This is a genomic window from Nitrospira sp. (assembly GCA_016788885.1).
In the GTDB taxonomy this organism is placed as follows: Bacteria; Nitrospirota; Nitrospiria; order Nitrospirales; family Nitrospiraceae; genus Nitrospira_A.
Map to the genome: position 1 here is coordinate 57,672 of JAEURX010000027.1, position 52,065 is coordinate 109,736.

General features: G+C 59.2%; 53 protein-coding genes and 2 tRNA genes (1 of these 55 cut by a window edge). 32 read left to right on the forward strand and 23 right to left on the reverse strand.

Going from position 1 to position 52,065, the window contains the following annotated elements; all coding sequences use genetic code 11:
- On the forward strand, positions 1–131 hold the end of the coding sequence (locus JNL86_07865; protein MBL8042819.1) for a hypothetical protein. 178 nt of this gene lie to the left of the window's left edge; 131 of the gene's 309 nt are visible here — the last part of the coding sequence; its start codon lies beyond the left edge, outside the window; it ends in the stop codon at positions 129–131.
- 203 nt (positions 132–334) lie between these two features.
- On the opposite strand, the gene JNL86_07870 is transcribed toward JNL86_07865, so the two are convergent.
- Complete coding sequence (locus JNL86_07870) at positions 335–877, reverse strand: NUDIX hydrolase (protein MBL8042820.1); 543 nt, start codon at positions 875–877, stop codon at positions 335–337.
- A 34-nt stretch (positions 878–911) separates the two neighbouring features.
- Between JNL86_07870 and JNL86_07875 the strand changes: the two genes are divergently transcribed.
- The 8 genes from JNL86_07875 (at position 912) to JNL86_07910 (ending at position 11,906) form a co-directional block, all read left to right on the forward strand.
- Complete coding sequence (locus JNL86_07875; protein MBL8042821.1) at positions 912–2,096, forward strand: class I SAM-dependent RNA methyltransferase; 1,185 nt, start codon at positions 912–914, stop codon at positions 2,094–2,096.
- A gap of 292 nt (positions 2,097–2,388) precedes the next feature.
- Positions 2,389–3,915, forward strand: a complete 1,527-nt coding sequence (locus JNL86_07880) for a trehalose-6-phosphate synthase (protein MBL8042822.1) — start codon at positions 2,389–2,391, stop codon at positions 3,913–3,915.
- A 153-nt stretch (positions 3,916–4,068) separates the two neighbouring features.
- Positions 4,069–6,057, forward strand: coding sequence for a hypothetical protein (locus JNL86_07885; GenBank protein MBL8042823.1), 1,989 nt, complete (start codon positions 4,069–4,071; stop codon positions 6,055–6,057).
- 267 nt (positions 6,058–6,324) lie between these two features.
- Complete coding sequence (lon, locus tag JNL86_07890) at positions 6,325–8,721, forward strand: endopeptidase La (protein MBL8042824.1); 2,397 nt, start codon at positions 6,325–6,327, stop codon at positions 8,719–8,721.
- A gap of 187 nt (positions 8,722–8,908) precedes the next feature.
- Complete coding sequence (msrB, locus tag JNL86_07895) at positions 8,909–9,328, forward strand: peptide-methionine (R)-S-oxide reductase MsrB (protein ID MBL8042825.1); 420 nt, start codon at positions 8,909–8,911, stop codon at positions 9,326–9,328.
- Positions 9,329–9,427: 99 nt separating this feature from the next.
- Positions 9,428–10,588, forward strand: a complete 1,161-nt coding sequence (locus JNL86_07900) for a hypothetical protein (GenBank protein MBL8042826.1) — start codon at positions 9,428–9,430, stop codon at positions 10,586–10,588.
- A gap of 88 nt (positions 10,589–10,676) precedes the next feature.
- Entirely contained in the window at positions 10,677–11,087 is a 411-nt protein-coding gene (locus tag JNL86_07905; GenBank protein ID MBL8042827.1) for a hypothetical protein, read from the forward strand.
- 639 nt (positions 11,088–11,726) lie between these two features.
- A complete protein-coding gene (locus JNL86_07910) occupies positions 11,727–11,906 on the forward strand; it encodes a hypothetical protein (GenBank protein MBL8042828.1) in 180 nt (59 codons plus the stop codon).
- A 316-nt stretch (positions 11,907–12,222) separates the two neighbouring features.
- Here the strand turns inward: JNL86_07910 and clpX are convergent, their stop codons facing one another.
- The 4 genes from clpX to JNL86_07930 form a co-directional block, all read right to left on the reverse strand.
- Positions 12,223–13,506, reverse strand: coding sequence for an ATP-dependent Clp protease ATP-binding subunit ClpX (clpX, locus tag JNL86_07915; protein ID MBL8042829.1), 1,284 nt, complete (start codon positions 13,504–13,506; stop codon positions 12,223–12,225).
- A 158-nt stretch (positions 13,507–13,664) separates the two neighbouring features.
- Positions 13,665–14,414 carry an outer membrane beta-barrel protein gene (locus JNL86_07920; protein ID MBL8042830.1) on the reverse strand — a complete coding sequence of 250 codons (750 nt, stop codon included), beginning with the start codon at positions 14,412–14,414 and terminating at the stop codon, positions 13,665–13,667.
- 200 nt (positions 14,415–14,614) lie between these two features.
- Entirely contained in the window at positions 14,615–15,193 is a 579-nt protein-coding gene (locus JNL86_07925) for a DsbA family protein (GenBank protein ID MBL8042831.1), read from the reverse strand.
- A 133-nt stretch (positions 15,194–15,326) separates the two neighbouring features.
- Positions 15,327–16,076, reverse strand: a complete 750-nt coding sequence (locus tag JNL86_07930; protein ID MBL8042832.1) for a cyclase family protein — start codon at positions 16,074–16,076, stop codon at positions 15,327–15,329.
- Positions 16,077–16,257: 181 nt separating this feature from the next.
- On the opposite strand from JNL86_07930, the gene JNL86_07935 reads away from it, so the two are divergent.
- The 3 genes from JNL86_07935 to JNL86_07945 all read left to right on the forward strand — a co-directional run bounded on the left by JNL86_07935 (position 16,258) and on the right by JNL86_07945 (position 21,254).
- On the forward strand, positions 16,258–17,388 hold the full coding sequence (locus tag JNL86_07935) for a hypothetical protein (GenBank protein MBL8042833.1): 1,131 nt from the start codon (positions 16,258–16,260) through the stop codon (positions 17,386–17,388).
- Between the two features lie 269 nt (positions 17,389–17,657).
- Entirely contained in the window at positions 17,658–18,998 is a 1,341-nt protein-coding gene (locus tag JNL86_07940) for a DUF3391 domain-containing protein (protein ID MBL8042834.1), read from the forward strand.
- A 63-nt stretch (positions 18,999–19,061) separates the two neighbouring features.
- Positions 19,062–21,254: a radical SAM protein gene (locus JNL86_07945; protein ID MBL8042835.1), complete on the forward strand. Its 2,193-nt coding sequence runs from the start codon at positions 19,062–19,064 to the stop codon at positions 21,252–21,254.
- A 457-nt stretch (positions 21,255–21,711) separates the two neighbouring features.
- Here JNL86_07945 and JNL86_07950 read toward each other — a convergent pair whose 3' ends face one another.
- Positions 21,712–22,347 carry a peroxiredoxin gene (locus JNL86_07950; GenBank protein ID MBL8042836.1) on the reverse strand — a complete coding sequence of 212 codons (636 nt, stop codon included), beginning with the start codon at positions 22,345–22,347 and terminating at the stop codon, positions 21,712–21,714.
- A 213-nt stretch (positions 22,348–22,560) separates the two neighbouring features.
- Here JNL86_07950 and JNL86_07955 point away from each other — a divergent pair, with 213 nt between their 5' ends.
- Positions 22,561–22,929 (forward strand): pentapeptide repeat-containing protein, encoded by a 369-nt coding sequence (locus JNL86_07955; GenBank protein MBL8042837.1) that lies wholly within the window; start codon positions 22,561–22,563, stop codon positions 22,927–22,929.
- A gap of 14 nt (positions 22,930–22,943) precedes the next feature.
- On the opposite strand, the gene JNL86_07960 is transcribed toward JNL86_07955, so the two are convergent.
- Positions 22,944–25,889 carry a DUF748 domain-containing protein gene (locus JNL86_07960; GenBank protein ID MBL8042838.1) on the reverse strand — a complete coding sequence of 982 codons (2,946 nt, stop codon included), beginning with the start codon at positions 25,887–25,889 and terminating at the stop codon, positions 22,944–22,946.
- 479 nt (positions 25,890–26,368) lie between these two features.
- Here JNL86_07960 and JNL86_07965 point away from each other — a divergent pair, with 479 nt between their 5' ends.
- A complete protein-coding gene (locus JNL86_07965) occupies positions 26,369–26,863 on the forward strand; it encodes a VOC family protein (protein ID MBL8042839.1) in 495 nt (164 codons plus the stop codon).
- Between the two features lie 14 nt (positions 26,864–26,877).
- Here the strand turns inward: JNL86_07965 and JNL86_07970 are convergent.
- From JNL86_07970 to rph, 8 genes are all read right to left on the reverse strand, one after another.
- Positions 26,878–26,954: transfer RNA gene (locus tag JNL86_07970), tRNA-Arg, on the reverse strand.
- Positions 26,955–27,263: 309 nt separating this feature from the next.
- The gene (locus JNL86_07975; protein MBL8042840.1) at positions 27,264–27,710 is read right to left on the reverse strand and encodes an arsenate reductase ArsC; all 447 of its coding nucleotides are present in this window, start codon (positions 27,708–27,710) and stop codon (positions 27,264–27,266) included.
- A gap of 290 nt (positions 27,711–28,000) precedes the next feature.
- A complete protein-coding gene (locus JNL86_07980; GenBank protein MBL8042841.1) occupies positions 28,001–28,171 on the reverse strand; it encodes a hypothetical protein in 171 nt (56 codons plus the stop codon).
- Between the two features lie 132 nt (positions 28,172–28,303).
- Entirely contained in the window at positions 28,304–29,164 is an 861-nt protein-coding gene (locus JNL86_07985; GenBank protein MBL8042842.1) for an arsenite methyltransferase, read from the reverse strand.
- Between the two features lie 46 nt (positions 29,165–29,210).
- Positions 29,211–29,549 (reverse strand): winged helix-turn-helix transcriptional regulator, encoded by a 339-nt coding sequence (locus tag JNL86_07990; GenBank protein ID MBL8042843.1) that lies wholly within the window; start codon positions 29,547–29,549, stop codon positions 29,211–29,213.
- Positions 29,550–29,759: 210 nt separating this feature from the next.
- Positions 29,760–29,836 (reverse strand) — tRNA-Pro (locus JNL86_07995).
- Positions 29,827–30,441: an XTP/dITP diphosphatase gene (locus tag JNL86_08000; protein ID MBL8042844.1), complete on the reverse strand. Its 615-nt coding sequence runs from the start codon at positions 30,439–30,441 to the stop codon at positions 29,827–29,829. The genes JNL86_07995 and JNL86_08000 overlap by 10 nt, the downstream gene beginning before the upstream one ends.
- 2 nt (positions 30,442–30,443) lie before the next feature.
- A complete protein-coding gene (gene rph, locus JNL86_08005; protein ID MBL8042845.1) occupies positions 30,444–31,187 on the reverse strand; it encodes a ribonuclease PH in 744 nt (247 codons plus the stop codon).
- A gap of 464 nt (positions 31,188–31,651) precedes the next feature.
- On the opposite strand from rph, the gene JNL86_08010 reads away from it, so the two are divergent.
- Both JNL86_08010 and JNL86_08015 read left to right on the forward strand, forming a co-directional pair.
- The gene (locus JNL86_08010) at positions 31,652–32,827 is read left to right on the forward strand and encodes a response regulator (GenBank protein ID MBL8042846.1); all 1,176 of its coding nucleotides are present in this window, start codon (positions 31,652–31,654) and stop codon (positions 32,825–32,827) included.
- Positions 32,827–33,324: a hypothetical protein gene (locus tag JNL86_08015; GenBank protein ID MBL8042847.1), complete on the forward strand. Its 498-nt coding sequence runs from the start codon at positions 32,827–32,829 to the stop codon at positions 33,322–33,324. The genes JNL86_08010 and JNL86_08015 overlap by 1 nt, the downstream gene beginning before the upstream one ends.
- Before the next feature lie 13 nt (positions 33,325–33,337).
- On the opposite strand, the gene metH is transcribed toward JNL86_08015, so the two are convergent.
- On the reverse strand, positions 33,338–37,021 hold the full coding sequence (metH, locus tag JNL86_08020; GenBank protein ID MBL8042848.1) for a methionine synthase: 3,684 nt from the start codon (positions 37,019–37,021) through the stop codon (positions 33,338–33,340).
- Between the two features lie 189 nt (positions 37,022–37,210).
- On the opposite strand from metH, the gene JNL86_08025 reads away from it, so the two are divergent.
- Positions 37,211–37,990, forward strand: coding sequence for a hypothetical protein (locus JNL86_08025; GenBank protein MBL8042849.1), 780 nt, complete (start codon positions 37,211–37,213; stop codon positions 37,988–37,990).
- Positions 37,991–37,996: 6 nt separating this feature from the next.
- On the opposite strand, the gene JNL86_08030 is transcribed toward JNL86_08025, so the two are convergent.
- Positions 37,997–38,656 (reverse strand): hypothetical protein, encoded by a 660-nt coding sequence (locus JNL86_08030; protein MBL8042850.1) that lies wholly within the window; start codon positions 38,654–38,656, stop codon positions 37,997–37,999.
- Positions 38,657–38,819: 163 nt separating this feature from the next.
- Here JNL86_08030 and JNL86_08035 point away from each other — a divergent pair, with 163 nt between their 5' ends.
- Positions 38,820–39,272: a hypothetical protein gene (locus JNL86_08035; protein ID MBL8042851.1), complete on the forward strand. Its 453-nt coding sequence runs from the start codon at positions 38,820–38,822 to the stop codon at positions 39,270–39,272.
- 30 nt (positions 39,273–39,302) lie between these two features.
- On the opposite strand, the gene JNL86_08040 is transcribed toward JNL86_08035, so the two are convergent.
- Both JNL86_08040 and JNL86_08045 read right to left on the reverse strand, forming a co-directional pair.
- A complete protein-coding gene (locus tag JNL86_08040; GenBank protein ID MBL8042852.1) occupies positions 39,303–39,572 on the reverse strand; it encodes a DUF2007 domain-containing protein in 270 nt (89 codons plus the stop codon).
- Between the two features lie 234 nt (positions 39,573–39,806).
- The gene (locus JNL86_08045; GenBank protein ID MBL8042853.1) at positions 39,807–40,091 is read right to left on the reverse strand and encodes a hypothetical protein; all 285 of its coding nucleotides are present in this window, start codon (positions 40,089–40,091) and stop codon (positions 39,807–39,809) included.
- A gap of 46 nt (positions 40,092–40,137) precedes the next feature.
- Here JNL86_08045 and JNL86_08050 point away from each other — a divergent pair, with 46 nt between their 5' ends.
- The 4 genes from JNL86_08050 to JNL86_08065 all read left to right on the forward strand — a co-directional run bounded on the left by JNL86_08050 (position 40,138) and on the right by JNL86_08065 (position 43,397).
- Positions 40,138–40,890, forward strand: coding sequence for an iron-containing redox enzyme family protein (locus tag JNL86_08050; GenBank protein ID MBL8042854.1), 753 nt, complete (start codon positions 40,138–40,140; stop codon positions 40,888–40,890).
- Entirely contained in the window at positions 40,887–41,783 is an 897-nt protein-coding gene (locus tag JNL86_08055; protein ID MBL8042855.1) for an SUMF1/EgtB/PvdO family nonheme iron enzyme, read from the forward strand. The genes JNL86_08050 and JNL86_08055 overlap by 4 nt, the downstream gene beginning before the upstream one ends.
- Positions 41,784–41,961: 178 nt before the next feature.
- Positions 41,962–42,756, forward strand: coding sequence for a response regulator (locus JNL86_08060; protein ID MBL8042856.1), 795 nt, complete (start codon positions 41,962–41,964; stop codon positions 42,754–42,756).
- Complete coding sequence (locus JNL86_08065) at positions 42,753–43,397, forward strand: response regulator (GenBank protein ID MBL8042857.1); 645 nt, start codon at positions 42,753–42,755, stop codon at positions 43,395–43,397. Before JNL86_08060 ends, JNL86_08065 begins: the two co-directional genes overlap by 4 nt.
- A gap of 27 nt (positions 43,398–43,424) precedes the next feature.
- Here the strand turns inward: JNL86_08065 and JNL86_08070 are convergent, their stop codons facing one another.
- The 3 genes from JNL86_08070 to JNL86_08080 are packed head-to-tail and all read right to left on the reverse strand — an operon-like array spanning position 43,425 to position 44,684.
- Entirely contained in the window at positions 43,425–44,114 is a 690-nt protein-coding gene (locus JNL86_08070; protein MBL8042858.1) for a hypothetical protein, read from the reverse strand.
- A 5-nt stretch (positions 44,115–44,119) separates the two neighbouring features.
- Positions 44,120–44,437 carry a hypothetical protein gene (locus tag JNL86_08075; protein MBL8042859.1) on the reverse strand — a complete coding sequence of 106 codons (318 nt, stop codon included), beginning with the start codon at positions 44,435–44,437 and terminating at the stop codon, positions 44,120–44,122.
- Positions 44,438–44,456: 19 nt separating this feature from the next.
- Positions 44,457–44,684 carry a zinc ribbon domain-containing protein gene (locus JNL86_08080; GenBank protein MBL8042860.1) on the reverse strand — a complete coding sequence of 76 codons (228 nt, stop codon included), beginning with the start codon at positions 44,682–44,684 and terminating at the stop codon, positions 44,457–44,459.
- 82 nt (positions 44,685–44,766) lie between these two features.
- Between JNL86_08080 and JNL86_08085 the strand changes: the two genes are divergently transcribed.
- From JNL86_08085 to JNL86_08105, 5 genes are all read left to right on the forward strand, one after another.
- Entirely contained in the window at positions 44,767–45,024 is a 258-nt protein-coding gene (locus JNL86_08085; protein ID MBL8042861.1) for a hypothetical protein, read from the forward strand.
- Positions 45,025–45,034: 10 nt separating this feature from the next.
- Positions 45,035–46,210, forward strand: coding sequence for a radical SAM family heme chaperone HemW (hemW, locus tag JNL86_08090; GenBank protein ID MBL8042862.1), 1,176 nt, complete (start codon positions 45,035–45,037; stop codon positions 46,208–46,210).
- Positions 46,211–46,316: 106 nt separating this feature from the next.
- On the forward strand, positions 46,317–46,517 hold the full coding sequence (locus tag JNL86_08095; GenBank protein ID MBL8042863.1) for a hypothetical protein: 201 nt from the start codon (positions 46,317–46,319) through the stop codon (positions 46,515–46,517).
- 199 nt (positions 46,518–46,716) lie between these two features.
- A complete protein-coding gene (locus JNL86_08100; protein ID MBL8042864.1) occupies positions 46,717–47,277 on the forward strand; it encodes a hypothetical protein in 561 nt (186 codons plus the stop codon).
- A 70-nt stretch (positions 47,278–47,347) separates the two neighbouring features.
- Positions 47,348–47,641 carry an ATP-dependent Clp protease adaptor ClpS gene (locus JNL86_08105; protein ID MBL8042865.1) on the forward strand — a complete coding sequence of 98 codons (294 nt, stop codon included), beginning with the start codon at positions 47,348–47,350 and terminating at the stop codon, positions 47,639–47,641.
- Between the two features lie 55 nt (positions 47,642–47,696).
- Here the strand turns inward: JNL86_08105 and JNL86_08110 are convergent, their stop codons facing one another.
- Positions 47,697–48,035 carry a hypothetical protein gene (locus JNL86_08110; protein ID MBL8042866.1) on the reverse strand — a complete coding sequence of 113 codons (339 nt, stop codon included), beginning with the start codon at positions 48,033–48,035 and terminating at the stop codon, positions 47,697–47,699.
- Positions 48,036–48,276: 241 nt separating this feature from the next.
- Here JNL86_08110 and JNL86_08115 point away from each other — a divergent pair, with 241 nt between their 5' ends.
- From JNL86_08115 to JNL86_08135, 5 genes are all read left to right on the forward strand, one after another.
- A complete protein-coding gene (locus tag JNL86_08115; GenBank protein MBL8042867.1) occupies positions 48,277–48,954 on the forward strand; it encodes a DUF3386 domain-containing protein in 678 nt (225 codons plus the stop codon).
- A complete protein-coding gene (locus tag JNL86_08120; protein ID MBL8042868.1) occupies positions 48,951–49,385 on the forward strand; it encodes a DUF5069 domain-containing protein in 435 nt (144 codons plus the stop codon). Before JNL86_08115 ends, JNL86_08120 begins: the two co-directional genes overlap by 4 nt.
- A 284-nt stretch (positions 49,386–49,669) precedes the next feature.
- Entirely contained in the window at positions 49,670–50,206 is a 537-nt protein-coding gene (locus JNL86_08125) for a hypothetical protein (GenBank protein ID MBL8042869.1), read from the forward strand.
- A 247-nt stretch (positions 50,207–50,453) separates the two neighbouring features.
- A complete protein-coding gene (locus tag JNL86_08130) occupies positions 50,454–51,011 on the forward strand; it encodes a universal stress protein (protein MBL8042870.1) in 558 nt (185 codons plus the stop codon).
- 194 nt (positions 51,012–51,205) lie between these two features.
- On the forward strand, positions 51,206–51,592 hold the full coding sequence (locus tag JNL86_08135; protein MBL8042871.1) for a nuclear transport factor 2 family protein: 387 nt from the start codon (positions 51,206–51,208) through the stop codon (positions 51,590–51,592).
- The last annotated feature ends 473 nt before the right edge of the window (positions 51,593–52,065 follow it).

A 52,065-nucleotide genomic window follows, 5' to 3' on the forward strand; every position in this document is an offset into this window, starting at 1 on the left:
CGGTGGCATTGGACCGGGCCAGCGCGCACCGCACCAGCGGGATGACCGTGGATTATCGGGAACCCGGAGGGTTCAGCTTCGTCCATCCCCCGGCGGAAGAGTTGGGACTCATCATGCCCAGCCGCAACTAGCCAGGATGCTGAAAAAGAGCGCCGGCTTGGTGAAGACACTGGGCGCTCACCGGCTCGCGCCCGTGCGCAAACTTGCCGCTCCGTATTCGTCGCGGCGCGCACCTCGCAGGCTCAACGTATCGCAAGGGTCCGCCTCGCCCACTCGCATGGCTGCGGCCTCGCCGGACGGCCTTTTTGAGCATCCTGTGAGTGCTTGAACATGCCTACGATTTCATCCGAGGAAAGACGCTGCCGAAATGCATGGAGAACGCGCCGCGAGCCACATCCGCCACGTACCGTTCGAGCGCTTCATGAATGACGGGAAACGCGAGATCGTCCCAGGGAATTTCGTCCAATCCGAACAGCCGAACATCCAAACTCTCGGTGCCGGGTTTGAATTCCGGCTTCCGGAGGACACCGCGAAACACCATGTGCACCTGGCTGATGCGGGGCAGGCTCAGCACGGCATACAGCGATGTGATTTCCACGTCGGCATGCGCCTCCTCGAGCGTTTCGCGGATGGCCGCCTGCTCAGTACTCTCCCCGATTTCCATGAATCCGGCAGGAAAGGTCCAATGACCGATGCGCGGCTCGATCGCCCGCCGGCAGAGCAGAATTTTGTCTTCCCACTCGGGAATGCACCCGGCGACGATTTTCGGATTGACGTAATGGACGACCTGACAGGTATCGCAGACGAACCGCGGCAAATTATCGCCGGGGGGAATTCGTTTCGACAGCCCGGCCCCACACTCGCTGCAAAACTTCATGAAGGCCCCCGATTAGGACGACGGAACGACAGAAATGGATAACACACTTCACATTTTTTTTACACCCTGCCCTCGTGGCCTCGAAGCCGTGCTGGCTCAGGAACTCACGGACCTGGGCGCCGCCGACGTGAAGCCGACGGCAGGGGGCGTCGCGTTTGCCGGCCCCCTCGCGCTCTGCTATCGCGTGAACCTGGAAAGTCGCATTGCCAGCCGCGTCCTTCTGCGTATTGCCGAAGGCAGTTATCGCGATGAACGGGACGTGTATGACGCCGCCCACGCCGTCCGTTGGCAAGACTGGTTCACCCCACAACAGCGAATCAAAGTGAAGGTGAGCGCGCACCACTGTCCGCTGAGAAGCCTGGACTTCGTCACCCTGCGCGTGAAAGACGCCGTGTGCGACCGGTTCCAGTCTGCCAGGGGCAAACGTCCCTCCGTAGACACCCATGCGCCGGACATCCTCATCGCCGTCTACTTGGATCGCACCCAATGCACGTTCTACCTGGACACCTCCGGTGAGCCGCTCTTCAAACGTGGTTGGCGGAAGTCGGCCGGAGAGGCGCCGATTCGGGAAAATCTTGCAGCCGGAATCCTGCGCCTTGCGCACTGGACCCCGGATACCATCCTCTACGACCCCATGTGCGGCAGCGGGACCTTTGTAGTAGAAGCCGCGTTGATGGCCCGCCGGGTTGCCCCCGGCATCGGCCGCCGGTTCGCGTTCGAGAAGTTTCTCTCCTACGATCCCCGCACCGCCAGTGCACTGCGTGACGAACTCAAGGCCGGGGAGCTCAGCGCCGGGATGGAATTGATTCACGCCGCCGACCAGAGCGCCCAGGCCCTCACGTCGCTCAGAGCCAATCTGACCATCGCCGGCTGCAGCGAATTCGTCACCGTGCGGCAGGGCGACGCGCGGGAACTCCCCGCTCCGGCTGAAACCGGACTCCTTGTCACCAACCCTCCGTATGGCCATCGAATGGGAGAATCGGCATCACTCCAAGCCTTTTATCCGCAATTCGGCGACCACCTGAAACAGCACTTTTGCGGTTGGACGGTGCAGATTTTCACCGCCGACATGAATTTGCCCGGTATGCTTCGCCTCGCTCCGTCCCGCCGCATTCCCCTGTTCAATGGCGCCATCGAATGCCGGCTGTTCGAATTCCGCATGGTCGCCGGCAGCCTCAGAAAACCAAAACCGCAGGACAGACACTCTCCTCCACGTTAGTCCACAGTATTCATGAGCATTTCTGCTGCAATCGCCGCGTCCCTGCGGAGACGGGCCTTCGGCCGGCGGGCTCGCAATCTAGTTCGGCAAGTTCGCAACGACCCCTCATGAATACTGCGGACGAATACTCTTCGCTGGTCCCTCGTACCGTCTCGTTCGAGACAGACGTGTTACGTTTCACTTGTCACATCCCCCGACCATGGCGGCTTGACAGCACCGCGAAAGGCTCCTATTTTCAATCCATGACGAGGAAGCAACCGGTACCGAATACCCGGGCGATGGAGGGCGGCCCATGAATGCGTCTCAGGCTCCCCTCGAAGCCGCACAGCGGGACAGCGACATCTCCCTTGCGCGCCTCATCGTTGTCTCCAATCGCGAGCCCTACGAACATCGCTTGGTGAAGAATCACCTCATTTGGGAACGCACCTCCGGAGGCCTGGTCTCGGCGCTTGATCCGATGATGCGGCGGCTCGGCGGAACTTGGATCGCCTGGGGCAGCGGCAAGGCCGACCGCGACGTGGTGGACGAGGATATGACCGTTGAAGTGCCACCGGACGCGCCGACCTACAGGCTCCGCCGCGTCTGGTTGGAATCCGCTGAGATCAAGGGCGGTTATCAGGGCTATGCGAACCAGGTGCTCTGGCCCCTGTGCCACCTGACCTTGGACCGCGTCGACTACCGGAAAGCCTATTGGCATGCGTATCAAGCCATGAACGCCCGCTTCGCCGAAGTGGTGCTGGGCGAACTGCACACAAAGGCAGGGTTCGTCTGGGTGCACGATTTTCACCTGGCGCTGCTGCCTGGCATGGTGAAGGCCTCGCGCCCGAAACAGCCGGTCGCAATGTTCTGGCATATCCCGTGGCCTGGCCCCGATGCCTTCCGCATTCTGCCGGAGCGGCGAGAACTGCTCGAGTCCCTGCTCACCTGCGACCTGCTCATGTTCCAGACACAAAGTTTCCTGCATGGATTCGTCGAATGCGCGAAAGAGTTCCTCGGTGCAGATGTCCAGGCAGACGATTGCCATCTCGACTATAAAGGGCATACGACCCGGGTCGTCTCCCGCCCGATCAGCATTGGTTTTCAGACCTGGGCCGAGCGGGCACAATCACCGCAGGTCACCCGCTCCATGGATGTCCTGCGCAATCTCCACGTGTTTCAACCGGGGGTGCGCATCGGGCTTGGCGTGGACCGGCTCGATTATACGAAGGGCCTGCTCAAACGCCTCTGGGCCATCGACGCATTTTTTCAGCAGTTCCCGCAATACCGTGGCCAGTTCACCTTTATTCAGATTGCCGTGCCGACCAGAGGTGACCTCGAGGCCTATCGACAGTACCGCGAGTTGATCCGTGAAACGGTGAACGACATCAACATGCGATACGGGAGTATCTCCCATTCCGGTACCCCCCGCGCCACACGGTGGCGCCCGATCGAGCTTCGCGAAGGGCGGATCGGCATGGACACCCTGGCGGCATACTACCGGATGGCGGACCTGGCCCTGGTCAGTTCAGTCTATGACGGAATGAATTTGGTCGCGAAGGAATACGTGGCCAGCCAAGTGGATGAGAAGGGCGTGTTGTTGGTCAGCCATATGGCCGGCGCAGCGGAAGAAATGACCGATGCGTTGGTGATCAACCCCTACGACCCGGAAGGTGTGGCCGACTCGATTCGACAGGCGTTGGAAATGCCCCTGGAACAACGCCGAGATCGGATGCATCGGATGCGGACCTACCTGGCGGCGCACGATATTCGAACCTGGGCGGACGATTGCTTGCGCGATGCGGGAATCCTTCCCCCTCATGATAGTCCCTCCCTTGACTAACCAACGCCAGACCACCCTCGGAGTGCGCCTGTGATCGCCTCAGCCTCACGGGCCGGTTTCCACTCGCCATTGATGCAGCCCCACGACTCTCCGCCCGTCATCGTTCCGAGGAGGCATTGCCGCAAGGCTTTCGATCGGCGACTCGCGGTTCTCATGGTCGTGGTTGTATCGTTCATGATGAGCGGCTGTGTCCAGCTGTCGAAACTGTTTGCCGTCACGCCGCCACCGGATCAACAGATCGATCGGCAGCAACAGGCGACGGTCGCACGCCTCAAGAGCATCGTCGAGCCGGAATTGAGGGACAACCTGACCGTCACCCTCCCCGCCGTGCGAAAGAGCCTGGCCGATCAATCCAACAAGGTGGCGAAGTTCAAGCGAAGCCTCGTCCTGGGCACACTGGCTGATCCTTGGGCAGGGCTTGCCGCGATCGAACAGGCCGGGTTGTTGGCCGCCACAGCCGCCGAATCTGGCGTCGAAGGTCTGCCCGCGGTAATCGACATTCTCGAAGGTCGGATGGATCGCGCAGGCACCTCCTTCGCACCACTCACCTTTCCCGTCAGTCTCGCCAGCGAGGAGTTGCTGACCTTTCTCACCGATGTGCTCGAACATGCCTATCAAGATCGCGAACAGGCGCTGCGTCATTTGTCGCCACAGGACCGGGAGTTTCTCTTCACGCAGGCGAGGCCTCTGGTCGAACAGTACACACCCCAAATCACGCCGCCGGCCCGACTCGCTGAAGCTGAAGCGGCGGCCACCTATGCCACCCTGCTCATGCAGCAGGTCGATTACGGCGCATTGGTCACCGGCGCCCAGCGACTGGCGCGGCTCGGCAATAGGAAATTCCTCCAGCAACTGGAGATCGCCTTGCACAATCGCAAACCAGTGGCACAGAGCGTCCCCGGCATTACCGGCGATCTCCTGCTGGTGCAGCAGACCTCGTACGGTTTGCTCGTCATCGGCGGGTATGGTCCCAACACCTACGACCTCGACAAGGGCGCGGCCCTGATCATCGACCTGGGAGGCAACGACAGTTATCGCGGACTCGTCGGCGCTAGCCCGAGCAGCGATCTCGGCAACAGCATGGTGATCGACTTGAGCGGCAATGACACCTATCAACCGGCTGCGCTGGGATTGGCGACAGGGCGCGCGGGTATCGGCCTCGTGATCGACCAGGGCGGCGACGACACCTATCGGCTGGCGCCCGGCACAGGCGGAGTCGGCCTCGCAGGCCTCGGCATCCTGTATGATGGAGACGGGCAGGATATTTACGAAGGAAGCCGATTTACCCAGGGTGCGGCGTTCGGCGGATTCGGCCTCCTGGTGGATCATGCCGGCGACGATCGGTATACGAGCTACGGGTACGCGCTCGGGTTTGGGGGACCGCTGGGTGTTGGCGCCCTGATCGATGTGGCCGGCAACGATGCGTACGATTGCGGCGGACGTTATCCCAGCGCCTACAATGACAGCGACACGCCTCAGGCTCGCCCCCAAGACCCCTCGTTTCAGTATGATTGTTTTGGACTGGGAACCGGAGCGGGGCTTCGCGTCTTCAGCAAACAACCGGCGCAACGGGCGCAGAGCCTGGCCGGAGGATGGGGCCTGCTGATAGACATGGCAGGCCGGGACCGGTATCGCAGTGCGAATTTTTCCCAAGGCCATGGGTACTTTTTCGGCCTGGGCGTCAAACTCGACCTCGCCGGCGACGACGAGCATCAAGCGGCACGCTATGGTCACGGCAGTGCGGCCCATTTCGGAGTCGGTCTGACGATCGATTATCAAGGCAAGGACCGCTATGGTTCGAAAGGTCCGTTCTACAACGGCGGCACCGCCTGGGACGGGAGTGTGGCACTCGCCGTCGACGGCGGGCCGGATAGCGACTTCTACGACCTGCCTGCCACGACCGGCTTGGGCATGGCCGACCTGGGTGGATGGGGGCTCTTCGTCGAAGAAGGGGGCGCGGACCAATACGCCGTCAATCGAGGACTGGGCGTGGGGACCGATACGAGCGTCGGGGCATTTCTGGACCTCGAAGGTAGAGACGACTACTCCTCTGTTCCTCCCGCACGTGCGGGCGTTCGCCCGGAACGGCTCAATCGACGAACCTACCTCGAAAATGCCGGCAGCCTGTTCATCGACCGCTGACCCTCACCGAGCTCCCTGCAGCCTCGTCGCCGCACGCGCAACGACCGTCACCCACATGGCCAGCACCCGTCGCTCACACGCGACGGGAATTTCGCTCGTCGCCGCCGTGCTTTATCCGGCCAGCGCTTCTCACACGGTTGAGGCCATCGGTGCTTGACTCACCCCCGCCCGTGGCTATCTGGAAGGACGGTGATCGGCGTGAGAGCGGGTATACCGCAAGTCTCCCCGCTGTGACGCGAAGATCTTCCGAGAACCTTGGAGGTTGACATGACTGATTCCACGACGTCCACACTCACACACCTTCCCATACTCCCGTTGAAGCGAACCGTCCTGTTTCCCGGCACGATGATGCCGTTGACGGTGGGACGTGAACGATCGATTGCCGCGGTCGAAGCCGCACTCAAGACCGAGGACAAGACCCTGCTCGTCGTCGCCCAGCGGGACGCACAAACCGACCAACCGACCTTGGAAGATCTCTACCCGATCGGGACGAAAGCCGTCATCAAACAAACGGCTCGGACTCCCGAAGGTCACTACAATATTCTGATCCAGGGTTTGGAACGGTTCGTGCTGCTCAAGCTCGATCAAGTCGATCCATACCTGCAAGCACGGGTGAAGCAACTCCCGGCCCCGTCGGAACGGAGCACGGAAGTCGAAGCGCTGCATCGGGCAATCCTGGATATCATCACCGAACTCCCGAAGCTGATCCAGACACCCGGCGTGCATGAAGCCGTGGCGGCACTGGGGACGGAAGAAGATCCGGTGACCCTGGCCTACCGGATCGCCTCCTTGCTGAACCTGACACTGGACGGCGAGCAACAACTACTCGAGGCCTCCACGCGGACGGACTTGCTGCGGGGGCTCTATGCGGCGCTCTCCCGGGAAGTTCAGATTCTGCAGTTGCGTGACAAGATCACCAGCGAGGCGAGGGAAAAGCTCGGCAAAACGCAGCGGGAGTATCTGCTGCGCGAACAACTGAAGACGATCCAACAGGAACTGGGCGAGGTCAACGACGAGGAAGACGAGGTGGCAGCCCTGAGGAAAAAACTTCAGGATGCCGATCTCCCCGAGCACGTTCGCAAAGAAACCGACCGGGAACTGGCTCGATTGGCGAAGACGCCCAGCGCCTCACCCGAGCATCAAGTGATCCGGAGTTATCTGGAACTCGTGTTGGAGCTGCCATGGAACAAGTCTTCAGAGGAAGGTCTGGACCTTGCGCACGTGCGGACCGTCTTGAATGAGGATCACTATGGCATCAAGGAAGTCAAAGAACGGATTGTGGAGCATCTGGCGGTGTTGAAGCTCAACCCGTCCGCTAAGGCGCCGATTCTCTGCTTGGTCGGCCCTCCCGGGGTGGGGAAAACCAGCCTGGGGCAATCGATCGCCAAAGCGATGGGGCGAACCTTTGAGCGGTTCAGCCTCGGCGGATTGCATGACGAAGGGGAACTGCGTGGCCATCGCCGCACGTATGTCGGAGCCCTGCCCGGGCGCATCATCCAGGCAGTCCGACGCGCTGGGGTGAACAACCCCGTCATCATGCTCGACGAAGTCGATAAGCTGGGACGGGATTTCCGCGGCGACCCCGCATCGGCATTACTCGAGATCCTGGACCCTGCGCAGAACCATACGTTCCGCGATCACTATCTCGATTTGCCGTTTGATCTGTCGAAGGTGTTCTTCATCACCACGGCCAACACACTGGAGACACTCACCCAGCCTTTGTTGGATCGGATGGAGATCATCCGGGTCAACGGATACAGCGAACGGGAAAAGCGAGAGATCGCGTTACGCTATCTCTGGCCGAGACGGTTGAAGGAGGCCGGGCTCCGGGCTGAAGACGTCACGTTGCCCGACTCGGTGCTCGACCACATCATCAGCCGGTACACCAGGGAATCGGGAGTCCGGCAATTGGAGCAGATGCTGGGCCGTATTACTCGCAAGGTTGCCGTGACCTTTGCGGATCGGCCGGCGGACGCCGCGGCGATACCAGTGGCGATCACGCCGGAGCTGCTGGACGAATGGCTCGGCCAAGAACGCTTCCAGCCGGAAGAGGCACGAAAGAATCTCCCGGCCGGTGTGGCCACGGGACTGGCCTGGACACCAACCGGCGGGGATGTTCTCTATATCGAAACAACCCTGTTGCCGGGCAGTCACGAACTGACCCTGACGGGACAGCTGGGGGAAGTGATGCAGGAGTCCGCACGCGCGGCACGCAGTTACCTCTGGTCGCATGCGGAGAGTATGGGGCTGGACATCTCGCGCTTCAAACGCAACGGCGTGCACATCCACGTTCCGTCCGGTGCCATTCCCAAAGATGGCCCTTCGGCCGGAATTACCATGGCGACGGCGCTGGCTTCCGCCTATGTCGGCAAGCCGGTGCGAAGCGATACGGCCATGACCGGCGAGATCAGCCTGACGGGATTGGTGCTGCCGGTCGGCGGGATCAAGGAGAAGGTGCTGGCGGCACATCGAGCCGGCATCAGGCGCATCATCCTCCCGAAGGCCAATGAGAAAGACCTGAAGGACGTGCCGCAGGAAGTGCGAGAGGAACTCACGATTCTGCCGGTCGAACGGATCGAAGAGGTGCTCCCGGCTGCATTCAATCAGGATGCCACCTCCCCGGCGGAACGGCATGAACCAGTGACGACCTCCAGCGCATCGTAACCCTCGAGGCCCCGGCGACAACGCCGGGGCCTTGTTCTCGCCGGTTCGCTGCTCGCTTCACCCACCAGGCTCTTCACCCGCACGACGACCCATCCGTTCGCCTTGCCCTTCCGTAAAGACATCTGTAAGGTGAGACGTGCCGGTACCGTGGATGACCATCGTCGACGCCTACGCCAAGGAGACAACCATGTCAGGGAACATAGAGATCGGACCGATCGTGAAAGTCACTAAGACCGACGAAGAATGGAAGAAATTGCTGGCGCCTGCTGCCTATCAAGTGCTCCGGCATGAAGACACTGAGCGTGCGTTTACCAGCCCGTTGCACGAGAATCACCAGTCGGGCATCTACTATTGTGCCGGCTGTGATCTCCCGGCCTATTCCTCGGAACAGAAGTTCGACAGTGGTACCGGCTGGCCAAGTTTCTGGCAGCCCATCGACCCCAAGGTGGTCGAAACCCGCACCGACACCAAATTTTTCATGACCCGCGTGGAAGTCCACTGCGCTCGCTGCGGCGGCCATCAAGGCCATGTCTTCGATGACGGCCCAAGACCGACAGGGTTGCGCTATTGCATCAACGGCGTCTCCCTCAAATTTGTGGCGGCGTGAACAGCTCCTGGCACCGCTCTGACACCGAACGCCGATCCCTGTAGCGCGGCGGCCGCAGCTTGCAATTTGTCGCAGAACGCTCCTAGACTGACCGACCTCATGACTGTCTCGTCCTCCATACGGCTCGCCTACGTTAGCCTGCTTCTGGGAGGCAGCCTCCTCGGTTGCTCCCAATCCAGTGATGTCCTCTCGAACAACTTGAACGCCTGCCTCATCGTCACGGAAGCGGATGTAGAACTTGCAATCGGTACGCCCGTGACGCCAGGCCTCCGCCAGAACGACCGGCAATGTCTGTATCAAGCCAAACGAAACCCTCAGGAAACCGTGACGGTCGAACTGAATCAAGGACCGGATGGCGATAAGAAGAGCCTCTTTCAGGATCAGCGGAACAAGGCCGGAAATCAACCGGTTCCCGGCGTCGGCGATGGCGCATTCACGCTCAAGTCACCGATCGGCGGCATCCAGCTGACGTTCTTAAAGGCGGATGCACTCGTGACGCTCTCGCTCACCTCGCCGAAACAGGCTAATCCCCAAGCCGCGGTGACGAATCTCGCCAAAGTCGCGGCGACGAGACTCGGCAGCCCCATACGCTCGGCCGCCGCCGCGGAACCAGGAATCACGGGCACCCCTTCGCAGTGGGCCGGTGACTGGTACGGGTGCATGCCCGTCGGCTTGATGTACGGCAAAGGACATCTCGTCTTGACCGATCGTGGCACCTGGACGTTGACGACTGCTGTGGTCATGGCCGGAACCGTGACAGCGGGCCGTGGTCGCTGGGAAGCGGAGTCCTACCCGGAGATTCTGCACGGTACCTATCAATTGGCAGGCGCCGACCGGTTTTCTACCACCGGCATCTTAAGCGTGAGTTGGGACAAACTCCCCAAGAACCAGCCCCCCAGCAAATTCGACCCGATTCTTTGGCAATCCTTTACGGCCGTTCCGCATAAGGTGGCCGTCAAGCGACTTCCGCCGGTCGAGCCTTCCCTCGTGGGTACGTGGGAAGGATCGGTGAAGTTTGTCGATCACCAAGAGGAATTTATCTGGACGATCACCGCGGCCAATGTATCGGAATTTTACAAGGCCACCTCACAGACCGGTCGAATCGAGCAGGAACAGGATCGCTTTCGGCTCGTAGTGACACAAGGTAAAACGGCTCCGCTGTCGGTGCGCGTCGTGTCCCAGGAGAAAATGGAACTCACCGACACGAGCGGCACCGTGTCCCAGTGGAATCGGAACGAAAAGCTCCTCTCACGGTGTTAGGTCTGGCGGCCGCAAGGCTGCGAGCAAGAGCAGACTGTCCAATGCCTCGCGCTTGACCAGATCCGCCCTCTCCCGATACAGTGGAGTCATGCGCTCCAGAATCATCGCCGCATGTGCGTGTGCCATCATCTCTGTCCTACCCGTCAGCCTCTATGCGGCATCCGGCGACGAACCGCATCCTGCGGACCGTGAGGCCCTGTACGAAGGCCTGCTTCCCGAGAGGTTACTCTGCGACCTGTACAACCAAGCGCGTGCCGCCTTGCGGGAGCATGTCGAGATCGATGGCGTGTTTCCCGACGACGTCGCCAGCGGACGACGACCGGGGGAGTTCCGGCTGAAGTTCTTCCCTCAGGGTAAATCTCGTTCGCAGGAGCACGTGACGGCTGAAGGATCATTCCGCCGTTCACCCGATACCGACCAGCAGGAACTGACCCTGCGCTTCAAGTCATCGAAGCAGACGCCGCAGTCCGGATCGTCTTCGAACCAAGACGTGATGTAGACATCCCGATACCGTCCTTCGCCTTCACCACCGAGCCCTTCATCGCGACATGGAGTTTCCGGCGACGTCATGCGTGCGTGTGCCCGGGATGTTCGGTACAGGCCGGTCCCTCCGCGATTCTCATGCTTGACTCATGTTGGTGCGAGGCATAGGATACTTTTTAGTGCATGCCCGATCCGCCTCAGCCTGGAGGTGGCCGTCATGTTCCTCCGTGGAGCGATAATCCAACCGGACGGACATGGCAGGTGTGGCCTGTTCTCCTCACCTAGTCTTTCCAATTATCGGGCCGAGTTGTCTTTGTCAGAGGGGGATATCCCCTTCGACTGTCCAATCCTCATCCCCAGTGACCATCCACCTCCTGTCGGTGTACTCGTGTCGGATACGACGACAACCGGAGCCGGACCGACGCCCGTGATGCGGGCAACACCACCGACCTCGCTGCCGAGAAGACTGGTTGAACACTTCCTCCCACCGAGCCTTCCAGTCACCTGGTCCATTGTGGAGTTCAAACTACGCGCAGAATTTTCATCAACCACCGTGAGGACGCCACGCCTGCTCCCGAAGGTCGGAAGCGTTCGCATCGGAAGATCAGGCAGGGCACAAAAGGACTCGCGCGGGGAAGTCGCGAGAGAGTGATCTATGTCCGGAGTCTATTGGGGAATCGTGGCAGGGCTATTGGCGATGGTGGCAACCCTGTTTGTGTGCATCGACATCGCCTACTCCGCTGGAAGCGGATCGCCCAAGACCTCGAGCGGAAGTGTCGAGGGAGCAGCCCAAGCAGGCACACACACCAAAGCCAGCTCACGCCAGGCTGCCTAAATACGGGAGAGCGGATACCACGAGCCTGCGCTCCTGATGCCGGAGGTGTCGCATGGTCGAGATCATTGGTCTCGGAACGATGGTTGCGCTTGTGTGGCTGATCGCCTGGTCAATGGCCGGCGAAAGTGAATCGGAGAAGAGGAGAATGATTTCCTCTCTTCGAAACAATGCTGCCACGGTAAGCCAAACGCGGACCAGACACGCAGCCTAGGTCGACTGCCTGAAGCATACAGGCTCTTGCAGACTCTTAGTTCGGCAAGAGAGAGGAGAGTACTGCCTGAAACAGAACCCTTGGAGGCTGTGACGGCAGATGGGCTCAGGTGAGTAGCTGCGGCTGTTGGGTTCCGGCGATCACCTCTTCCGTAATGACCACTGCTTTGACGTCGGCTAGTGCCGGCACGTCATACATCAGTTCCAACATCACCTCTTCCAGAATCGTCCGCAACGCCCTGGCTCCGGTTTTCATCACCGCCGCCCGGCGCGCGATCGCCTTGACTGCCGAGTCGGTGAACTGCAAATCAACGCCTTCGATTTCAAACAAGGCTTGATACTGTCTCACCAGTGCATTGCGGGGCTCAGTCAAGACTCGAATGAGCGCCGGCACGTCCAAGTCGGCCAGAGTGGTCAACACAGGAAATCTCCCCACAAACTCGGGGATGAGTCCGAACTTCAGCAGATCCTCGGCCTGCACATGGCGCAGCACCTCGGTATGGCCGTGGATCTCTGCGCTGGAAGCGTCGACGCCAAACCCCAACCGCTTGGGCATCGTCCGTTGAGCGATAAGTTGGTCCAGTCCGACGAACGCCCCGCCGGCAATGAAAAGGATATTCGTCGTATCCACACGGATATAGTCCTGCTCGGGATGCTTCCGGCCTCCCTTGGGCGGCACATTGCAACTCGTGCCCTCCACGAGTTTCAACAACGCCTGCTGAACCCCCTCGCCTGACACATCTCGCGTCAGGGACGGATTCTCAGATTTTCGACTGATCTTGTCGATTTCATCGATGTAAATGATGCCCGTTTCGGCACGCGCCACGTCATAGTCGCAACTCTGAAGCAGCTTGAGGACGATGTTCTCGACATCCTCCCCGACATAGCCGGCCTCGGTCAGCGCCGTGGCATCCGCAATCGCAAAGGGCACGTGGAGAATGCGAGCCAGGGTCTGAGAGAGCAGTGTTTTCCCGGTCCCGGTCGAGCCGATCATCAGAATGTTCCCCTTCTGCAGATCGACGTGTTTGAGCCGTTCCCGGTTGGCAATACGCTTGTAGTGATTGTGAACCGCGACGGAGAGGACTTTCTTGGCATGCTCCTGCCCGACGACATAGTCATCAAGCGCGGCTTTGATCTCAGTCGGCTTGGGAAGAACCAGCGGCAGCGACGACGATGGGCTCTTCGTGCCCCCATTCTTGCTCTCACTCAGAGACAGGGAACAGCGTTGAACACAGTCCTCACAGATCAAAAGAGAGGACGTCGCGCGGCAGGAGTAGCAGGTATGCGGTTCCGGACTGCTGAGGAGAGAATGGACAACGTCGTGATGTTTGCCGCAGAAGGAACACTGACGGTCCGGTTGTTGTGCAGAATGCCGCTTGTCCCAGAACACGCCGCGTGCCTCCCGGTGATCACGTGAGCCGCCTGCTGGAGGCTATTCTATGCTTCACGCGGGCCGCCCTGCAAGCAGGCGGCGGCGTGAAGCATCGGCACGGACGAGAGCCGGGAGGGTCTTACGGAGGAGGCGAACCACACGCCAGGCGACCGGGATTAGAAATGAAACCCAATCCCACCGGCCACCAGATGCGCTCGATAATTGAGCGTAAATGATGGGCCGTGGGACCCATCCGCCAATTCACTTTCCCATTGATAGTTCGCGACAAAATATTTGTATTCGGTAAACAGGAACATCCTCTCCCCCACATTGGCGCGTAGCCCGCCGATGAACTGGTAGGCAAACGCACCATCGGCCGCATTTTCCCGTACCACCCCGACCGAACTATGCTGGAGATCCAAGTCCCGGGCGAACCCTCCTGATAAACCGACTCCGACTCCGACATAGGGCTGAATGATTTCGCCCGGGTATCGCAACAACAGGTTCGCCATGGCATTGACAGACTGGAGACGAAAATTCGCACTTCTGGTCACCCCACCTGTCGTCGCGGTAGGCGCATTCACCTTGCCGTCAAGACCGGATAATTCTGCTTCCAACCCGACGAACTGTCCCGTGAAGGCCGGAAAGAATCCGACCTTTAATCCGCCGCCCAACCCGCCCTGCACGTCGGTATTCGTAAAGGGGTCTTCCTGCAATCGCACCGGACGATTCAGGGGACGACTCCCCTGCATATAGCCACTCACGTACCATTCCGTCTTAGCCTCATCCTGCTTGCCTTCGGAAGCAACCGCGGAAGGCTTGGCCGCGGCAGCAGTGGAATCTGCCGCCCACGCACTCGACGCAGCGGCTTGGATGCACAGGACCGTGATAAGACGCACAGCCAGAGACCAAGATACAGGTGTCATGAGTCACTCCTGTGAGGGGAAAAGCAGGGCAGGACTCGAACGCCTGCCGTAGATTTTTCTTACCACAAGAAGGATCGATGACAAACTGATTCGGCACTTGCTGCACCGGCATCGGAACGCGAGTCAGGGACAGCGTGTACACGGCGAGGCAACGCGTACGAATCCACCGCGAGGGCCGTCGTTGGGCGAGGAAGCGACACCTACGTATCGGCAAAAAACCGCGCAAGCATCTCGATCGACACCAACCCCACCAGGATCTGACCATCAGCTCGCTGAAGGAGTGGCACCCCCTGATGCTCCGTCTGCTCCCACTGCTCGCCCCAAGCCATGAGGACTCGCTCCACTGGTGCGGCGCCGTCCCCCACGATCTGATCGGCCACAAAACCCTGTCGGCTCGCCTCCTGCCGCAGAACCTCGTGGTCCGAGAGATCCTCCCCCTCACACCAAAACCGTCGATACAGGGCGGACACAAACGCACGCCCTCGCACGTGATCCAGGTTCAGCGCCCGAGCGGCAACGGCGATGGCCAGGCCGGTATTGGGTTTTCCCTTCGGCAGCAGGATCGTCAATTCCGGCGCAAGCCGTCGGACCATCTCGACTTCTTGCTTCAGGTCGGCACCCAAATGTCCGGCCCAGGTCCTCATCGGCACAGGCAGATGCGGCGCATGCTGTACTCCGTGCCAGGCGATCTGCCCTACGACCTCCAGTCTCTGCAAGCGCTCATGTAACGCATAGCAGAAGGGACAATTGAAATCGCTATAGAGTCGGTACGTGTTCATCGAGCAACTACTCAGCTGTGCCGACCAGGCCGGCCTGAATCATCATAAGGCGAACCCATTCGGCAACGAAGTGTGGTGTTGTGGCTACGGTTTCGCCGGGATTGTGGACAATCATAAGCCAACCGTTCCGATGCTACTCGGGCACAATCCCGAGGATGCGCACCGGAGCGCCGCTGCCGCCGGCGATTTTCATGGGCAGCGCGATCAGAGTGGCGCCTGATGGCGGAAGTTCATCGAGTCGCGCAACGTTTTCCAGACCATACAGCCCGGCCCCATTGACGATGCGGTGAACCACGAAGTCCTGGGAAGGACCATAATCAATGCTCGGCGTATCAATCCCGATTCCGGCAATGTGCCGTTCGGCTGTCAGGAACCGAGCTACCTCCTCTGAGAATCCGGGGAAATGCAGCGTCGTGGGAACATCGGGCGTCGCGCTCCCGAAATACCGCTCGCGATGCTTCCAGTGGGCGCCCCAGCCAGTCAGCATCATCACCAGGGAGCCGGGGGGGATGGTTCCATACTGACTCTCCCAGCGATGCAGATCAGACAGGGACAGTCGATAGTCAGCCTCCTTCGCCGCGGAGCCACGCACATCGATCACCACCGCAGGCCCTATGAGGCGCTCGACTGGAATGCCGTCGATTCCCACCTGTCCCTGAGCGAAATGGATCGGTGCATCCATATGCGTCCCGGCATGCTCGGACAGCGCCACCTGCCCCGTTGCATACCATGCCTCATCGACCGTTCCACCCCGTGCACTACCGTCCCGGTGAAACGGAGGATTGCTCGGCCACACCAGCGTCGTCTCGTCGAAGCTGTAGGTCAGATCAATCATATGAGATGCGGCATGGACCCTGTGCTGCCAACCACCGACGCCCAACATGACGACCAGCAACCACGGTAAGGCGATCACCGGAAACCTTGGTCGTTCCACACACCGCTGCCTCATCCTGCACTCCTTGTCCGTATCACATTCGCTCGATTCATGAGAGGGAAACACTACCCTCTCACACGCGGATACGGTACCCTTTCGCTCCCCGTTCGTGCAATGGAAGGACGACACGATGACTGATGAGCATCTCCGGTTTTCAGGGCAACGTTTTTCTGCGGAGTACCAGATTCACGGCTCAGCCGAAGAGGCCCGCCGACGGGCCCATTTGCTTTGTATCGACCAGACCGTCGAGGCCGCAGATCATCTCATTCCTCCCGGGCCGATCAGAGATGAACTCGTGGGTCGCGTGGAGCATCTCGACGCTCTAGCCGATGGGCGGTATTCCGCACGGCTCTCGTTTCCCGTCGAACTGCTCGACGGCACGATGAGTACGCTCCTGCACATGAGTTTCGGCATGGCCAGCTTGCAGGGTGGAGTGCGCCTGGTTGACTTGCGCCTTCCCGATGCGACCCTCACCAGAATAGCCGGTCCCCAGACAGGCGTCGCTGGACTTCGTGCGATACTTGATGTTCCACGACGCCCTCTGACCTGTGCGGTCCTGAAACCGCTTGGTCTCACCCCTTCGGACCTGACTGTGCTGGCGTACGAATACGCCCTCGGCGGGGTTGACCTCATCAAAGACGATCAAAGCCTTGGCGATCATCCATTTTGTCCGTTCGAAGAGCGCGTCGCACGCTGTGCGGAAGCCGTCGCGACGGCATCGATGGCAACAGGTCGACGCTGCCTTTATGCACCGCACGTGTTCGGGCCTTGGCCGAAACTCCTCGAACGAGCCCTCGTGGCCAAGAATGCCGGAGCTGGGGCACTCCTGATCTGTCCTGGACTGACCGGCTTCGATGCCGTGACCGCGCTTTCCCGCCTCTCCTTACCTCTGATCACGCACCCGGAGTTTCTCGGGACCCACTACGTGAACCAGGACAGCGGCATCGCCCCACCAGTCCTCTTCGGCCTGCTTCCCCGTCTCGCCGGTGCCGACATCTCCATCTACCCCACCTGTGGCTTGAACTATCCCATCTCCCAGGCCGATTGTCGCGGCATCGCCGACGCCTGTCGTACGCAGTTGGGATCGCTCTTCCCTATGCTTCCAACCGCCGCGGGACGGATGAACGCATCACGGATTGATGAGATGATGACGCTGTATGGAGCCGACGTCGTATTCATTCTCGGCAGCGACCTCCGCCGTGATCCCACAAATATTCGCGCCGCATATCGAGACTTTCTTCGCCTGCTTCACGCTGATTGACGTGCGGTCATCACATCTATCATCACTTCACATATAGATCATAACTCCTTGTTTAGTAAATTTTATTTCGATCTCATCACCCAACCGGTCCCGCTACCGGCATCCTCGTCGAATTATCACCCATGAGACCCTCTGCTCCTTCGAAACAGGTACCCATTGGCCACCACTGCTCTTCATTTCTGTCAAGTTTCATTCGGGCAGCACCGATACAGGCCATAGCCTAAAGTCCTTCCGTAGGTCAAAACCGTTACGTGAGTCTCGAGACGCTCATGCCGATCGCAAACACGTCCAGCGACCCCAATAAGCTCGACAAGACGGACAGCATGAAGCTGAGTCCCGAGTACCTTCGCATCGGCATGTACGTCGACTTGAACTGCTCCTGGTTTCGACATCCCTTTCCGCGACGTTCCTTCAAACTGACCTCGCAAAGTCAGATCACGACGATCAAGGGTCTCGGGTTGGGGACCGTCCTGGTCTATCCGAAAGAATCAGACCCCGAGACGGATGGGGAAGCCGCACCGATCGAGTCCGCCGCAGAGCCAGCATCGGCGCCTGAATCTGCCGCTGAGCCGAGCCATGAAGAGGCGACAGCCGAACCGGCCCCGCTGGTCGAGCAGGAGATGCCGACGCAAGGAGATTATCATCAGGCTGCGCAGATGGCCTCCGAAGCCTATCGTGAGATGCTCGGAAACAGTTCGAAGATCATGAAGGAACTCTCGAGTGGGTCAGAGGAAGGCCTGCGGTCGGCGGAATCTATGATCGGCGGACTCAGTACGCTCCTCACCAACACGGAAGCGGCCGGGACCGTGGCAAGTGCCTTTGACCCCGAAGACGTCGAGAATGCGTCGGTGATCCGTGCGATGAATGTCGCCACACTCTCCATGCTCGTCGCTCAGCAGTTTGAGATCGACCAGGAAGCACTGCAGATGATCGGGATGGCAGGCCTTCTCCTGGATATCGGCGAACACCGCATCCCGCGACATATTCTTCAAACCCGCGCCCGCCGCTCAGAGGTCGAGAATGTGAAGTACCAGCTCCACCCCTACCTTGGCGTGGAGATGCTGAGAAAATTTCCTCACATTCCCGAAGAAGTCCTGGATGTCATTCGCAGTCACCATGAACGGCTGGATGGTTCGGGGTATCCCGAGAAGCTGAAGGGGGATCAGATTTCACTCCCCACCCGAATCGTGAGCGCGGTCGACCATTACGACTCACTGGTCAATAGTCTGCATGCGGAAGACGCCCTCACCCCGGCGGAAGCCCTGGCCACCATGTACAAGTATCAGAGTCAGATGTTTGCTGCGGATGTTCTCGTGGCGATGATTCAGACCCTGGGTGTCTATCCGCCGGGAACGGTCCTGGCCCTCTCAGATGGTCGGTTTGCTCAAGTACTCAACATCAACTTCAAGTATCGGTTAAAGCCATTGGTCTTGCTTTACGATGAGCAGACTCCGGCAGAACAACCTGTCACGGCGGACCTCCAATCACAAGACCAACTCACCATCCTCCGTGGCATGTCTCGCGACGAATTGCCGCGGAAAGTCGTCGAGTACTTCCGGTTGAAACGGTATACCGGCTACTTCATCCAATCTTCTATCCGCGCTGCCTGAAAACGATCCAGCCAAACGAGATGCGACTGGCAGCCACAGGATGCAGTGTGGTATGTCCCAGCCATGGCCAAGCCTCGTATTCTCTTCGTCACGCCCCCGCTCACCCAACTCAATACGCCGTATCCGGCCACGGCCTATCTGACTGGCTTCTTGCGATCACGCGGCTATGAGACGGAACAGGCGGATCTGGGCCTCGACATGATCCTGCGCCTCTTTTCACGGCCAGGCCTCGAACAGGCGTTTCATCGAATCAAGCAGACGGATACAGCCTGGCCCGGAGAGGTCTACCAAATCCTGGCCCTCGAAGAGGCTTACCTGGCAACCATCGAGCCAGTCGTGGCCTTTCTTCAGGGAAAGGATCCTATGCTGGCCCCGCACCTCGCCAGGCCGGGATTTCTTCCTGAAGGGCCGCGATTTTCGGCCGATCGCCGGCCAGGCGAAGGCATGCACGTCTGCTCCCCGGCCGATGCCGCCCGCCATCGGGCAACCCTCTATATCGAAGATCTCACTGATCTGCTGCACGAAACCGTCGCGCCCCACCTGTTCCTGAATCGTTACGCCGAGCAGATCATGGAGGCGACGTCCTCGTTCGACCGGATTGAAGAAGCCTTATCACAGCCCTTGAGTTTGACCGACAACCTGCTCCTCGAGGCGCTCGAGGCACAGCTGGCTCGCACGACTCCAGATATCGTCGGCCTCACGGTACCCTTCCCTGGAAACCTCTTCGGGGCCCTGCGCATTGCGCAAGCGATCAAGACCCGGCAGCCAGGCACCACGGTCGTGATGGGCGGCGGTTACGTGAACACGGAACTGCGACGATTGCAGGACGCTCGGCTATTTCGCTACGTGGATTATGTGACGCTGGACGACGGAGAGCGTCCGCTGCTGTGCCTTCTCGATTTCCTGGCGGGGAACCGTCCGCCTACCAAACTTTGCCGCACCTTCACCCTGGTCGAAGGGCGGGTTTCGTTTGAGAACGGAAGCACCGAGCCTGATCTACCGATGCACGAACTCGGCACCCCGACCTATGCCGGACTGCCCTTGCACAATTACCTCTCCATACTCGACAGTCTGAACCCCATGCACCGCCTCTGGTCCGAGGGGCATTGGAATAAACTGACCGTGGCCCACGGGTGCTACTGGAAGCAGTGCACGTTCTGCGATGTTGGACTGAACTATATCGCGCGGTATGAGACAACCCCGACCGACGTGTTGCTCCGACAGATCGGCACCCTGATTCACGAAACCGGGCAACGAGGCTTTCACTTCGTCGACGAGGCCGCGCCCCCGGCAGCGCTGAAAGCGCTCGCGCTGCGCTTGCTCGAAACGGGCCAAACGATCTCCTGGTGGGGCAATATCCGCTTCGAAGACGCGTTCTCGGCCGATCTGGCACGGCTCCTTGCTGCATCCGGCTGCATCGCATTGACCGCCGGCCTCGAGGCGGCCTCGGACCATCTTCTCGAGCAGATGAAAAAAGGAATCACCGTCGACCAGACTGCACGGGTCGCGGCTGCGTTTCGCCAGGCCGGGATCCTGGTCCACGCGTACCTAATGTATGGATGCCCAGGGGAGACGATTCACGACACCGTGGATTCTTTGGAACGCGTGCGACAGTTGTTCGCCGGCAACCTGTTGCAATCCGCCTTTTGGCACAAGTTTACGGCCACCGCCCACAGCCCCATCGGGCTCAATCCGGCTGCCGAAGGTCTCACAATTCTCGGTCCGGCATTTGCCGGGTTTGCGGAAAATGATCTGCGCCACGCCGACTCCCGCGCCACCTGCCCGCCCTGGCTTGGGGACGGACTACGCACCGCCGTCCTCAACTATATCGAGGGGGCGGGGCTCGACCTGCCGGTACAGCGCTGGTTTACGCATCGCGTGAAGCCGTCGCGCGTGGCTCGCACCTGGCTCAAGCAGGCTCTGGCTGAGATCTCTCCGATTCCGCTTACTGCCGAACGTCGCTGTGTCTGGACCGGAAGCACTCCCGTCGTCGTGTCACAGACAAAGAGGCTGACCCGCATCATCCTCCCCACCCGCACGGAAGACTTCTCGCTCAACCTTTCCCGCCCCCAAGTCGAGTGGCTCCTCACGCTTCTTCGAGACTCCATGCCTTCTTCACATCCGGCAGGCTACACCTACCCGCGCTTCGCCGACATGATGGCGACGTTTCCCGGTTCCGGCACTCAAGGGTTCAAGCGATTCGCCGCTTCCGCCGCCTGGCAGACCATCAGGCAGGCAGGATTGCTGCTCGTGTGACACGCAAGCCGTCCTGGCCCCGATTGCCCTCCTCCTGCTTGGAAGCGGACTGGCGGTACTGGTCTGGGCACGACGACAGTCTCTCCTGCCTCAATACGCTCGACACACGCAGTCAGAGCGTCGGTCGAGGGGAGCTGCTGACACACCGGCTCCCCGTGTTCCTTCCCCCTACAGTCCCTCGACCAAGCATCTCGAGAAACCTTCCGCCCAGGACAAAGGCCCCGCTTCATGCAAGCATCGTACGGTCCGGGTCGGCAGCGTTCCCGCTGGTGTCACATCCGTGCAACGACCGGCACATGAACTCGTGAAGAGAACTGGACGGGGAATGGCCGTGAATGAATCGACAGGCACGAACCGGTGAGGCTGAGCATCGAGGAGATTCGCTTCTCACTGCATGAACGGAGGAGCCGGCTGATCAGCCGGCTCCTCCTACTGGTTCGCGGGACAAGAGTCTCGTCTACTTGTTAGGTTGCGGGGTCAAACGCAGATAGGGCTTGATGACCTTGAACCCTTTGGGAAAGAGGGTCTTGGCTTCGGCATCGTTCACCGCAGGGGTGATGATGCAATCTTGCCCGTCTTTCCAATTCACCGGCGTCGCCACCTTGTACTTTGCAGTCAGTTGCAGCGAATCCACCACCCGCAGCAATTCATCGAAGTTTCTTCCGCAGGACGCCGGATAGGTCAACATCAGCTTGATCTTCTTGTCCGGCCCGATCACAAACACCGAGCGCACCGTCATGCTATCCAGCGAATTCGGGTGGATCATGTCATAGAGATCGGCCACCTTCTTTTCCGGGTCGGCAATGATAGGGTACGCCACGGTGCAGTTCTGGGTGTCATTGATATCTTTCATCCAGCCGCGATGTGAATCCAGCGGATCCACGCTGATAGCAAGAATCTTGACTCCGCGCTTATCGAACTCTCCCTTAATTCTGGCCATATACCCCAACTCGGTCGTGCAGACTGGGGTGTAATCCTTGGGATGCGAAAACAGAATCCCCCACCCGCCCCCAAGCCATTCGTGGAAGTTGATCGTCCCTTCCGTCGTTTCAGCTGTAAAGTTCGGGGCGTCATCGCCCAATCGTAGTCCCATGATTCCCTCCTTCAAGAACGGTTCGAACCCGTTGATCTCTATGGCACATGACAGCGTAAAGAAGAATAAGGTTACCGTTTCTGACAAGGGTGGCGCAAGCGGCACCTGCTCCCCGATGACGGCCGACGCTCGAGGAACATCAACACGGCCATGCGCCCACTCAAGTTTTCTCTTCGCCTTCCGATAAGAAGCCCAGGAGTCAAAGGAGATCGCATGGAAAACTCACGACCGCCCGCGAGCGGGCTCCGCATGTCGAATGATGCCATGTATCGTTTGCTCCGAGAGGGATGCATCAAAGAATTTAACGTGAAACGGGCCACCGGGGAAAAGGTGGATCTGACTCGCTGCGATTTGCGCGGGCTGGACTTACGGGGCCTGGAAGTCGACGGACTGGATTTCACCGACTGCTACTTTCGCCAAGCCGACCTCCGCGGGATCGATTTTCGCAAAGCCATTCTGCAAGGCGCCAGCCTCAATGCGGCCAAGATTTCCGGCGCCTATTTCCCCGAGGAGTTGAGCGCCAGCGAGATCGAATTGTCTCTGCTCCACGGCACCCGGATGCGCTACCAGCCGAAGCCCTAGCCTAGACGGTGAGTCTAACTGCCCGTCAAATTGAGATGGGCCCTCACTTGTTGACCGTCCGACGCAGCCACGTCCACGTCCAGGAGAAAGACCCGATCCTCCGACAGGCCTCCCTGCTCGATCAGATGTTCGCGAATGGCCTTGGCACGACCCTGCGCCAAGATCCGCAGTTCCGACTCCTCCACCGCCATCGCCGGAACCAGCTGTTGCCGCAGTTCGTCAGCCGACAGCACGCGCTCGACGGATTTCCCTCCCGGTAACGATTCGCTCTTCATCGGCTGCTTGCCCAGTTTCTCGGCATACAGATCGCTGAGCAGTTCGAACTCTCTCGACGGGGAAGGGACGCTTTGCACATTCTTGGTGCCGCCCTGCGTGAATCGCCGCTGCACGTCGGCGGAGATTTTTTGCATAGCCAACGCATCGCGATCACGAGCAGGATCGGCAGTCCCAGCCACATCCACCCGCAACCCTGGTCGTTCCTGAAGCGCCTTGGCGACTGAATCAATTTTCTTCCGCTCTACTTCGCTCAACTCTTCGCTGCCTGGGACAAATTCAACAAACTGTAAGTCTTCTCCGCCCCCGCCTACGAGTCCACCCAGCGCCGAAAATGGAGAGGTCGCCACTTTGGTCACCAGATTGACCAATGCGTTGAGCACCACCCGGCCGTAACGAAAATCCGGCTCAGTCAAATCCCCGCGCACCGGCATGTCGATATCGATCCGCCCTCGTCGATCTTTCAGCAATCCTACGGCCAAACGCACCGGCAGGCTCGTCGCATCCGGGCTGTCGGTTTTCTCTCCGAAGGTCAATTGGTCCACCAGCACTTTATTTTCTCCCACCAATTGCTTCTTCGACACCTGATACATCAAATCCAGCGACAGCTTGCCTTTGGCGATGGGAAACCCGACATATTTCCCCGCGTATGGCGAGACCGCCGTGAGATCCACACCCTGAAACAAAAAGGTCAGATGAGTATAGGCCTCCTCACTCAGCGGATTGATCTGGCCCTGAATCTTGAGCGGCGCCACCTCGTCGACTTTCCCGACCAGCGCTACCTCGGCCTTGGCCACCTGCTTAGACGACAAGCCTTTGATCGTGCCGCTGAGATCCGTAATGCCGGTGGCCACAACCGGGTCGATGGATTCATCCACGAATGTCGCCGACAACTTCGACAACCGCACGACATCGATCTCGATCGGCGTCGGGGGCGGCGCGTTCTTCGGAGAGGATTCGCGGACCGCCGCGGGTGTAGTCGGAGTTGCCGCTGCTTCCGGTTTGCGCATCAACTGTGACAAGTTCAGCACACCGTCCTTCCCGGTGATGAGTTGCACCGCCGGATCTCGCAGCGCAATTTCGCCGATCTTGACCTTGGTCGGCGAGACCTCCACTGCCATCTTGCGCAATCCCAATGCGGTCCAGCCCAGAAATTCCTTTCCCGACACCCGATCAGCCACATGCAGCTTGTTGATCCCCACCTGGCCCACATAGCGCAGCATGGGGTCAGACTCCGGTCGGCTCCGGTAGATCACCTCGCCATCCACTTCCAATTCGCCGTCCTTGATATCGACCAGCATGGTGCGATCCAGATAGGGCTGAAACGGACGGAGGCCGATATGCTCCAACTTCAGCGCGAGAGACACCTGCAGCGGGTCAAGTTGCAGGGTGCCGCGGCCGTCGACCATCCCCTCTTGATTGAGGCGGAAACCGGTTGTGACCGGAATCGACCCTCGCAGCGGGACATGCAGATCCTTGGCCGTCATCTGGACATTCTCTAGACTCAGTTGTGCCGGCATCGTGAGGGTTCGATCTTCAAACTCCACCCGTGTCTTGGCAACTTCGACGGCCTGCACGTCGACGGACCATGGCGGTGCCGCCCCCTGACCCGGCTGAGCCACCTGTTCAGTCTCCTCCTGCGGCTGAGGGACTGGGGCGAAGAGCGGCTTGAAATTGACCACGCCATCCTGACCGAGCCAGGCGCGAATGTCCGCTCCGGTCAAGGCCGCGGTGCCGATTCCCAGCTCCCGCTTCGACAGGTCCAGGCTGATTCCGTCTATGCCGAAAGACGGCACCGTCAGTACCGGCTCACGACTCCCCGCTTCCGACAGTCGGAAATCCGCCAACTGAACCTTGCCCTCTGTCATCTGCAGATTGACAGGAGAAAGACGCGTGTCGAAGTGATAGCGGGCATCGACCGACAACTTTCCACTCAGGATATCGAATCGAAACCGGTCGCGGAGGCTAGGCCAAAAGGTATTCAAACCAACGTGCGACAATGACACATGCCCGTCGGATTCGAGTGGATCGAGCTGAAATGTGCCTTCCCAGGACAATACTTCCTTCTCGCCGAACTCCGCCGTAAACGCATAGGCACTTTCGCTCCCTCCCTTGCTGCTGAAGTTGCGGACAGAAACCTCGATGGGCACCACATCAATCTCCACCGGCCTTTTCTTGGAATCGTCCCGATACTCGATCACGCCTCGTTGAATGCTCAGGAGGCGAATGTCGACAGCCGGCATCGCCCCCTTGGCGGATGGTTCAGCCTTCGGCGGCGCAGATCGGTCCTCGTCTTGAGCAGGCGGCGGCACCAAACCAAGAAGATTCAGCTTCCCGTCTGCCTGCAGATGCACGAATCCGAATGGAAGAGTTAGCCGAATCTCATCGAAGAGGTATGAGGACCGAACCAGCGAGGTTGCTTCAAAATTTATGAATAGTTCCTGAAACCCGAGCATCGGCGTGCGGTCGGGCTCCTGAATTTCAAACCCGGTGAGGCCCAGGGAGAACGTAAACGGATTGAGCCGGATGTCTTCCAGAACGACGGGATGCCTGAGACGTTCAGACAAGGCAGGAACGCCGTACGTCTTGACGGCATAGGGAACGACGACAAAACCTAACAACGCATAGAATGCCACCAGGCCGCTGAGGACGTAGAGGAGGATTCGATACCGGGAAAGAAACGTCATGTCAGGAACGCATTGGGGAGGTGGTGCGCCAGGCTGGAATCGAACCAGCGACCCTCAGCTTAGGATGTCCTTCGGACGGCATCGTGATTCAGTACAATGAAGTGCGAAGAATAGGCTACTAAGAGCGCCCAGAACAAGGAGAAAATGTCTCAGGGATTCTTCCTACGGGTCATAAGCAGGGACTGACAACGAGGAATCGGCAGGGCAATGGAGTGATTTTCGCATGATAGGCGTCGTGTCGATTTCAGAACCGGCCAACGACTAAGAGGTGACAGCTGGAAATTGAAACGAAAGGAGCAATCCCATGCGCTTGATCTCGAGGCGATATATCAACTGAAAAACAACCGGAGGACAATTGCCCATATACGCCGGATGTGAACATGATGGCTACGATAGGCCGGTTCGCATAGGACAATGGTGACGCTCGACTTGAAGCTTTTTAAATCACCGCTCGACAAGCGACACAAAGGAGACATGATATGACCAAGCCGGCAAAGAACACCATCTGCCTGTGGTACGACAAGGACGCTGAAGAGGCGGCGCATTTTTATGCGAAGACCTTTCCCGATTCATGTGTGAGCGCAGTGCATAGGGCGCCGGGAGATTATCCTTCCGGCAAGAAAGGAGACGTGCTGACAGTCGAATTTACCGTGATGGGAATTCCCTGCCTCGGGCTCAATGGAGGACCTGCCTTCAAGCATAACCAGGCGTTCTCATTTCAGGTTGCAACAGTCGACCAGGCGGAAACCGATCGGTACTGGAACGCGATCGTAGGAAACGGCGGCGAGGAAAGCCAGTGCGGCTGGTGCCAGGACAAGTGGGGCCTGTCCTGGCAGATTACACCAGTCGTCTTGACGGACGCGGTGACCAGTTCTGATCCCGCCGTCGCCCAGCGCGCCTTCGATGCGATGATGCACATGGGAAAGATCGACGTCGCGGCAATAGAGGCAGCAGTTCGCGGCTCACACAGGTAACGAGTCGTCTTGTCTGGTGCGCCCGGTTGGAATCGAACCAACGACCCTCAGCTTAGAAGGCTGATGCTCTATCCGACTGAGCTACGGGCGCACGTGACGTATCAATGACCCCGGAGATCGACTACCCTCGACGATGCTCCTGGTGTTCCTAGCCGGTGCTGCTGAAGCGATTCATGAACCTGACGACGCGCATGAGCCAGCTCTGCATGCCAGTCGCCTTCACTTATACAAGAAGACGGGGCGGGATTCCAGGACTCCTCGAGTGCGACCTGCTCGCGAAGGGATCAGGAAACGGCCCCCAAGAACCAAGGAGGTGTGATGTCAGCAGTCGCCCGGCAAGCTGGGAGGAAGCAGCTTGTGGATCACCATCATCCCGCGCCGGTCCGGGAACGGAGACGACTCAGCATCGATAACAACGGATAGAGGCCGGGGCTAGCTGGCACTCTTCAATCAGGAAACGACAGATCCGGTCTGCAATTTCGTCACGTACCCGACGAAAGACTGCCCATCGCGTATCCGGCGGGGCAACGGCCGGATCATCAAACGACCAATTGCGGATATTCCGTGCACCCGGAAATACGGGACAGGTCTCCTTGGCGCGATCACACACGGTGATGACATAGTCGAATGGCTGCCTCATGCACTCATTGACGTGCTTCGATCTATACTGGCGGACATCCACACCGACGTCCTGCATGGCCTCAACCGTAACGGGGTTCAGCCCGGCTGGATGCGTACCTGCGCTGGAGGCCTCGAAGTCATCTCCGGCAATCAGACCAAGCAACGCCTCCGCCATCTGACTTCGGGCTGAATTGCCCGTGCATAGGAACAAGACGCGCTTCTTCATGCCTTCACCTCCAGGACAACTCGGTGACGAGTCCGATTGCACTATCGACAGACCAACAGCATTCCGGGAGGCTCCTCGAGCACACCAACACCATGGCTAGTGCAGCACTGGATTCCGCCCCGTACAACACAATGGCCGTGGCCACGGCCGACTCAAATACGTTACTTGCCCGATCAACGCCCCCGGCGCCGCGACGGAATAGAGCCCCCTGCATTCTGCCTGTGTAGATAGGCGAGCGACGCATTCAGATAGATCTGCAGCAGGATCGGCACGGCGATCAGGAGGACCTGTCACGCCTTCACGACAATGTATGCGAAAATCAGCACCAGGATCAGCATCAATGCCGTGATCGTGATGGGAAAACGGCGCGGGAGAAACGTCTCCGTGGACCGTTGCTCGCTGTGTTGCTGAATGAGTACAACGCAGGCGATCGATCCTCTGACTGCGGACTGGCGATACATGCCAGGACCGAACACCAATGAACAGCATACGGGACGCTAAGCGACGACGCGCTGCTCACCAACAGCCCGACAATAGGTGCACACAGCACCAACGCCATGGGGACGCCTCTTCCTGTCCCCTCCTGCACCGCCTTAGGAGCAGCAACTCGGACTGCAACAGGACCTCTCAGCGAGGGGCTTGGTGGCGCGGATGAAGCCGCTCAGGAACTTTCCGTCGACGGCCTTGGCCACGACGTCGGCATCCAATCCCGCCCCGAGGATGAAATCCCGGGCATCGTCTGCCGTATAGATCCTCGTGGGTTCGAGATTCACCTGGTCGAACCCAGCCGCACGAAGTCGCGCCAGATAGTCTTCCTCATCCAATGCTCCGGCGACACACCCGGCCCAAAGTTCCACACTGTGGCGGATTTCTGGTGGGATGGCCCCACGCACGACGATATCCGACACAGCCAATCGCCCTCCGGGTTTGAGAACCCGAAACGCTTCGTTGAAGACGCGCGACTTGTCAGACGAGAGGTTGATGACGCAGTTCGAGATAATCAGATCCACCGAATTGTCCGGCAGAGGGATGTCTTCGATCTCGCCCTTGAGAAACTTCACATTGGTGACACCAGCCTTGCGCTGGTTTTCCCGTGCCAAGGCGAGCATGTCGTCCGTCATATCCAGTCCATACACTTTTCCGGTGGGGCCCACTCGGCGAGCCGAAAGGAATACGTCGATCCCACCACCGGAGCCGAGATCCAACACCGTCTCCCCTGATTGAATCGTGGCTAATGCCGTCGGGTTTCCGCATCCAAAGGAAGCCACAAGGGCTTCTGGGGGGAGGCCGTCGGTCTCCTCTGTCGCATACAGATTTTGGGTAATCGGATCCAACTTGCCGTCCTCCAGAATACTGCCGGACCCGCAACATGAGGCTTTTCCCCGTGTGGCCTGACGAGCGGCCTGACCGTATTCGGCTTGAATGATCTCCTTGAGCGACTTCTCATCTTGCATGGCATCACCTCTAATCAATAATTATTGATGTGTTGGATCAAAAAAATCACTCGCAGCAGTGTGTTCGCCCGGCGCCCTTCGTCTCCGTCTTCAAGACACCGAGAAACTCTTCCAGCACCTGGAGCCCCTCTCGGTTCAAGGCGTAATACATCCAACGCCCCTCGCGTCGATCGAGCACCAATCCCGCCTCCTTCAGGACCCGTAAGTGGAAGGAAAGTCGAGACTGACCAGTCTGAAACGCGTCGGTGAGATCACACACGCATTGTTCACCCCCATGAAGCTGCTGCAGAATACGCAACCGCGTCTCGTCGGAAAGCGCATGACACACGGCAGCGGCGCTCGAGACATCTTTGTCACGTATGGCGATCATGCCGTCACCATACATCAACGAATATTGATTGGTCAAGAAACCTGATTGCGATGAGGGATCGGCCTAGGTGAACCGCTGTTACGTGATCCGGCTAGACTGGGAACGATAACTGGTCGGATACACGACGTCAGTAGGTGTGGCTGATATCGACCTCAGTCACGTCCACGCACCGCGAGCGTCGACCTGACTGGGCCAACAATCCACCTGAGGTCTGTAGGCTAGGGTTGGTCGGGGCGAGAGGATTTGAACCTCCGACATCCTGCTCCCAAAGCAGGCGCGCTACCGAGCTGCGCTACGCCCCGACTGAGGTCTGTTCGGCCATCATACGCTGCAACAGCGTCCTCGCCTGGGTAAAGGCTCGGGCACGATGGCTGATTTGGTTTTTCACTTCCGGCGACAATTGCGCCAGAGTCTGATGATACTCCGGCAGGAAAAACACGGGATCGTACCCGAACCCATGGGAACCGGCCGGCTCTTCGGCGATCAGGCCTTCCAAGACACCCTGCGCCGAGAAGCGTTTGCCTTCAGGCATCGCAATAGCCGCGACGGTGACGAAGCGGCCCCTTCGCCGTTCAGCCGGGACCCCCTGAAGCTCCTGCAACAACTTCCGGACATTGTCCTCATAGGTGGCATGCTCTCCCGCATAGCGGGCGGCAAAGACGCCCGGGCGTCCGCCCAAGGCCTCAACTTCCAGCCCGGTATCATCCGCTACCGCAGTCATCCCCGTGTACCGCGCGATCTCCACAGCCTTCTTCATGGCGTTAGCTTCGCACGTGTTGCCGTCTTCGACAACCTCCGGTGCGGAGGGGAAATCATCAAGCGTGCGAATCGTGATGTCAAGACCACGCAACAAGGCGACGAGTTCTTGTTTCTTGTGTTGATTCCTGGTCGCCAGCACAATCTGCATGGTTAGCTTAATCCACCGATCAGCGACTTCTGCAGATCCACCAATTCGCTGATCGCCCGCCACCCAAGGTCGAGGAATTCGTCCATATCTTTTTTGTTGAACGGCGTCCGCTCGGCCGTGCCTTGCACTTCGACATACTGCCCGGCACCGGTCATCACCAAATTCAAATCGACTTCAGCGTGCGAGTCTTCCTCGTAGGCCAAATCCACCATCACATGACCACCGACCTTGCCGATACTGATAGCCGCCAGATAGTCGGTCAGGGGGTTCACCTTGACCAACTCCCGTTTTTTCAGCACAGACACGGCATCAGCAAGGGCGATGAACGACCCGGTGATGGAGGCCGTCCGGGTTCCACCATCGGCCTGAATGACATCGCAGTCGATCCAAATGGTACGTTCACCCAATCGACTCGTATCGATCACGGCGCGCAACGCCCGCCCGACCAGTCGTTGAATCTCCAGTGTCCGTCCGCCCTGCTTTCCCTTCACCGATTCTCGAGGAGAACGATCGTGCGTGGCCCGGGGCAACATGGCATATTCTGCCGTCACCCAGCCGGTCCCTTTCCCCTTCAGAAACGGTGGAACTTTTTCCTCGATGGAGGCGGTGCAGATCACCTTGGTATCGCCCATCTCAATCAGGACGGAGCCTTCGGCGTGTTTCGTAAAATTGCGCGTCACCTTGACCGGCCGGATTTGATCCCGCCGCCGCCCATCGATACGCCCCAGCCCTGTCCCGCTCACCATTCGTTGCACTCCTTCATCCATCGTCTGCAAGTTTAAAGGAGCGGATTATAGTGAAGGGGGCCACAAAGAGCAAATCCACGATGCTCAATGAAGACGACGTTCACAAACTACGTTTCGGCTGGCGTTCACAGCGTGCCTCGGTATAATCCACTTTCATGTGGTGCGAGGGAATAGCATCGGTCTACCCCCTCACGGGCGACCGTCAGAGTTGACGGCAACGTCACCGCCTTTTCTCGAAGCGTCTGTAGGATCTTGATGCAGGTGTGAACCGGATCATCACTTCCGTTGGCCTCCTGCGAGCCTTTGGCACCACCTGTCGTCAGAAGGTGTCAGTGGCACAGAAGGTGCAGAATTCGAGCGTGCCCCCGCGCACTTCAGAGTCAGGACCCGACAACCGATACAGACGCTAGCCCTGAGAGCCCTCAGGAGCGACCCTCGATTACCTCAACCAGCGAGCCAGGCCTATGAGCATCCCGAGCGTGAGTGAAGTCGCCACCCAGCAATCGATTCTCGAAAACCGCAACATCCTGATCGTCGACGATGAGGAACCCATCCGCCGCCTGTTAGGCTATCTGCTACAGCCCCACGGCTACCAAGTCACCCTGGCCGGCGAGGCGCGCGAAGCCAGGCAACGGATGGAAACCGGCTCGTTTGCCATGGTGCTCTGCGATGTGAACATGCCCGGCGAGTCGGGCATGGATCTGATCCGCCACATCCTCACGCAGTATCCCACGACTGCCGTCATCATGATCACCGGCCTCGACAGCCCCGTACTCGCGAACGCGGCGCTGGATATGGGCGCCTTCGGCTATATCATCAAGCCCTTTGAGGCGAATGAAGTCCTCATCAACGTGGCAAACGCGTTGCGTCGGCGAAAGCTGGAGATCGAAAACTCCATGCACCGGGAAAATCTCGAAGAGGTCGTCCGGACCAGAACGATCGCCCTGCAGCAAGCCCTCGAATGGCTGGAACGAAGTGAAAAGGAACTTCGTCTCTCGCGAGAGGAGACGATCCAACGGCTGGCAATTGCCGCAGAATATCGCGACAGCTCCACCGCGCAGCATATCCAACGGATGAGCCATTACTGCGAACTGCTCGCGCGCCGGTATGGATTGTCCCCTGAGCGCTGTGACCTCATTCGCACGGCGAGTCCCATGCATGACATCGGCAAGATCGGCACGCCCGATCATGTTCTGCTCAAGCCCGGCAAGTTCACACCGGAAGAATTCAAGGTCATCACCCAACACACGGAAATCGGGTATAGAATCCTGGCCGGCTCCGACTCGGAACTGTTGAAAGTGGCCGCCCTCATCGCCTGGACCCACCATGAACGGTACGATGGTAGCGGGTACCCGCGAGGACTCAAGGGAGAGGAGATTCCGCTGGAGGGACGGATCACCGCGATCGCCGACAACTTCGACGCCATTACGACGCAGCGCGTGTACAAACCCGCCTATGACTTCGACCACGCGAAGGAACTGATGCTGAAAGAACGAGGTAAACATTTCGACCCCGATCTGCTCGACATCTTTTTCGATTCCATGGTCGACATCACACGCATCTATGATCAATTTTCCGATCCCAGCTGGCTCACCACCTCCCGGCACCGTGCGATCACTCACGAGCAGGGGGAAGCCTGATGAGCCGCGCCTCACGAAACTGGATCGCGTATTTGTGTGAAAACCTCGCGTCAACCGGCATGATGCCGACGTGGGAAGCCGCGACCTATCTGACCGACAATCTTTTCGGAGACCGCCCCAACCCGAGGCTCTTACGAACCGCCTGCCCCTTCGAGGACACAACGCACTTCCTCCACCGCCTCTACCAGCCACTCGTCGCGGCGGCCACGCGGGACATTCCTCTGCCGCAGGCGGCCATGATCCACGTCTTTACCGACATCAGCCTGACTGGAAAATCTGCTGTGCTGGTGGTGTATTTCCCCGGGCAGAATCAGCCGCACCAGTTGTTGCTGCTGGATGCCGCCAAGGCCTGGGAACTCGTGTTCGAAAATTCAGACGCGTTCAATGCCTGGGCAGAAGAACGCTATCACTGGATCAAAACGGCGCTCACCAGTGTCACCGCCGGGCTGCCTGTCTCCCCGACCATCGCGTCCCCTCTCGAAGCCGTCAAGAACTGATCGCCCGCTCCTGCTAGGCATCGTAGTTGAGATTGGGCGCCAACCAGCGTTCGACCTCACTCACAGACAGCTTCTTCCGTGCCGCATAATCCTCGACCTGGTCGCGATTGATCTTGCCGACGGCGAAATACTTGGCCTGTGGATGGGCAAAATACAGGCCGCTCACTGCGGCCGCCGGCAGCATGGCGAAGGATTCGGTCAGCGTCACTCCCGCTCGAGACTCCGCCTGCAGCAGGTCGAACAGGAGTCGTTTCTCGGTATGGTCCGGACAGGCCGGATACCCGGGTGCAGGGCGGATACCCCGATACCGTTCACGAATCATCTCCTCGTTCGTCAACGACTCGGTCCGTCCGTATCCCCAGTCGGCTCGCACTTGTTTATGCAGCCACTCGGCGAATGCTTCCGCAAGGCGGTCCGCCAGCGCCTTCACCATGATGGAGTTGTAATCGTCATGGTCCTTCTCAAACTTTGCGCACAGCGCTTCCACACCGATGCCTGCCGTCACGACGAAGGCGCCCACATAGTCCGTGCGCCCAGACTCCTTGGACGCGACATAGTCGGCCAGAGCCAAGTTGAATTGATCCGCAGGCTTCTCCATCTGTTGCCGGAGGGTGTGAAAGGTAGTCACGAGTTCTTGCCGATCGAGGTCGCGATAAAGCTCGATATCGTCACCGACGCTGTTGGCCGGGAAAAATCCATAGACTCCCCGAGCCGTCAACAGGTCGTCGCGAATGATTTCCGCCAACAACGCTTCGGCATCCGCCAGCAGTTCCTTGGCTTTTGGACCGACCGTAGGATCCTCCAAAATGCCGGGATAGCGCCCACGCAATTCCCACGTGTGAAAGAACGGAGTCCAGTCGATGAACGGCACCAGCTCACGAAGGGACATACGATCGATGGTGCGCACCCCGGTGAAGGCGGGCACGGGAAGATCCGCCGCTGCCCACTCCGTCGGCAATCGATGCGCTCGAGCCGCCTCCAGGCTCACCAGCGCCTTGGATCCCCGTTCCTGATGGGCCTGCCGGATCCGGTCATAGTCGGCGCGCACCGATGCGGCAAACTCCGTCCGCTGCTGCGCGTTGATCAGACTCCCCACCACACCAACCGCGCGTGACGCATCAAGCACGTGAACCGTGGCCTGCGAATACGAAGGTGCGATCTTCACGGCCGTATGGGCCTTGCTGGTCGTGGCACCGCCGATGAGCAAGGGTACCGCGAACCCCTGCCGGGTCATCTCCTTGGCCACATGGACCATTTCATCCAACGAAGGGGTGATCAAGCCACTGAGACCGATCACATCCACCTGCTTCTCCCGCGCCGTCGCGAGAATGGTCTCGCAGGACACCATCACGCCCAAATCAATGACTTCGTAGTTGTTGCACCCCAGGACGACCCCGACGATGTTCTTGCCGATGTCATGCACATCGCCCTTCACGGTCGCGAGCAGCACTTTGCCGTTCGCGCGGGCCGCGCCCAACCGCTGTTTCTCGGCCTCCATGAACGGCATGAGGTACGCGACGGCTTTTTTCATCACGCGCGCACTCTTCACCACCTGCGGAAGAAACATCTTGCCCGACCCGAACAGATCGCCGACGATGTTCATGCCTGCCATCAGCGGCCCTTCGATCACATCGAGGGGACGAGCGGATAGTTGCCGAGCCTCCTCCACGTCCTGGTCGATATAGTCCGTGAGGCCTTTGACCAGCGCATGGGCCAACCGCTCCGCAACCGGCTTTGCCCGCCACTCATCGTCTTTCACTGCTGCCTTGCCCTTTTGCTTGACCGTTTCGGCGAAGCCCACCAGTCGCTCGGTCGCATCGGGTCTGCGATTCAAGAGCACGTCCTCTACCAGCGCCAACAGATCCTTGGGAACCTCTTCATACACGGCAAGCTGGCCGGCATTGACGATCCCCATGTCGAGCCCCGCCTGAATGGCATGGTAGAGAAACGCCGCATGCATCGCTTCACGCACCACATTGTTGCCGCGGAACGAGAAGGAAATATTACTGACCCCGCCGCTCACTTTGGCCAGCGGCAGATGCTGTTTGATCCAGCGGGTCGCCTCGATGAAATCGACGGCGTAATTGTTATGTTCCTCCAGCCCGGTTGCCACTGTGAGGATGTTGGGATCGAAAATGATGTCCTGCGGCGGCACTCCGACCTGCGTGGTCAGCAGGCGGTATGACCGTTCGCAAATCTCGGTACGTCGGGACAGCGAATCCGCCTGGCCACGCTCGTCAAACGCCATGACGACCATCGCCGCTCCGTACCGACGGATGAGCCGGGCCTGTTCCAGAAACTTGGCCTCCCCTTCCTTCAGGCTGATGGAATTGACGATGCCTTTCCCTTGCATGTTGCGGAGGCCCTCTTCGATGACCTCCCACTTGGAACTGTCCACCATAATCGGCACGCGCGCGATGTCGGACTCTGCCGCCAGCAGACGCAGGAATTTCTGCATCGCCGCCTTCGAGTCCAGCAGGCCTTCATCCATGTTGATGTCGATGATCTGCGCCCCGCCTTCCACCTGCTGGCGCGCCACCGTCAGCGCCTTGTCATAATCCCCTGCCAGGATCAATTTGGAGAATGCCGGCGACCCGGTAATGTTCGTCCGCTCGCCGACATTGACGAAATTGGATTCCGGACGGACCGTCAACGCTTCCAAACCACTGAGTCGCAGGTAGGGCTCCACCTTTCCGGGCCGTCTGGGCGACACTCCCTGCACCGCGCCGGCAATCTGTCGAATATGGTCGGGGGTCGTCCCGCAACAGCCACCCACAATATTGAGCCAGCCGTTCTGCGCCCACTCGCGCAACTGCGGGGCCAACGACTCCGGAGTCTCGGGAAACCCCGTCGGCAGAAGCGGATTGGGCAAGCCGGCGTTCGGATGACTGCTGACATAAATGGGCGCGAGTTGCGACAACTCTTCGATGAGCGGCCGCATTTCCTTCGGACCCAACGCGCAATTCATCCCGACGCTGAGCAGCGGCACATGGGAAATGGAATTCCAAAATCCTTCGACGGTCTGCCCGGAAAATCCACGATTGCTACCGGCCTGAATAAACGTCACCGAAGCCATGATCGGCACCTGCCTGGCGCCCTCCGCATACAACTGCTGGATGGCAAAAAACGCGGCCTTGGCATTGAGGGTGTCGAAAATGGTTTCGACCAGCAGGAGATCGACGCCTCCGTCGAGCAAACCGCGAACCTGCTCCGCATAGGCATGGACCAACTCCGGAAACGTCGTGCCACGTGCGGCGGCATCGTTCGAGTCGGTCGAAATCGAGGAGGTCTTTGTGGTCGGACCGATGGCCCCCGCCACAAAACAGCGACGGGCAGGCTGCGCGGCGATGACTCCGGCCACAGCCCGACGGGCGCACTCCGCCCCAGCCTTCGAGAGCTCGTAGCCCAGATCGTCCATTCCGTAGTCAGCCAGTGACACGGCCTGCGAGTTGAAGGTGTTCGTTTCAATGATGTCCGCCCCTGCTTCGAGGTATTGGCGGTGGATTGCCTCGATCACAGCCGGTTGCGTGACATTCAGCAGGTCGTTATGTCCCTTGAGGTCTTTGGTCCACTGCTGAAATCGTGTCCCGCGGAACGCGGCTTCGTCCAGTTTGTAGCGTTGGATCATGGTGCCCATGGCACCGTCGAGGATGAGGATTCGTTCTTTCAGCAAGGCGTCTACTTCATGTACCGGCATGACTACCTATGTCTTTCTGTCCTCGAACGTCCGGCGGGTGCCGCCAACGTCGAGGACGCGCAATGAGCGGGCATCATATCGGGAACAGACTTTTTTCAGCAAGCCATGACTGGTCCGGCGCCTTGACATTGAATACCCTGGCCGATAGGATGCCCATCATTGTCTGGCTCGAGCCTGAGTTGACATCGTATGGCGTTTCAGACAGTCACTCGCCTCCTGGTTCTCTCCTTCCTCTACATGTGCGTCGTGAAACCAGGAGCCCCCTTGGCCTGGGCGGAGCCCTATTTCGACGACGGGTATCTCGGGCTCACCCAAACCGAGCTCCACGAAAAGCTCGGGTTGCCGCAGGCCGTGCGGGACCGCAAATCAGCATTGCGCGTCTTTACGTATTACCCCATCGTCGACTGGGACCAGTACTTCAAAAAAGTCGCCTCGCCGGAAAACGGCGAAGATGTCTACACGTTCAAACGCGACGGCGTGGACGTACGCTACTCGTTCAGCTACACCTTCGACCCGAACGACCACAGCGAGCAACGCCCCCTGTTCGTTCGACTCGTGGATGTCGAATTCACCCCCCCGGTTGCGCTGAGCAAAGTCCCACAGCTCGTCCCTGAATTTAAACCATCCGACGACGCGGCTTCGCCGGTCTTTCGGTCGAACATCATGCTGTTGTTCTTTTCCGGCACGCCGTCGGCGGAGGCGAGGTTTATTGTTCGGGAGAAGGGGAAGGACGCGCTCGATTGGTCACTGGCGTTTCAAATGTTCGCCCTGCAAGGCTTGCCCGATCCACTGACGTTGAAAGCCCCGATCGACCGTGTGGAAATCAGCACCCAGAGCCTGCCACTGGTCAAACTCCGCCAGCGGAATACCCACGAACCGGTCCTGAATCCCTACTCCAAGGCCTTCGCGCAGCAACCTCCGCCCGCCCCGGCGGCCAAAAAGATCCCCATCCCCACATACGCAGACTAAGGGCCGTCAAGGCGTCGGTTGTTCGGCTGCTTCGACTTGGCGAGCCGTCCGTTCGTCTTGGACACGGTAACTGCTCTCAGTTTGATTCCTCAATCGTCCCAGCATATTGTCCGCGGCTTGCCCTGAGCCCTGCTGAGGGGGTCCGGCCACGGCTTCCAGTGAGGGCGCCTCAAAGGCCGCCGCATGAAAGATCGCGGCGATCGCAACGAGTATCAGGCAACACTTGCAGAGGACCCGAATCGCCGGGTTGGCGCTGAGAGACATCAGCAGTAGGAGAAGGACCGCCGCCGTGCCTGCGACGATCGCCACCGCCGTTTGATAGGGCGTCAGTCCTTTGATGGCACGCGTCCCCAATTTTGCGGCCACCACATCCAGCAGGTCTCCGGTGACCCCCTTCGAGCTCTGGCGGGTCGCAGCAGATGTCGCAGCAACCCGTTCGGCAGGCTGGACCGGCGACGAATCAGGACCGGTCATGGTTCGCACCCGCCCCCGGAAAGCGGCAGGCACCTGTTCAAGACTGTCGGTGAGGACGGGCTGCCCCTGAGCATCCGTATACACATAGAGCGGTCCCGCCTCCGCAGGGGAGCCTTCACACATCAGCAGCCAAGCCGCCGCGGCCACCAGCCACACCAGACATCCCCGCCATCTCCAGCTCTGTCCTGTCATCGCCGACCTCACAGTCCTCCACTAAGCATAGCAGGTGAAAACGGGTTGTGAGGATCAATAGGCCAGGTCCGAGCACCATTCCATCCCTTGACGGACCGAAAAACGATTGTTTAGCATGCGGGAGCACCTGTGCATCGCCCCATTCGTTACCGGAAGGAGCCCCGTGACCGATCAGACGACCTCGGCCAGTCCCGTTTCAGCCCTCCCCCCGGCGGAGGAACCGACACCCTTCATCCGCCAACGGCCGGTCCGGCTCATCATCAATTCGTTCTTGGTCCTGTTCGTGGTAGCCCTCATTGCCTTTCGGTTCGTCCCCGGCTGGCTGGATCCGGACTTTTCAAAGCATATTGAAAGCCATCGTGTGATGGTCGGTATGGATCGCAAGCAGGTACTCGACTCCTGGGGCTCGCCAAACACGATGAACGTCACCCACACCCAGGACGGGTTACGACGTGAAGAATGGATCTTCGAGGATTGGGAAAGCCCGGCGGTCGTGAAGCACCGCTATCTGTATTTTGAAGAAGGGAAGTTGATCGGCGGGCATTTCTCGGGGTCGGATGTGCGCCTGCCCCTCCCGACCAACCCAGAGCCGGTCAAGCCCAAGGGGCATCCGTAGCGGGATGCGTTCCTGATGTGAGCGGGGTCATCATCCCGCCTCGCCGGTTGCCTCCCGCACCTGAAGCGCCAATCGACTGAGCAGAATCTCCGCTCGTTGCCTGTCCCGCGACTCCACCATGACCCGACTCCCCAACAGAGCCACTCCGGGATAGAGTGCGCCGACGTGTTCATGCTGAACGGCGTAGGGGATCCCATTGCCGTCGAGCAGACTCTTGATCAGAGCCAACTCCCCCACATCACCCGATTCACAGAGCGTCACGAACGTGCTGGAACTCTCAGGATGCTGGCTCGACGTCACAGTGGTCCTCCGCTGACTTGGTGCCGCGCCATCACCGGATCGGGCGCGGTGCGCACCGGCCTGCGTGGCTGCGAACAGTGCGTGATTCATTGCAATTCACGCGGATGGTCAATACACTGACAGATACGTAGACGAATGAGCGTATGACTTCGGGCGGATGTGCCCGCGCAAGATCACGCACCGCAACAGCGGCGGGACGGAACGGCTCCCAATCTGTCCGTGGTCCTGAACCACCTACGGGGTCTCGGTGATCTGCACCCGGCGCTCTTTTCCCGGACCGCCGGACACCGTGAGGACACGTTTCCACTCGCGAATCTGGTAGATCGCCCAGGCGTTCGGCTGATTCTTGTAGAGCGCGTCCGGGTCTTCGCCGGAAGCATTGAGATAGATCGGTTCCGTAAATCCTTCGTCGAGCACATAGTCGAGCAGGCAATCGGTCGTGAACCCTTTGCCGCGCAAGGTGACCTCGGCGAGGAAATTGAGAATGTCGTCTGAGTTTTGAATGGTGAGCGGGTTCATCTGATCGGGTGTGATTGTAGCCAGCAAGAAACAAGGAAGGCAAGACATGGCACAGAAGCGATTGAGCCGGACGCAATTTCTTGAGCGCCTGCTGTCCATCATGGATCGCAAGCATCACTGGGCCTGGCCCATCATCATGGGGCCTGGCATCTCCAAGGCGCAGTTGAAACTCCATTACCAGCAAGAGTTCCTGGTCTATGTCCGGGACTTTCCCGTGCTGCTGGCCCGGGTACACGGCCAAAACCCACCGCCGGACGTCCGGCGCATGTTAGCGGAGAATATTTATGAGGAGGACACCGGTGGTCTGTCTTTTGGCCGTTCGCATCCCGAGCTGTTCAACGAAATGATGCAGGGCCTTGGATTCCGCAACGAGGTGTTCCGCACCGCCAAGCTGCTCCCCGCCAGCGCCCGCTACCGGAAGTGGCTGGAACAGGTCACAGCCAGCCGGGACTGGGTGGTCGGTGCCGCGGCACTCGCAGTCTTCGTCGAAGGCAGCATCAAAGATCGCCAGGAGATTCAGGAGCCGTCCAAGCCGAAAAGTGAGGCGGAGATTGAAGCCTATATCAACGCCCATCCCCTCATCCGGCACCACAACATTGCCCGGCAGTCCATGGACCTCATCCGTGCCCATCAACAGGTGGAGGCAGGGCACCGCCAGGATGCCTATGCCATGGTGGTCGGCTATGCCGATACCAGACGCCGACAGAATGCCGTCCTTGCCTGTGTGTCACAAGGATTGACGCTCTGGATGGCCTACCGGGACAGCATCGCCAAAGCCTGCAAGCTGGTCAAACCATGACGATCAGCCGCAGGTGGTATGGAGCGGGATTGTGGCTCTGCCTTGTCCTCTTCACACCACAGGAGATGGTCAGGGCAGCCGGCACGCCTGACGACATGGTGCTGGTTCCTGCCGGTGAATTTGCCATGGGAACCTCTATCGAGGAGGGCGGTTTCCCGGACGAGCAACCCATGCGCCTGGTCTACCTTGGTGCCTTTTGGATCGATCGATACGAAGTCAGCAATGCCGCCTATGCCCGATTCGTCCAGGAAACCGGCTACCAAGCGCCAGCCAACGCCGCCCCTGCCCTCACCCTCTGGGAACACAACCTCCCCCTACCCGGCATCGAGCAACATCCGGTCGTCAACGTGAGCTGGCTGGATGCCGTGGCATTTTGTCGGTGGGCCAACAAACGGTTGCCGACGGAAGCCGAATGGGAAAAGGCCGCGCGAGGCACCGATCGGCGAACCTATCCTTGGGGCAACGACTGGGACTTCGATCAGGCTAACAGCGCAAGTTATTGGGCCAGGAAAACGGTCCAATTCGCCGATAGCACCCAATGGGAAGCCTTCTGGCTCAAGGGAGAAGGCGCAGCTATTTCCAAAGAAAAGGGTCTGAGAGGTGAAATTCTGACGATGCCGGTCGGCAGTTTTCCTTCCGGTGCCAGTCCCTACGGTGCCTTGGATATGGCGGGTAATGCCGCTGAATGGGTGCAGGATTGGTACAATCCCAACCATTATCGGTCGGCAGGCCTTACCAACCCACAGGGGCCAGAGCGGGGCGCCATCAAAGCCATGCGCGGAGGGTCCTGGCTCAAACCGGCGATCAGCCTGCGGACCTCCGATCGCGATTGGGGCACCATGGACAGCCGACCTTCCGGAACCGGATTTCGTTGCGCTCGCGATAGCTACTGATCGACGCAGGCTCTGGAACAGGACACCTCGCTTACGCGGCTCGGCCTGAGTGTCCCTGCTCCGATGCACTCCCCCCCCTTTCCGTTCCTCCAACGCAACCTCCGCTTGTCATATTTTGAGGAGATTCTAGGTACTCCCCACCTCAGCCGGTATACTGCTGGTGAGCATGAGGCCCAGCATGACCGCCCCCGTTCCCCGATCTACAACACCCACCCAGTTCGCCAGGATCCGCCTCCTGCTGGCGGACGACTCGATCGAGTCGCACATCCTGGTCCGATCCTATCTGCGCGACGCCCCCTGCCGGGTCGAGGTGGTATCCGACGGAGAACAGGCTGTCGCTTCTTTCAAGGCTCACCCCTTCGATCTCGTGTTAATCGATCACCAGATGCCGATCATGGACGGATTCACCGCAACCCGGCTGATTCGCGCCTGGGAGTCCTCGCAGCAGCGAGCGCCGGCGCCCATCCTGGCACTGACGGCACAAGGCGTGGACGAGGCTCAAGAACAGAGCCGATCAGCGGGTTGCACAGGGCTGCTGACCAAACCACTGACGCAACGCCGGTTGCTCGAAACGGTACAGACCTATTGCGCCGCTCAGCTCGGCCTCAGCCTGGCCACGCTCGATCAATCAGCCACCGACATGACGGCCCGCATCGAAGAGGAACTTGCGCGACGCCGCCCACTTTTCCTCGCCCATCGCCGCGCTGATCTGGAAGAGATGCGGAATGCGGTGGACCACGGAGACTATAACCGCCTCAAAAGCATGGGACACCGCATCAAGGGCCTTGCCGGTTCCTATGGATATCCGGAAATCGGAACGGCAGGTGCAGACATCGAGCTGGCAGCCAACGCCTGCCATCGTGCCTCGGTCGAGCAGGCGCTTACCGAGATGGACGTGATCCTCTCCCGAATCGACCAGGCCGTCCAGACAGACCCTCTCTTGACGGCTCCGAGGAGCAGCGCGAAGACATGAGCATTCTGATCATCGACGATTTTCAGGAACAACGGGATCTGCTTCACACCATTTTGCAGCGCGCCGGATTCGGACCGCTGCTTCCGGCGGCCAGTGCAGGAGAAGGGTTGCAACTGCTGGGGGTCGGAAGGCGAGGAAAACCGACATCCGGGATCGATCTCGTGCTGATGGACATCGAGATGCCCGAGATGAGCGGATTAGAAGCCTGTCAGCTCATCCGGCTGGAGGAACGGCTGCAGGGACTCCCCATCATTATCATTACCGCACACACGGGGGCAGAGGACATTCAAGCAGCCTATACAGCCGGCGCGACCGACTACATCCGCAAGCCTGTCATTCCCGCCGAATTGCTCGCCCGTGTCGCTACCGCGCTCAGCCTCAAGCAGGAGATTGATGCAAGAAAACTCCGCGAGCAGGAACTGTTGGAACGAACAACGGAACTCGACCGCGCCTTCGAGCAGATCACCACACGCCATGGCACCATTCACATTTGCGCCAAGTGCAAGCGCGTGAACAGCGAGGGATCGTATTGGCAACGGATTGAAGACTATCTGCGTCGTCAGGCCCGTTCCACCGTGAAGGAAGCCGTCTGCGATACCTGCCTCCATCAGGCGTACCCTCACCTGAAGCACATGCCTTAAGCGGCATCCGTACACTCCCGAGCATTCTCACGGACGTTGGTCCGCTCCTTCTGCTAACACAAAGGCCAGGGCTTCAATCCGCACCACGGGCATGATCAATCCCTGTCCCTCGGCCTCGTGCGAAAAGTCATAGACGAGTGATTCTTCCTCGATCAATCGTCCCGCCATCAACACCTCAATCTCGATTCGTTCACCCTGCTGTTGCCTGATTCTGAGATCGGTGGTTTCCCCACCTGCCAGGGCGATCAGCGTCGCGGGCAGATCCTCGTGTTTAAATCGCACGTCGCCCCAGCCGGTCCGGGTGAACTTCGGCCCGAGCGCCACGTGAAACCCTCCTGCTTCTTGATCAAAACGAGACAGCTCCCCAAGCCAGACAAACGCGATCATCCAGTGGAGGGCGTCTTTCCCCACCCGACCGGCATCACGTTCTCGGTTCAAGGCAAAGAGTCGTTCGTCGTGGCCGGGACCATGATGCCCTTGACCGTACACCGTGGGCCAGTCCGGTGGATGCCCATCCAGCGCCGTGAGGAATCTCTCTATCGACTCGGACTTCAGGAGCAGCTGGGTCTGGGGAGGAAGCGAGGCGAGCGCGGCGGAAAACTCGCGATGCAATGGCCGCACACCGAGTTCGCTCTCCGCCTGTGCGGCGGTCGGCCCAACACAGACCAGCGCAAGCAGGCCTGCGCCGAGGACGCTCCACACGGTGTGGTGAGTCATGCCGGTCAACCGACGGGAGCAGACAAGCGTTGAAACACGTCACGAAGGCGTTGGGTTCCCGCATGATCCCAGGACAAGACCCCGGCATCGACCAACACCTGGAGTCGAGGGGTCGGATCCAGTCGAGGCAAGAGCTCCGGCGGTACTGGTTGGGACTCCAACACTTGCGCGTAGACCCCCATCCATGACTCGGTCACGGCACGCAACCCCGGATCAGCCGCCTTCATCCGGCCGAGCCTGACTTCCTGGAGGAGTTTGATCAGGGGATCTGACTGCAGCAACGTCCCGATCGCGCGGCGCATCTGTTCTTCAGTCTGTTCCATGAATTGGCCTGCGTCGCGCTCAATTCATCGAACAGGCGCCGGGACCACGCGGATCTCCGCAGGATCCGCACCCGCCACCGGAACTGGACGTGACCGGCCATCCGCCGGTCGCCCCGACCCCGAAGGCCGAGAACTGCTTGTTCAATGCGGTGGCGTTGCAGGAGGGACAGGCCGGTACGGTACCGCCCTGCACGATGAGCTCAAAGCGATGGTTGCATTCCTGGCAGACGTATTCAAAGATGGGCATGGGGGCTATACTCCCTGAAGTTTTCCGCATTATAAGTAAGGATCGATTCAGTTCGCAATTGTCAGCCGATGGGAGTCTGCACATGTGGTCGGAAGATAAATCCTTCGTGTTCCGCATCAGTCTTGAAGCGCAATTTCCCGATGACTATGAAGGGCCGTATGATGAGCGCGCCTGGCTGCGGGAATGGGAGACACAGATCAAACCGGTGCTGCTGAAAAATCTCTTCGAAACACTGCGGGAATATCCGGCGTGGAAATCCCATGTCCGCAACCGGGGGATCGCCCCGACAGAAGAAATCGAGGTGGCAATGATCCGCGATTTTTCAGCCGGCCCACACTGAATAAACGATCATGCAACCGGCCACTGATCAGGGTCTCTACATTCACGTCCCGTTCTGCCATCAGCGCTGTCACTTCTGCGCCTTTTATCTGGAGATCCACCACCCTCGAGCGGCAGCGGAATTCGTGGACTCACTCCTGACGGAGCTCCGGCTCTACGCCGACTCCTCGCCCTTCGATCACTCCCCGCTCGGCTCGATCTATTTCGGCGGTGGGACCCCCACCACACTCAGCCCCGATCAGCTGACGCGAATCCTCTCGGCAGCGAAAGACACGTTCGGTCTGGCCTCGGACGGCGAAGTGACGGTTGAGGCGCATCCAGGGTCGGTGACACCGGCAAGCCTGCGACAACTCCGGAGAGGCGGGTTCACCCGTATCAGTTTCGGCGCCGAATCCATGAATCAAACCGAACTGGATAGGGTCGGACGTCCAGGCTCCCCGTTCAATACCAAGGAGGTCATCGTCGCTGCCTGTGACGCCGGCTTCGAGAACATCAACCTAGACCTCATGTACGGCCTCCCGGGGCAGACGCTTCACAGTTGGAACACCTCGCTGCACGAGATCATCGCTCTCAGCCCGAGCCACCTATCCTGCTATGCCCTCACGGTTGAGGACGGGACGTCCCTGCAAGCCGCCATTCGCCGTGGGCTTGTCCCCGCTCCCGACGAGGCGCTGCAAAATGAGATGGACGCGGTCGCCGAATCCACCCTCACCAGTAGCGGTTATAGGCGATATGAAATTTCGAACTATGCCCGCCCAGGTTTCGCCAGTCGGCACAACCGTCTGCACTGGACCGCCGGCAGGTATCTGGGGCTTGGCCCGAGCGCCCAATCCTATGTGGGAAATCGACGCTTCGGGAATGTGAGTAACCTGGCCGCCTACAACAGCCTTCTCCGCAACGGACAGCTTCCAGTGTCGGAAACCGAAGAACTGAGTCACGCCCATGAGACGTGCGAGCGCTTGATCTTCGGGCTTCGTCTCACGGACGGTGTCGCACTGGATGAGAGTGGCGTTCTCTCATACCGCGGTTTGGCACGAACAGTGGACGAGTTAATCGAGGACAACTTCTTGGAGCGCGAGGGCAGCTTGGTCCGACTCACGGCCAGAGGACGGCGTTATGCCGATACCGTGGCCGTCGCCCTTCTCGCCAGTCTCGAGCAGCCATCTTGCGCCACCACGCCCCCTTGACTTCCATCCCCCATCACGTCAACAGTGTGAGGAGGCTGCGGATCTCATCTGAGTCGAGCGATCGTCCACAGCCGTAGAATCGAATATGTCGAGGAGGCCTGTTCCCATGCCGGTCAATATGGATCCCAGCAAACGCCGACGCCGCCAGCCGATCGAAGAACAATCGGCTGCCGACGCCGGACAGAACGCCACAGAGACCAGAACATTCGGTGAGGATACGGAGGCGGATCGTGAGAAGGCGATCGCAGAAGCCGAGCTGAAAAATCTCTGGGATGCCACCGAAGTGATCGATATGGATAGTTGGTAACGCCACATCCCCAGGATGCCGCCGGTCTGCCACGCGTTCGGTGACTTTCACCGAAATTCGCAGAACGCCCACCACTCACATGTCCTCGATGACCTCACGCTCTACCGGCCACGCGCTATTTTACCCGTTTCACCTGTGCTCGCCCGACACATTGGAACACCTGCTTGCCCTGTATGATTCCCTCCACTTTCGAGACTACATGGCACTCCGGTTGACCCCCTTGATGGGCACCACGGCCTACCAAGATCGCATGGGCGACGAACACCCCGATCTCGTGGCCAGCGGTCGGATCGTCCAGGGATATCAGGTTTCCGGCCCCCTGGACGCAGTCGCCGTAACGGAGGTCGACCGTAACCTGGCCGATCCCCAGTGGCGCGCGCTGTTCCATACGGGTTTTCGAGAAGATCGACGCTTCCAGCGCGGTCTCTTCGACCTCACCCATGCCGTGCACATCGGCGGAACGCTGGTTCCAGGTCCGGCCGCGTTACTCCGTTTGCTGGAACCTCAACGGGCGACCCGACATTGTACCGTCGCCGTGGTGCAGGCGCTTGCGAAACCGCGCCTCACGCTGGACGAAGCCTATGTATTCGAGTATGGCCTGGCCTTGCTCAAGACCGCCGCGGCCCAGGTCTATACGATTCGCCTGGCCCATGCCCACAGGCTCGTCCCCGTCACCGATTCTACAACCCACTACGCCTTGTTCAAGCGCACGCTGGAGCGAGATGGCATTGATCTTCCCAACGAATATCTCCACCGCTGATGCCTGACACTGAACTATTGCACAGAGCCCCGTCCCACCTGGTACACTCGACGCCCGACGAGACTATCGCATGAGCACCCTCACCCCGGTCATGGTTCCCGAAGCCCTCGACACGACGGACGTGGGCACCGGCAACGATCTGGAAGCCCGCGTCATCGTCTTCAACTGCGAGTGCCATACGTACCAACAGGTCATCGCCCTGTTCTGTAAATGTATTCCCGGGATGAACTCTTCGCGGGCGTTTGAGTTGGCCTGGCGAATCGACCATGAAGGGCAGGCCACGGTTTACTCGGGGGCACGAAAGTTGGCAGAAGAGATCGGGGCGAAGCTGGCAGCCGGGGGATTACGGGTCGGGGTGCAGTAGAGAATAACAGGAGAGGCGTACTGGTCTGCGCCGACCGGGTCGACGCAGACGCAGGTCACTTGGTACGCTTTTTCGGCGCAGTGGTCTTCGTGGTCGTGGACTTGCGAGCGGCAGGAGCCGCGGCTTTCTGGCTTCCCTTCGCGCTGCCGTGGGCCGCTTGGGAACCTTTCGCCGTCTTGGCCGGAGCTTGAGCCGCCTTTTGTTCCTGGGCCGCCGCCGCTTTGTAGTAAGACTTATTGAGTTTGCTCAGCATATCGCCATTCAACACGCGAACTTGATACAATTCGAACAGCTTGCTGATGGCCTTGGGATCACCCTTCCGTGCCAGACCCAACAGACGTCGCCGTTGGTTCATTTCTTCTTCTTCCGTATGAGACGCTGCTCGCCGCTCCATAGCGCTCCTTTCAAGGCATGCTGAAACCCAGGGCACTCATCCGCTCTATCGTCGGATGAAATGGGAGTAAGTATAACAGATTCGGCCTAGCCAGTACTACACAAACCTACGCCAGCAAGTGAAAAAATTCTCCCCGCGGCGTACGAGACCGGACGATCCACCCCAGCACCTCGGGTTGTAGATGTCCGACAAAGGCCTCTATAATTCCGATGTAGATCAACCTCGAGATGAAGGAGCCCCAATGGAACATGTTGCCTCGATCGATACAGCAGTCACAGTTGCCGACGAGCCCCAAGCCCGCGCCCTCCTCCAGCAAGCCTTTGAGAGCACCGCGCGTTGGCAACCTGACTTCCGCGGGTTTTCGGCCAACCTGACCGTCAACACCAACGGCCAGCTGGTGGAAGGGACCGTCGTCGTCAAGGGCCCTCGTGAAGTGACTGTGCAACTGCCTGATGAAGCGATTCAAAAGTGGGCGCAAGAGCAGATCGGGATGATCGCCGTGCACCGTGCGCCCCGCAAGTTTGAAGAATCGGACGGCAAACATCGCCTGACGATGGAAGCAGGCGATGAGCATCCGCTCGGACGGCGGCTCGACATCCATGGCGACGGCATGCAGTCGTTCTACCGCATCAAGGACACGCGTATCACCCAGATCAACCGGAAGATGCCCCACGTGGCCTTTACGATCAATGTGGAAGAGAGCAGCACCACGCAGGACCAGAAGCAGCTGACGACGAAGTATACCGTGTATTATTTCTCGCCGAAGGACGGCGCACTTCGCAATGTCGAGAGCTTCACGGATACGCATGTGCGTGTGGGGGCCTCTGATCTCCCAGCGACCCGGCGCATCATTTCCTATGAAAACGGCGCCGTACTCGTACGGACCCTCACCTTCACCAATCATAAATTGTTGGCATGATGGATTTACGCACGACGTTCCCGCGCAGCATGAAAACGAGGCTGGGTGGCTATGTCCACCTGGCACGCATGATCGATAAGTGTCGCGCGGTGCTGGCCGGGACTGAGGGTGAATATATCTATCCCTGCCCGATGGATGACCGGCTCTTGGAGTATGCCGGTATCACCGCTGAGCACTTCACCTCAGCAGTGAAGGCCAATCCGACCGATGACGGGGTGGTTGAGTGGTTTCGACGCACCGCCACCCCGCGTCGCGAGGCGGAACTCGCTGAATGGAACGCGAAGCTGCTTGAGCGCGGACCGAGTTCGCCGGAGAGCGCCGCGAAGTTTACGAAGTACCGCGATGCAGTAGATGCCTCCCGCACGGACATCACCGCCTGGTCGGACCTGCAGGACCTGGAGGAGGGCAGGCCCGTTCCACGAAGAGGATAGTGTTTACAAGCCTTGTTCTACTGACCACCGCATACAGCAGTTCCGACCGTATCCAACTGGAATTCAGCTGTATCCCTCTCGATACGTTCCGTCTACATGGCCTGGGTTCCCAAGAGGAGCACCGATTGCTCGCCGTATACGCGAAAACTGCGTAATGTATGACAGGTCCTGGGGTTCTGCTTTGGTTGAGCATCAGACGAATCCGGCCTGGCACGTGACTGGCTTGCCAATCCCATCAACGCACAGTGCAACCACCCATTTCCCCATCAGCAGGAGGTACGTCCATGGCCCTTGTTCAACAGAATCTTGTTCCGGGAACCGGCGACCATTTGATTACCCTCGACACGGAAACCAACCTCGAATGGCTCAGCCTGAACGCGACTGCCAATCTCTCCTACCTGGAAGTCCTGGGCGGAGCCGGAGGCTATACCACCACCTATGGATTTCGTTATGCCACCGGAGAAGAGATCGGCCAGCTTCAGCAACATGCGGGAATTACCAAGCATGGCCTCTCGCAAGTTGTGCCCTTTCCCCAGAGCAATCATGTCGCCATGGAAACTCTCATCGAGTTGATGGGAGGCGTCGCGCTGAATTCGTCGACCAGCAGCGGCTCGGTGCTGGTCCAAACACAAGGCATGATGAAGTTTCGAGGCACGGGAGTTCCGACACCGGCAACGCCCATGAGCGTCGTACAGCTCTGGCTATTCAAGAACAATCCAGCCAGCTCCTATGCCGACAGCAATCCGGCAGAGCCAGCCGGCACACGATTTCCAGCGATCGCATCCTATCTGGTGCGCGATCGCATCATGCCAGCCAGTTGAATCGCACGAGGAAGGTCGGCCAAGGCTGCTAAAACCGGTAAGACGAAAAAGAGAGCCTGATCCTACCTGCTTGCCCGTCCCATGAAGTCGAATGATCGGCTTCATGGGATCCCTGCCTCAGCTCTTACGACAGGGAGACTAACCCACCCAACCCGGCACCCGGAGATTGATTTATTTTCAGGAGAAGCATAGGCTAGAACCCACGTGCTCGTGATAACCCGTCGCATAAGACCCGCAGGGTGACATCATGGCAACTATGGCGCCGCGTGACCAATCCCTGTTCGCACCGGACCCCATTTCGAACCGCTCAGTCTCCCCGAAGAAGCTGCTGATCGCCGTCGATGATTCGAAGGCCACCATCCGTGTCCTCCAGTACGTCGGGGCATTGCTGCGCGAGACGCCGGAAGTCACCATTACCTTGTTTCATGTGTTGAACCCCATGCCGCGCGAATTGATGGAACATGGTGGCTCAGAAAATCCCGACATGGAACATCAACTCGGCGAACAACTTCGGAAAGATCAACAAGAATGGATGCAGGCGGAAGAGACGCTTGAATATCCTATCCTCGAGAGAGCTCGTGGGCGGCTCAGTGAAACAGGGTTCCCGACCGATCGGGTGGTCCTCAAATTGGGATACGCAGGCGACCTCGTCGACACGATCCTGGATGAAGTACGAGCCGGCGGCTACGGCACCCTCGTCATCACGAAACACGGCCAACCGGATGCCGCGCACCTTTTCAGTCATAACATCGCTGAACGTTTATCACGAGACCTCTCCGGCGTCGCACTCTGGATCATAGAGTAGGCCCGGAGCCTCACTCGCAGCAAGCCCTCCTCCCACTGTGCCATACAGGCAGCCTATCGCAGGTCTGTCGTTCCAACGCACCCCACCATCCGCACTTTCCACGATCAATCCAATCATCAATTTACTTCGTAGTATGAACAACGACTGGGGAACCAACCAATGCGATTGAACTCACGAAACAGAGGAGAGATTCGATGATGGACGAAACGATTCCTGCAGCGGTGCGGCAATACTTCGCGGCCATCGGGAGGATGGATGCGGATGCCTGGGTCAGCTGTTTTGACGAGAAGGGAATAAGCTACGAACCAGGAGCAGCGGCACCGCTACAGGGGCGCGGGGCGTTACGGCAATTTCTCGTGGAGGTGCTTGGAACCTTTGCAAGCATCACCATGACGGCCGACCATGTCTTCCAGTCCGGAAACCGGGTCGCCGTTAAATTCACGGGCCGCGGCACCGGCAAAAATGGTAGGTCCGTCCTCTTTGAAGGCATCGATGTCTTCGAGATCAACCAAACAGGAAAAATCCAAACCATGTGGGGCTACTGGAATCCGGCGGCAATGATGGTGCAACTGCAGGGATGAGGAGAAGGTGACAGGCTCAATCAGCTCAATATAGTGAAACGACTCAATTTTGCGATCGGTAAAGAAGGCTACAGAGATCTGACAATAGGCAATACAATGGTAACTTGAAACTCTGGGCGGATCCTGATACGCCGCTCAAAGGCATCTGCTATCGCACAGAAAAGCTAGGAGAATTTCAAGCCGCGATTTGGATACGGCAAAACTCGATGCTTCCTGTTGTCTCAACCTAATATCACAACTTCACCAACCTTCAATCAATCGCACTAAACCAGCCAGGCAGAGAATCTACCGCCGAGACACCGAGCACCTCTCATCACCATGCCGCCGGCCACCTGACCTTCCCCCGTTTATTACACCACAGCGGAGGAAGTTAACTCCTGAGTTCGCTGGGCTCCGGTTTGATGGTGAATAATGAACTCCTGCGGTGTCATATCTCCGATCCCGCTATGTGTGCGCTCCTCGTTGTATTCCCG

What these genes read in the sequence shown, in the direction of transcription:
- JNL86_07870 (MBL8042820.1), bottom strand. Translation starts at nt 877, where the DNA reads ATGAAGTTTTGCAGCGAGTGTGGGGCCGGGCTGTCGAAACGAATTCCC.
- JNL86_07875 (MBL8042821.1), top strand. Translation starts at nt 912, where the DNA reads ATGGATAACACACTTCACATTTTTTTTACACCCTGCCCTCGTGGCCTC.
- JNL86_07880 (MBL8042822.1), top strand. Translation starts at nt 2,389, where the DNA reads ATGAATGCGTCTCAGGCTCCCCTCGAAGCCGCACAGCGGGACAGCGAC.
- JNL86_07885 (MBL8042823.1), top strand. Translation starts at nt 4,069, where the DNA reads ATGGTCGTGGTTGTATCGTTCATGATGAGCGGCTGTGTCCAGCTGTCG.
- lon (MBL8042824.1), top strand. Translation starts at nt 6,325, where the DNA reads ATGACTGATTCCACGACGTCCACACTCACACACCTTCCCATACTCCCG.
- msrB (MBL8042825.1), top strand. Translation starts at nt 8,909, where the DNA reads ATGTCAGGGAACATAGAGATCGGACCGATCGTGAAAGTCACTAAGACC.
- JNL86_07900 (MBL8042826.1), top strand. Translation starts at nt 9,428, where the DNA reads ATGACTGTCTCGTCCTCCATACGGCTCGCCTACGTTAGCCTGCTTCTG.
- JNL86_07905 (MBL8042827.1), top strand. Translation starts at nt 10,677, where the DNA reads ATGCGCTCCAGAATCATCGCCGCATGTGCGTGTGCCATCATCTCTGTC.
- JNL86_07910 (MBL8042828.1), top strand. Translation starts at nt 11,727, where the DNA reads ATGTCCGGAGTCTATTGGGGAATCGTGGCAGGGCTATTGGCGATGGTG.
- JNL86_07920 (MBL8042830.1), bottom strand. Translation starts at nt 14,414, where the DNA reads ATGACACCTGTATCTTGGTCTCTGGCTGTGCGTCTTATCACGGTCCTG.
- JNL86_07925 (MBL8042831.1), bottom strand. Translation starts at nt 15,193, where the DNA reads ATGAACACGTACCGACTCTATAGCGATTTCAATTGTCCCTTCTGCTAT.
- JNL86_07930 (MBL8042832.1), bottom strand. Translation starts at nt 16,076, where the DNA reads ATGTTGGGCGTCGGTGGTTGGCAGCACAGGGTCCATGCCGCATCTCAT.
- JNL86_07935 (MBL8042833.1), top strand. Translation starts at nt 16,258, where the DNA reads ATGACTGATGAGCATCTCCGGTTTTCAGGGCAACGTTTTTCTGCGGAG.
- JNL86_07940 (MBL8042834.1), top strand. Translation starts at nt 17,658, where the DNA reads ATGCCGATCGCAAACACGTCCAGCGACCCCAATAAGCTCGACAAGACG.
- JNL86_07945 (MBL8042835.1), top strand. Translation starts at nt 19,062, where the DNA reads ATGGCCAAGCCTCGTATTCTCTTCGTCACGCCCCCGCTCACCCAACTC.
- JNL86_07950 (MBL8042836.1), bottom strand. Translation starts at nt 22,347, where the DNA reads ATGGGACTACGATTGGGCGATGACGCCCCGAACTTTACAGCTGAAACG.
- JNL86_07955 (MBL8042837.1), top strand. Translation starts at nt 22,561, where the DNA reads ATGGAAAACTCACGACCGCCCGCGAGCGGGCTCCGCATGTCGAATGAT.
- JNL86_07960 (MBL8042838.1), bottom strand. Translation starts at nt 25,889, where the DNA reads ATGACGTTTCTTTCCCGGTATCGAATCCTCCTCTACGTCCTCAGCGGC.
- JNL86_07965 (MBL8042839.1), top strand. Translation starts at nt 26,369, where the DNA reads ATGACCAAGCCGGCAAAGAACACCATCTGCCTGTGGTACGACAAGGAC.
- JNL86_07975 (MBL8042840.1), bottom strand. Translation starts at nt 27,710, where the DNA reads ATGAAGAAGCGCGTCTTGTTCCTATGCACGGGCAATTCAGCCCGAAGT.
- JNL86_07980 (MBL8042841.1), bottom strand. Translation starts at nt 28,171, where the DNA reads ATGTATCGCCAGTCCGCAGTCAGAGGATCGATCGCCTGCGTTGTACTC.
- JNL86_07985 (MBL8042842.1), bottom strand. Translation starts at nt 29,164, where the DNA reads ATGCAAGATGAGAAGTCGCTCAAGGAGATCATTCAAGCCGAATACGGT.
- JNL86_07990 (MBL8042843.1), bottom strand. Translation starts at nt 29,549, where the DNA reads ATGTATGGTGACGGCATGATCGCCATACGTGACAAAGATGTCTCGAGC.
- JNL86_08000 (MBL8042844.1), bottom strand. Translation starts at nt 30,441, where the DNA reads ATGCAGATTGTGCTGGCGACCAGGAATCAACACAAGAAACAAGAACTC.
- rph (MBL8042845.1), bottom strand. Translation starts at nt 31,187, where the DNA reads ATGGTGAGCGGGACAGGGCTGGGGCGTATCGATGGGCGGCGGCGGGAT.
- JNL86_08010 (MBL8042846.1), top strand. Translation starts at nt 31,652, where the DNA reads ATGAGCATCCCGAGCGTGAGTGAAGTCGCCACCCAGCAATCGATTCTC.
- JNL86_08015 (MBL8042847.1), top strand. Translation starts at nt 32,827, where the DNA reads ATGAGCCGCGCCTCACGAAACTGGATCGCGTATTTGTGTGAAAACCTC.
- metH (MBL8042848.1), bottom strand. Translation starts at nt 37,021, where the DNA reads ATGCCGGTACATGAAGTAGACGCCTTGCTGAAAGAACGAATCCTCATC.
- JNL86_08025 (MBL8042849.1), top strand. Translation starts at nt 37,211, where the DNA reads ATGGCGTTTCAGACAGTCACTCGCCTCCTGGTTCTCTCCTTCCTCTAC.
- JNL86_08030 (MBL8042850.1), bottom strand. Translation starts at nt 38,656, where the DNA reads ATGACAGGACAGAGCTGGAGATGGCGGGGATGTCTGGTGTGGCTGGTG.
- JNL86_08045 (MBL8042853.1), bottom strand. Translation starts at nt 40,091, where the DNA reads ATGAACCCGCTCACCATTCAAAACTCAGACGACATTCTCAATTTCCTC.
- JNL86_08050 (MBL8042854.1), top strand. Translation starts at nt 40,138, where the DNA reads ATGGCACAGAAGCGATTGAGCCGGACGCAATTTCTTGAGCGCCTGCTG.
- JNL86_08055 (MBL8042855.1), top strand. Translation starts at nt 40,887, where the DNA reads ATGACGATCAGCCGCAGGTGGTATGGAGCGGGATTGTGGCTCTGCCTT.
- JNL86_08060 (MBL8042856.1), top strand. Translation starts at nt 41,962, where the DNA reads ATGACCGCCCCCGTTCCCCGATCTACAACACCCACCCAGTTCGCCAGG.
- JNL86_08065 (MBL8042857.1), top strand. Translation starts at nt 42,753, where the DNA reads ATGAGCATTCTGATCATCGACGATTTTCAGGAACAACGGGATCTGCTT.
- JNL86_08070 (MBL8042858.1), bottom strand. Translation starts at nt 44,114, where the DNA reads ATGACTCACCACACCGTGTGGAGCGTCCTCGGCGCAGGCCTGCTTGCG.
- JNL86_08075 (MBL8042859.1), bottom strand. Translation starts at nt 44,437, where the DNA reads ATGGAACAGACTGAAGAACAGATGCGCCGCGCGATCGGGACGTTGCTG.
- JNL86_08080 (MBL8042860.1), bottom strand. Translation starts at nt 44,684, where the DNA reads ATGCCCATCTTTGAATACGTCTGCCAGGAATGCAACCATCGCTTTGAG.
- JNL86_08085 (MBL8042861.1), top strand. Translation starts at nt 44,767, where the DNA reads ATGTGGTCGGAAGATAAATCCTTCGTGTTCCGCATCAGTCTTGAAGCG.
- hemW (MBL8042862.1), top strand. Translation starts at nt 45,035, where the DNA reads ATGCAACCGGCCACTGATCAGGGTCTCTACATTCACGTCCCGTTCTGC.
- JNL86_08095 (MBL8042863.1), top strand. Translation starts at nt 46,317, where the DNA reads ATGCCGGTCAATATGGATCCCAGCAAACGCCGACGCCGCCAGCCGATC.
- JNL86_08100 (MBL8042864.1), top strand. Translation starts at nt 46,717, where the DNA reads ATGGCACTCCGGTTGACCCCCTTGATGGGCACCACGGCCTACCAAGAT.
- JNL86_08105 (MBL8042865.1), top strand. Translation starts at nt 47,348, where the DNA reads ATGAGCACCCTCACCCCGGTCATGGTTCCCGAAGCCCTCGACACGACG.
- JNL86_08110 (MBL8042866.1), bottom strand. Translation starts at nt 48,035, where the DNA reads ATGGAGCGGCGAGCAGCGTCTCATACGGAAGAAGAAGAAATGAACCAA.
- JNL86_08115 (MBL8042867.1), top strand. Translation starts at nt 48,277, where the DNA reads ATGGAACATGTTGCCTCGATCGATACAGCAGTCACAGTTGCCGACGAG.
- JNL86_08120 (MBL8042868.1), top strand. Translation starts at nt 48,951, where the DNA reads ATGATGGATTTACGCACGACGTTCCCGCGCAGCATGAAAACGAGGCTG.
- JNL86_08125 (MBL8042869.1), top strand. Translation starts at nt 49,670, where the DNA reads ATGGCCCTTGTTCAACAGAATCTTGTTCCGGGAACCGGCGACCATTTG.
- JNL86_08130 (MBL8042870.1), top strand. Translation starts at nt 50,454, where the DNA reads ATGGCAACTATGGCGCCGCGTGACCAATCCCTGTTCGCACCGGACCCC.
- JNL86_08135 (MBL8042871.1), top strand. Translation starts at nt 51,206, where the DNA reads ATGATGGACGAAACGATTCCTGCAGCGGTGCGGCAATACTTCGCGGCC.